The organism is Streptomyces sp. NPDC019396 (assembly GCF_040632375.1).
In the GTDB taxonomy this organism is placed as follows: Bacteria; Actinomycetota; Actinomycetes; order Streptomycetales; family Streptomycetaceae; genus Streptomyces.
The window spans coordinates 98,762-155,269 of sequence record NZ_JBEYBS010000007.1; the positions used below are offsets into that span (position 1 = coordinate 98,762).

Below are 56,508 nucleotides of genomic sequence, written 5' to 3' on the forward strand. Positions count from 1 at the left end.
CCCCTGGGTCCGGGGCGGGGGGCTCGCCGCCCCCGACTGGTTGCTGCCCCCCGGGGGGTGGCGCGGGCCCCCGGTGGGCGGCTGGGGGGGGGGCCCCCCCCGGGGCCGGGGCGGCGGACAGGGACGGTCCGCCGCCCCGGGCGCTTCACCTCGAGGAGAGAACGGGAGATCGGGAAGGCCATGGGACTGAAGGCACAGATCAGGACCCGGGACGGCTGGGCACTCGAAACGTACGGAATGCGGAGGACGGCGGAACGGCCCTGGGGGCCTGACCGCTCGGAGGTCAGGCCGGTCCGCGGGCCTCAGGCCGCCCCCGTCCGACCCGGTGCCGGCACCGGCTTTCTCATCGGCCCCGGGCCTTCTCGTCAGCCGCGGCCTTGTCGTCTGTCCCGGCCTTCTCGTCTGTCTCGGCATCGGCATCGGAATCCGCCTCCGCGTGGCGAGCGGTCATCGTCTCGATCCCGGCGATCATCAGATCGAGAGCGATCTCGAAGTCCCGTTCGAGCATTTCCTCGGCGGTGTCCGTGCCCCTGGCAGCCATGATCTCCTCCGCGTGGTCGAGGACCTGCTCGAAGCCCGCCACCTCGCGGGTCGCGCCCATGGCCTCGGCGTAGTAGTCCCCCAGGGTCATCCCCGCGTCCGCACAGCGCTTCTTGAGATGCCCCTCGACCGTGCCGAGGCCGTACACGAACTGGAAGACCGCGCCCAGGGCCGCCGCCTGCCACTTCAGCGGCAGCCCCGTGCTGCGCACGATGCGCTGTGCGAACCCCACGAACTTCAGTGAGTGCGGACCGATGTTGAGATAGGTGCCGATGAGCGGGGACAGCCAGGGATGGGCGATCAGCAGGCTGCGGTATCCGCCCGCCAGTTGACGCAGTTCGTCGCGCCAGTCCGCGCCGCCGCCCTCATCCCCCGCACCCCCTGCATCCTCTGAATCCCCAGCGTCTGCCGCCTCCGGCAGGTCCAGCTCCCCGAACACGGCGTCGAGGGCGAGCTCCAGGAGGTCGTCCTTGGTGTCGACGTACCAGTAGAGCGACATGGCCGTGACACCCAGCTCTCCGGCGAGCCGGCGCATGGAGAACTTCGCAAGCCCCTCGGCGTCGAGCAGCCGCACCGACACTTCGGTGATCCTGTCCCGGTCGAGGCCGGAGGGCTGGTCGGTCTTGCGGCTCTTGGGGGCTTTGCCCCCGAGCCACACACTCATCCGGGCCGGGCGCTTCGGGCGGTCGGCGTCCGACACCATGGCGTTCACTCCAACCTGCCTGCTCTGCTCGATACGGTCCCGATGCTATGCCGCGGACATGGGTTCGTCCCCGGCCGGCCGAGCGGCGGGCCCTGTCCTTTCGGCCCTGCGCAGCAGCACCGCCGCCACCACGCCACCCGCCAGCACGGCCACCGCACCCACCAGCTGGCTGGTCTGGAGACTGGTGGCGAAGGCATCGGCGATACGTGCCCGCTCCGCCGGTCCCCTCGCCGCGGCGAGCGCCGCGGGCAGCGAGGCCGCCGACACGGCGACGAGGGAGGCGAACCGCGAGTTCAGTACGGCGCCGAGCACCGCGACGCCGAGGCCGTTGCCGAACTCGGCCAGGGTGCCGTTGACGCCCGCACCCACACCGGCCTTCTCGACCGGGATCGCGCTCATGATCGCGGCGGCCATCGCGGGCTGCGAGAGCGCGAGACCGGCACCCATCAGGACCAGTCCGAGCAGCATGCCGCCGTAGCTGCCGCCCGTACCCCCGCCGAGCACCGCGACGGCCGCGAGACCGCCCGACACCAGCGTCATCCCGGCCAGCACCGTCAGCGGGGTGCCCAGCTTCACCATGACCCGGGGGCCCAGACCGGTGAGGTTGAGCAGCACGACGGTGAGGGCGAACGGGGCCATGCGCAGGCCGGCCTCCAGGGGCTCGTAGCCCAGCACGAACTGCAGGTGCTGGGTGAGCAGGAAGATCGAGCCGCCCATGCCGAAGACCACGAGCAGCGCACCCGCCACCGCGCCCGTGAACCGCTGGTCGCGGAAGAAGTGCATGTCCAGCATCGGATGCGGGATGCGCAGCTCCCACAGCGCGAACGCGCCGAGCACCACCAGACCGAGCACGGCCGCGACCAGCACTCGTGCGGAGGTCCAGCCGTCCACCGGACCGCTGATGACCGCGTACACGACCGACGACATACCGACCGTCGAGAGCAGCGCGCCGAGCAGGTCGGGCCGGTCGCCCTGCGGGTTCTTCGACTCGGGTACGAGCTTGACGACCGCGATCAGCCCGATCAGCGCCACCGGGAGGTTGATCAGGAAGACCATGCCCCACCAGTAGTGGTCGAGGATGATGCCGCCGATCAGCGGGCCGGCGGCGAAGCCGAGTGCGCCGACGGTGGCCCAGAGCGCGATGGCCTTGACCCGCTCCTGCTCGTCGAAGACCTGGGTGACGACGGCGAGGGTGGTGGTCATCAGCAGCGCGCCGCCGATACCCATGCCCGCCCGTGCGGCGATCAGCTGCCCCGAGTCCTGGGCGAGTCCGGCCGCCAGCGAGCCCAGCCCGAAGAGCACGAGCCCGGCGGTGAGCATCTTCTTGCGGCCGTAGCGGTCGGCCGAGCTGCCCGCGGTGAGCAGCAGCCCCGACTGGACCAGGGAGTAGGCGTTGATCATCCACTGGATGTCGGCCGTGGACGCGTCGAGTTCGGTGGTGAGCGAGGGGATCGCGACGCTGAGGACGGTGTTGTCGAGCAGCACGGTGAGCTGGGCGAGGCAGATGACACCGAGGATCAGCCAGCGCTGCGGATGGCGTGGGCCGGTGGTGGTGGTCGGGGGTGTGGCCGAGTGGTTCCCGGGTTCGGCGGCCGTCGCCGTCATTGCATGCTCCTATACGGTGTACGGGAATTGATCCCGTACACCGTATAGGCATCTCCCATACGCCGTATAGCGCTATTTTCCTGTGGTCAGGTCATAGAGGGTGGTGTCACCCACCGTGACCTGGGAGAAGTTCTCCTGGACCCAGGTGGAGATCTCGCTGCTGCCGCTTCCGCTCCGGCTCCCCGCTCCCGTGCCGCCCGCGATGAAGTAGTGGATCTTCCCGGCCGCGACGTACTGCTTGAACTGCGCGAGGGTCGGTGACGGGTCGGTGCCGTTGAAGCCACCGATCGGCATGACCGACTCCTCGGCTGCGAGCTGGTAGCTGGCCGCGTTCTGGGCGCCGACGGTGGCGGCGACCCACGTGTACGCGGAGGCGTTCTCCTTCAGCTTGGCGGTGGTGGCGGCGTCCACCTGGGCGCCGTTGAGGAGACCGCCCATGCCCCCGCGGCCTCCGCCGCCTTGACCCCCTTGGCCCTGCCCGCCCTGGGCTTGACCACCCTGACCGCCTTGTCCCATGCCGGGCATCCGGCCCTGGCCGCCCTGGCCCTGACCACCTGTCGGGGGCTGCCCCATACCGCCACCGGGCATACCGCCCTGGCCCTGGCCCGGCATCACGCCCTGCCCCTGGGCGCCTTGACCGACCTGCCCCTGGCCGCCCTGCATGCCCGGCGGCATCGTTCCGCCGCCATCGGGCCCACCGGCACCGCCCGTCTGCCCGCCAGGCCCCCGGCCGCCCCCACCGCCGGGCCCGCGCTGCGCGGACGCCGGGCCTGCCGTCACGATCGAGCCCTGGTGCCCCGAGTCCAGAGTGGAGAGGGTGTACGCAGACGGCCCGGCGAGCGCGGTCGCCAGGGCGAGCCCCGCCGCTCCCAGCGTGAGCCGGCGCCCGGCCGTCCCGGCGAACAGCAGCCCGGCCGCCGCGGCGAGCCCGCCGATCAGCACCAGCACGCCCAGCCAGGGAGCGAAGTCGGGCGTCCGGTCCAGCAGGACATACGCCCACACCGCGGTGACCACCGTCGTACCCGCCAGCGTGGCCCGTGCCTCGAAACGGCTTCGCTCCTCCCACAGCATCGTCGCCCCCATGGCGACGAGTGCGGCGATGTACGGAGCGAGCGCGACCGTGTAGTAATCGTGGTAGATCCCCGCCATCAGGCTGAAGACCACCACGGTCGTCAGCAGGCAGCCGCCCCAGAGCAGGAACGCGGCCGGCGCGGTGTCCGTCCGGTGCTCACGGCCGCGCCAGGTGAGCACGAGCCCGGCGACCAGCAGGATCAGCGCGGCGGGCAGCAGCCAGGAGATCTGGCCGCCGCTTCCGTCACCGAACATCCGCCCGATGCCGGTCTCGCCCCACATGCCGCCACCACCGCCACCGCGCATACCGCCGCCGACGCTCCCGGGCTCGTCACCGCTGATCCGGCCGAGGCCGTTGTAGCTGAAGGTGAGCTCCAGGAAGCTGTTGGTCTGGGAGCCGCCGATGTACGGGCGCGAGGACGCCGGCCACAGCTCGACGATGGCGACCCACCAGCCGCCCGACACGATCAGCGCCCCGCCCGCGAGGGCGAGCTGGGCCAGCCGCCGGCGCAGCGTCGTGGGTGCGCACACCCCGTACACCAGCGTGAGCGCCGGGAGGATGAGGAAAGCCTGAAGGGACTTGGTGAGAAAGGCGAAGCCCACCGCGACACCCGCCCAGAGCAGCCACTTCGTCCGGGCGTCCTCAAGGGCGCGCAGGACGCAGTAGACCGCCGCCGTCATCAGCAGGGCGAGCAGCGCGTCGGGGTTGTTGAAGCGGAACATCAGCGCGGCGACCGGGGTGAGGGCCAGCACGGCCCCCGCGATCAGTGCGGCCGGGGCGCTGAACCGCCTGCGCACGGCGGCGTACAGGACTCCGACCGTCGCCACGCCCATGAGCACCTCGGGCACCAGGATCTGCCAGGACCCCAGCCCGAACAGCCGTACGGACAGGGCCATCGGCCAGAGCGCGGCCGGAGGCTTGTCGACGGTGATGGAGTTACCGGCGTCGGACGACCCGAAGAAGAACGCCTTCCAGCTCTCGCTGCCCGCCTGGGCGGCCGCGGAGTAGAAGGAGTTGGCGTAGCCGGAGGCACTGAGGTCGTACAGGTAGAGCACGGCGGTGAACAGCAGCAGCCCGAGCAGCGCGGGCCGCACCCAGGGGGCGTCATCGGCTCGGCCACGCCAGACGCGGCCGAGGCCGCCCGCGGCGGCACCGGACGTCGAGGGCTCCGGAGCCGGGGACTGGGCCGTGGCTGGGGGCGGGGACGGGGCCCCGGGCCCGCCGGACGCCGTCGTGGCAGTGGCGGACGGCCGCCGGAAGGCCCAGCCCGGAGGCAGTGGCGCGTCGATACCGGGCGTGTTCTGCTCGGGCGGACTGTCGTTGCCCTGTGCGGTGGTCATCCGTGGTTCCTCGTGCTCGTCGTGGGGCCGCCGTACTCGCCGTACCGGCCGTACCCGTTGTTCTGGTCGTCCCGGCCGTATTCGCTGTACTCGCCGTGGTGGCCGTACGAACGCATGGCCGGTACGGGCTCGGGCTCCCGTTCATGTGCGGACCCGACCGCGGGCGCGCCCTCGCCGTGGTCCGGGAACACCCACGCCCTCAGCAGCACGAACCGCACCACCGTCGCCGCGAGGTTGGCGATGACCAGGACCGCCAGCTCCGTACCATGGGCGGCCTCGCCCGCGACCGCGTCGAGGAGGGCGAGCGAGCCGCTCGTCAGGGCGAGGCCGATACCGAAGACCACGAGTCCCTGGGCCTGGTGCCGCAGCGCGCGGTCCCTGCCGCGCACTCCGAAGGTGAGCCTGCGGTTGGCCGCCGTGTTGGCGACGGCGGAGACCAGCAGGGCGGCGGCGTTCGCAAGTTGCGGCCCGAGGCCCAGCCGGAAGAGGGAGTACAGCAGCAGATAGAGCAACGTCGACAGTGCCCCGACCGCACAGAAGCCGACGAGCTGCCGGGCGAGCCCGCGCGGCACTCCGCTGAGCGCCCGGTCCCTCGGGTCGTCGCCGAACGGCCGCGCGAGCCGGTCGAGCGGCAGCGCACCGGACGCAAGCGCCCGGCCCACCCGCCAGACACCCTTGAGGTCCTCGACCGCCGTGCTGACGATGTGCACCGTGGAGTCGGGGTCGTCGACCCAGTCCACCGGCACCTCGTGGATCCGCAGCCCCGCCCGCTCGGCGAGCACGAGCAGCTCGGTGTCGAAGAACCAGCCGGTGTCCTCGACCAACGGCAGCAGCCGCTCGGCCACATCGCGCCTGATGGCCTTGAATCCGCACTGGGCGTCGGAGAAGTGCGCCTGGAGCGATCCGCGCAGGATCAGGTTGTAGGTCCGGGAGATGAACTCCCGCTTCGGCCCCCGCACCACCCGCGACGACCGCGCCAGCCGCGAGCCGATCGCCAGGTCCGAGTGGCCCGAGATCAGCGGTGCGACCAGCGGCAGCAGGGCGTTCAGGTCGGTGGACAGATCCACGTCCATGTACGCGAGCACGGGAGCGTCGGACGCGCCCCAGACGGTCCGCAGGGCCCGTCCGCGCCCCTTCTGCTCCAGCCGGAACGCCCGCACTTCGGGAATCGCCGCGTCGAGCGCCGCCGAGATCTCGGCGGTCCGGTCGGTGCTCGCGTTGTCGGCGACGGTGATCCTGAACCCGTACGGGAACGTGCGCGCCAGATGGTCGTGAAGCCGCCGCACACAGGGCTCCAGGTCCTTCTCTTCGTTGTAGACGGGAATCACCACGTCCAGTACGGGAGTTCCTGCTGCCCCGACGGGCAGATGCTCACGTGCCGGCAGGGTGCCCAGTGCAATGTCGGTTCGCATAGCCCCGACTCTCGCCAGGGCGCCTGTCATGGCTGTGTGGTGCGCCTGTGTGACATCTGTGAGTCGTGCGCGGGGCCGCCCAGGACACGCCGCGGTGGCTACTGCGGCAGCCTGACGGTGAACACCGTGCGCCCCGGCACGCTCTCCACGGTGACCGTGCCGCGGTGCGCGGCCACGACGGCCTGCACGATCGCGAGGCCCAGCCCGGTGGAGCTCACCCCGCCCGCCGCCCGCGACCGGGACGCGTCGCCGCGTGCGAAGCGCTCGAAGACGTGAGGGAGCAGCTCGGCCGGGATGCCCGGCCCGTCGTCCCGGACCTCCAGGGCGACCTCCCGGCCTCCGTCGAGGGGCCGCACGCACGCGGTGACCGTGGTCCCCGGTGGGGTGTGGGTGCGCGCGTTTGCCAGCAGGTTGACCAGTACCTGGTGCAGCCTCGCACCGTCGCCGGACACCTTCACGGGCTCTTCGGGCAGAGCGAGATGCCAGTTGTGGTCCCGGCCCGCGGCCCGGGCGTCGCTCACCGCGTCCACGACGAGCATGGTGAGATCGGTTTCCTCGTACGAGAGCGGGCGTCCGGCGTCCAGCCGGGCCAGCAGCAGCAGATCCTCCACCAGACCGGTCATCCGCTCGGCCTCGGACTCGATCCGCCCGAGCGCGTGCCGGGTGTCGGGTCCGGTCTCCTCGCGGCTTCGGCGCGGGAGTTCGGCGTATCCGCGGATCGAGGCCAGCGGGGTGCGCAGCTCATGGCTGGCGTCCGCGACGAACTGGCGTACCCGCGTCTCGCTCACCTGGCGGGAGTGGAGGGCGGAGTGGACATGGTCGAGCATGCGGTTGAGCGCGGCGCCGACCTGCCCGACCTCGGTACGCGGATCGGCCTCGGCGTCAGGTACCCGCTCGTGCAATGCCACCTCCCCCTTGTGCAGGGGGATTTCGGAGACGCGTGTGGCGGTGGTGGCGACCCGGCGCAGCGGCCTGAGCGCGATCCCGACCAGGGAGCTGCCCGCCAGCGCGGCGGCGATCAGACCGGCCGCGGTCACACAGACCTCGACGACGATGAGGGTGCCGACGGTGCTCTGCGCCTCGGCGAGCGGGACGCCGACCAGGAAGGTGCCGCTCGACCCTTCCGTGTACTCCACGAGGTAGTCGCCGAGGCCCGGCAGCTCCACGGAGTGCGAGTCGCGGTCGCGGGGCACCTCCGCCAGCGCGGAGAGCTCGGCGTCCGTCAGCGCGCGGCCCGAGAGCTCCGGCCTGCCGCCGGTCTCCTTCTGGAGCGAGGCCACGCCCTGGGTCACCTTGCCGCCGGCGTCCACCTGTGCGCCGACGGTACCGATCGGGGCTCCGCCGCTTTTCACGAACGTGAGCGGGTCCCGGGGCGGCGGCAGCATGACGCGCGCGCCGGGCGGGGGTCCCGCGGCGCGCAGCGCGAGGTCATGCACCTGGCTGCCCTTCTGGCCGTACAGATGGCTGCGCAGCGCGACCGTGGTGACGGTGCCGATCACCGCGGTCGCGACCGCGATCAGCGCGAGCGCGGACACGACCAGGCGGGTCCGCAGGGACCACCGTCCCGGCCTGCGCATGCGGATCATGCGGTGCTTGCTCCTCATTCCCCTGGCTTGATCAGATAGCCCGCGCCGCGCCGGGTGTGGATCATCGGCGTCCGGCCGGCGTCGATCTTGCGCCGGAGGTAGGAGATGTAGAGCTCGACCACGTTGGCCTGGCCTCCGAAGTCGTACGACCACACCCGGTCGAGGATCTGCGCCTTGCTGAGCACCCGCCGCGGATTGCGCATGAGATAGCGCAGCAGCTCGAACTCGGTCGCGGTGAGATGGATGTTCGCGCCGCCCCTGGTGACCTCGTGGCTGTCCTCGTCCAGGACCAGATCGCCGACCACGAGCATCGACTCGCTGCGCTCAGTGGCGGCCCCGGAGCGCCGGATCAGCCCGCGCAGCCGCGCCACGACCTCCTCCAGGCTGAAGGGCTTGGTGACATAGTCGTCACCGCCCGCGGTCAGACCCGCGATCCGGTCCTCCACGGCGTCCTTCGCCGTGAGGAACAGCACGGGCACATCAGGCAGCTCCCGGCGCAGCCTGCCGAGCACGGAGAGCCCGTCCATGTCCGGGAGCATCATGTCCAGGACCACGGCGTCGGGCCGGAAGGAGCGCGCCGTGCTCATCGCACTCGCGCCGTCGCCGGCGCTGCACACCTCCCACCCTTCGTAGCGCAGGGCCATGGAGAGCAACTCGGTGAGCGAGGTCTCGTCGTCCACGACGAGCACCCGGACGGGGCCACCGTCCGGCCTGCGCATTTCGGTACGCCCGTGAGGGGAGGTCGTCGTCATGGTCCCACCCTGGGCCCGCGCCGTGAGAGCTACCTTTCCGCTTCCTGTGAATTCCCTGAGAACGTGGCGGCGTAGTCACGGCGCGGGGCCGGCCGCGAACAGCGGGGACACCACCGGGACTCGGGACATCACAGGAACAGATGCGCGCCGTTCCGGTAGCAGACCGCTCGCAGCCAGTCATCACCGAGGTCCAGCCGCCCCGCCAGCCGCTCCAGCGACTCCAGCTGGTGCACGTACGGATACGGGATGTTGGGGAAGTCCGTGCCGAACAGCACCCGGTCCCCGAGATCCGCGAGCCGCCCGCCCTCACTCGGGGGAAACGGGCTGAAGCGTTCACTGAAGTCCGTGAACGCCATCGTCGTGTCCAGGCGCACCTCTTCGTAGCGCCCGGCCAGCTCCAGGAAGTCGGTGTACTCCGGCATGCCCATGTGCGCCACGACCAGCGGCAGCCTCGGATGGCGCGCGAGGAGCCGCCCGATCGGCTCGGGCCCGGTGTACTTGCCGGGCGCCGGGCCCGATCCGCAGTGCATCACCACCGGGGTCCGGGCCTCCGCGAGCAGCCCCCACACGGGATCGAGCAGCGGGTCGTTGGGGTCGTACGCCCCCACCTGCAGATGGGACTTGAAGACGCGTGCCCCGCTCTCCACGGCCTCGCGGACATAGCGTTCCACGCCCGGCTCGGGGTAGAGGGTCGCCGTGTGCAGACAGCCGGGGGTGCGGGCGGCGAACCCGGCCGCCCAGCCGTTGAGCCACTCGGCCATGCCAGGCTTGTGCGGATAGAGCATCGAGGTGAAGGCCCGCACCCCGAACCCCTCCAGCAGGGCGACCCGGCGGTCCTCCTCCTCGCGGTAGGTGATGGGCCACTCGAGACCGGTCAGCGGACCCGCGGAGTCGAAGTACGCCCACACCTTGTCCAGTACCTGCTTGGGCATGAAGTGGGTGTGCACGTCCACGAGCCCGGGCAGCCCGAGCCGCTCCCAGAAGGCCCTTACGGCCGCGGCCTCTTCGAGGTCCCCCAGGTGATCACTCATGCCGACCACCTTCCAGCGGGTGCCGGCCCGGTGTCCAGGCCCCCTGATGAACCTCCGGTGGAGGGCGTCAGAAGAGCCCGTCCTGCACCCCGCGCGGCAGCTCCTCCAGCGGGACGGTGACGGCATCGCGCGGATCCGCCGCCACCAGCTCCCAGCCGGACATCACCCGGGTGTCGACGACGAACGTACGGCCGTCGGTGCCGGCCAGGTGCAGATCAGGTCCAGCGGCAGCCACCAGCCGCCCCGCGACCGTCCCGCCCGCCACCAGCTCCCGTGCGACGGCCGAGGCCGCCGGAATTCCCTCGAGCCCGAACACACCCATGTGGTCAACGGGCTGGAACGGCAGGCGCTCCAGCGCCCCGGGCAGCCCCTCCAGGACGACGGCCCGCGCATGGAGCGCCTCGAGCTCCGCCGCTCGCTCCCCTGCCGTGGGCGCCAGCAGGGCACGCACCGCCCGCTTGTGCGCGTACGGGATCCGATCCGGCACCCCGAGCGCCGCCCGCAGCAGTTCCTCCGTACGTCGCGCGGCCATCAGCGGTCCCCGCCCCAGCCAGCCGAACACCACGGCCCCCTGCTCGAGCAGCCGCGCCGTGCCCCGCTCCTCCGCGGTGATCCCCACCTTCACCAGGCCGGGCCCGAACCAGGCCAGATACACGCGATACGGCCGCGGGTCGTCGGCGACGGTGTCGGCAGCCACCGAGTGCGCCCGGTCAAGCCGCGCGCACTCGGGACACAGCCCTCCCGTGCTGCGCCCCGGCACCACGGCCCCGAGCGGACAGACGTTCCCCCGGGCTCCCAGGCATCCCCGCGCCCCGACGGCCTGGAAGCCGAACCACCTGCCGTACGCGAGCCTGCTGCTCCGCCGCTCCCCGCCCCGGCCCCACCGCAGAACGGGCACGGCCTCCCGACCCCACCCCATCCCGCGGAACCGCCACCGGCCTGTGTCACCACCCATGAAGCCCACGCTACGGGCAGTTGGCGTCGCTTCCCGCGGCCGTGTTTAGGTGTACACGACAGTGTGATCAAGTGCGTCGGCGCACCGGTCAAACCACTGGTCGAACAACCACAATCGAAAATCAAGGAGCACCAGATGCATCGGGGGACACGCAACGCCACCATGGGCGCCTTGCTCACGCTGGCGATGACGGCCTGCGGGGGCGCCAGCGACGCGGGGACCGACGCCGCGCCCGTGACGTTCACCGCCACCCAGGTAAGCCAGGCACTGCCCAGCAAGCTCGCGGCTCCGGACGGGTGGAAGGCCCGCCAGCCGGAGGTCGTCGAAGGCAGCCGGGCCCTTGAGCAGTGCAGGGACCAGGGAGAGCTGACGTGCTCCGGGGTGGCCGCGGTGGGCACGACACGGTACAGCGCGGTCAGCGCGTCGGAGTCGGCGGACAGCGCCAGCGTGCGCTTCGCCCTGATCGCCTACGACACCGTCGACAACGCCAAGGTGGGCATGAAGGAGGTGCTCGCCGACGAGAAGGACGGCGAGGGCAGCCCCAAGGCACTGACCCTCGACGCAGGTGCCGACGAGACCGAGGCGTTCACCACGGAGGACTCCCACAAGGCCATTCTGCGCATCGGCACCGTCGTGGCCTACGTCGGTGTGCGTGACGGTGAGCAGAGCGACCTGGAGAAGTTCGCCAAGCTCCAGATCGACCGCGCCAAGATCGCCGCGTCGGGCAAGAACCCGGACGCCTGACGCCCGGCCCCGCCCCTCGTCGACACCCACGCGTGTCGGGATGCCCGCTCACCGCCCCGCACCGCCCCGGCTCCTACGCTGACGGCGTGGGTCACATCGAGAAACGGGCCGAAGGGGCGGGGCCGTTCACCACCAGGCTGACCTGGCGCCCGGCCGAGGGCGGCCTCGCGGTGTGGGAGTCCCGTGCGGCACGCAAACGCGGCACGCTGACGGTCAAGGCCGCCGCGGACGCGGAGGAGGCACCGCAGCCCGCCGACGCGGTGGCCGTCGGCAGGCTCAGGATCCTCAACACCGCGGCGTCGGTGACCTTCACGATCGGCGGAGCGCTCTTCGCCCTCGGCGCGGCGATCGCCCTCGCCGGCGGCACCGCGAGGACGAGCGCTCTGGTCTACTTCGCGGGCGGTCTGTTCTTCAACGCGGGCGGCTACGCCTCCCTGCTCCAGACGATCAACGCCCCCACCCTGGGCCCGACCGCGGACACGCTGGAAACACACGGCTGGCGCTGGTGGAGCTACGAGCCCATGCGGATCGACTGGCTCAGCACCTTCGTCCTGTTCGCCGGGACCCTGGTGTTCGGCCTCAACCTGCTGGACTCGTTCCTCCACGGACTCTCCGCCCAGCAGACCAACCGGCTGATCTGGGCCCCCGACATGGTGGGCTGCCTGCTCTTCCTCATCTCCGGACACCTCGCCCTGGAAGAGGTGTGCCACGGCCACCCCGGCCTCCGGCCGCAGGAACTCGGCTGGTGGATCGTGGCGGTCAACCAGGCGGGCTCCGTGCTCTTCATGATCTCCGCCCTGGCCGACTTCACCCTCCCCAGCACCGGCAGCCTGGTGAACGCGGGCATCGCCAACTGGGGAACCCTCACCGGCGCACTGTGCTTCTCCATCGGCGGTGTGCTCCAGCTCTTCGAGCACCCGCAGCCGGCGGACCCGCAGGCCGCATCCACCGGATCGACCGCCGGCAGCACACGCACCTAACGCCTCTGGGCTCTGTACCTCTTGAGAAGCGCGGTGATCTTCTCCTGGTCACCTGCGCCGTTCAGCTCCACCAGCAGATCGTCAGGGCACAGTTCATAGTGGTCGCCCCACCAGCGCCGGCCCCTGTTGTCCCAGATGCGATAGCCACCCGGGACGCCTCTCGCCACGTACCGTCTTCTGCTCATGCCGCACTCCCCCTGGGTCGACGCAGTGCTCCGCACCCGCCGCAACAGCCCGATGGACCCCCGATCTTCGAGACCCGGCCGGGCCTCGGGCCGGGGCCGCGCGGCGTACGGCATGGGGCGAGCTGTCCGGCGCGATGGGGTGTACCGGCTGACGACGATCAGTGCGGTTGCTGCACTTCGCTGCTGTACGGCACGACAAAGCCCCCTCCGGGATGATCCCGAGGGGGCTTTGACCTGTGTGCACTCGGCAGGATTCGAACCTGCAACCTTCTGATCCGTAGTCAGATGCTCTATCCGTTAAGCTACGAGTGCTTGGCTTCCCGGGCTTTTCTGCCCGGTCTGCGTTGCGGGAACAACATTACATGACCTGCGCCGCCAGACGAAATCCATTAGGTGCACACCATCTGACCTGCATAAATGGCCGGACGAGCGCCTCCGCGCCCCCATCGCTCGCGACCCGGATCCCCAGCTCGGAGCACCCCCGGAGACACGCACCCGGAACGACCGAAGCCCCGGCCGTCGGGCCGGGGCTTCGGTGTTGGTGCGGAGGCGGAGGGATTTGAACCCTCGATGGGCTTTAAGACCCAAACCGCATTAGCAGTGCGGCGCCATAGACCGGACTAGGCGACGCCTCCAGCACACCCGCGCGAGCGCGGGTGGTGCGTGCAAGATGATGACACAGCCGGGCGGCTCGTCACCAATCGCTCCCCACGGTACTAGGCGCTCGGGCCCCGGAGCAAAGAACATTCCCCGCGCGTGCCGGTGGGCGCACCGGTCGGGCGCGGTGCGGGTGCGGCACACGGGTGCCGTGCAGGTGAGACGCCCACTCGGGTCAGTCCGGATTGCGCAACGCACGGGCGCGCGGAGCGTTAGAGATGCCGGGGCGGTCGGCCGCCCCTCACACGTGACCATCCAGGAGCATCCATGCTGCGCCGTCTCGCCCTGACCGCCACGGCATCCGTGGCCACTCTCCTCGCCGTCGTTCCCGGTGCGTCCGCGTCCGCGGACCCGTCCGCACCCGCGCCCGCACCCCCGTCCTCGGAACAGGCACTCCCGCTCCCGCTGCTCGAGCCGGGCGAGTCGTCCGACCGGCTCACCGTGATCACCTCGCGGACCGGCAACCCGAGGGCCGACGGCACCTACGAGCTGACCTGCGGCCCGGTCGGCGGCTCGCATCCCGCGGCGGAGGCGGCCTGTGACCGGCTGGAGCGACTCGGCGAGGGCGGGAAGGACCCCTTCGCGCCGATGGGCGAGGACCGGATGTGCCCCCAGCAGTACGGCGGCCCGGCCACCGCCCACATCAAGGGGACGTGGCGGGGCAAGCCGGTCGACACCACCTTCACCCGTCGCAACGGCTGCGAGATCGGGCGGTGGCGGACGATGGAGCCGGTCCTGCCGACCGCCAGGTCGTAGCGGCCGGGCCGGGCCGGGTCAGGGCGCCGGGGAGGCGCCCGGCCGGCGCGGCGGGCCCCCGTGCGCCGTCCGTTCCCGTCCGCACACAGAACCTCAGTGAGAGCTCCCCCTCATCCACCGCCGTATGACCACCCCCTGCCTTTAGACTCACTCCAGTGACAGGCCGCGGCCCGAGAGGGAAGATGGGGCCGGCCGTCCGCAAGATGCAGTAGGTCAGGGAGGAAGCGTCGTCGTGAGCAGCAGGCCATCCCGAGGCGCTGCTCGCCTCGCAGCCATACTCGACGCCCTTCCGGACGGGCTCGTACTCGTCAACTGCAACGGCACGGTGGTCAACGCGAACACCATCGCCTTGGAGATGTTCGAGACACCGGGTACGGCACTGGTGGGGCGAGGGCTGCTCGATCTCCTTCCGTCCTTCGACTCCACTCTGATCCCCGGCTCGATGCGGCGGCCCGAATCCGCCGACGAGCGGGGCAGGACCAAGCCGACCCGGATGATCGCGCGGCGCACGGACGGCGGCGAGTTCCCCGTCGAGGTGACCAGCGCCAGCCTGGAAGACGGCCGACAGGCATACGCGGCGGTCAACGGCGGCGGCCTCGCCGGCGGCGTGGGCGGTGCGGGTAGCTACACCGGCGACGAGCTGCTCATGCTCGTCGTCCGCGATCTCTCCGGCACCCTCGACACCGAGGCCGAACTGGCCCGCTCCCAGCGCCAGACCGAGATGATCCTGCGGGCCGCGGCCGAAGGCGTCGTCGGCACGGACACCGAAGGCCGCGTGGTCCTGGTGAACCCGGCCGCCGCGCAGATCCTCGGCTTCCGCGCCAGCGACCTCGGCGGCAGGGAGCTGCACCCGCTGATCCTGCACTCGCGGCCGGACGGCGAGCCGTTCCCGTACGAGGACTCGCCGCTCGCCGACACTCTCAAGTCGGGTCGCAAGCACCGGGTGCGCGGGCAGGTGCTGTACGCCAAGAGCGGCGAGCAGGTCCCCGTCGATCTGACGACGGCCCCGGTGCGGGACGGGGAGCAGCTGGTCGGCGCGGTGATGACGTTCACCGACCGGCGGCCGTACGAGGAGCTGCTCGCGCAGCACACCGCGGAGGCCGCCGAGCGGGAGGAGCGGCACACCACAGAGGTCACGGCGCTGACCGAGAAGCACACGGCCGAGCTGGACGCGCTGACCGAGAAGCACACGGCCGAGCTCGCGGACCGGACCGAGCGGTACGCGGCGGAGGCCGAGGAGCTCGCCGAGCGGGAGGCCGCGGCGAGCGCCCGGCTGAGCCAGCTCACCGCGGTGCTCGGCGAGTCGCTGCGCGCACCGCTGGAGGAGCTGCGCGGTGAGCTCGGCAAGCTGGCCGCGGACCCGGCCGGACAGCTCTGGCCCGAGGCCAACCAGATACTGCACCACCTGGCGGCGGGCTATGCCCGGATGACCACGCTGGTGGACAACGTGCTGGGATTCCAGCGTCTGGATTCGGGCGCTGAACCGCTCCAGCGGACCAAGGCGCTGCTCGACGGGGTGGTCGCGGCCGGCGTCGAAGGCGCCGTGGAGCTGATCGGCCCGGGGCGGGCGCAGTTCGCCGTGCACGCCCCGCGGATCGAGGCCGAGGTGGACGCCACCCGGCTGGCGACCGCCCTGGCCCACCTGATCGCCGACGTCGCCGGGGTCGACTCGACCGGTCGCACGCGGGTCGTGGCATCCGCGGGCGGTGGTTACGTCGACTCCACGATCGTGGTCGCGACGGCCCAGCGGGGCGATGTCGTACGGATCGAGGTACGCGGCCCGTACCCCGGGGGCGACCCGGTGCACGAGCCGATCGTCCGCGGAATCGTGACGGCCCACGGCGGTCTGCTCCAGACGCACGAGGTGCCGGGGATGAGCGGGAGTGCGTACGTACTCGAAATGCCGCTCGGCGAGGGCGCGGGGATCGTTCCCGAGGCCCCCGAGGCCCCCGAGGCCGCCGGGGCTCCGGCTGAGATCGCACCGGCCGAGACGGTGACGTCGGGCGGCGGCCGCCGGCGCGCACGCGCACGCCGGTCGAGCACGGACGCGTTCCTCGAAAGCCCCGTGGCAGCCGAGGGGCCCGATGCGCCCGAACCCTCGGTTGATCCTGGCGCCGCCGTCGCCGTGGTCACCGCCGGCACCGGGCGTCGTCGCGGACGTCCCAGCCCCGCCGAGGCCGCCGCGGAAGGCGATACCGGCCGACCGGCACTCGGCGCGACGGTCCCCCCCCAGGGCCTCGGCCCCGATGCCCTCGCCGCACCCCAGCCCACGGGCCGCAGGGCACGCCGGGCCGCGACCCAGGCGGCGTTGCCCGCGCTGCCGGCGGCGTCCTCAGGGCCGTCCGGTGAGGACTCCGGCACCGCGATCGGCGCGGAGGCGCTGGAGCCCACAGGTGCGGCGGCGCTGGAGCCCGCCGGCGCGGTGGCCCAGCCCGCAGGTCGGCGTGCGCGCCGGGCGCTGGGCGTGGCGCAGGCCGCCGGCGAATCCCGGAGTGCTTTCGCCCTGCCCCCCGCCGAGGCGGACCGGGTGGCGCACGCGCCCGCCCAGGACACGGACGAAGAAGGCCACCGGGGCCGCCACGAAGCCGTCGAGGGTGTGGACGCCGATCACACCCCGCCGCAGCCGCACCCCGTGAGCGCCGAGGCACCGGCAACGCCGCCGACGACGCCGACGCAGGGCGGGGCGAGTCCCGGCTCCCTGCCTCTGCCCGCTCCGATGCCTCCCGTGAAGACACCGCCTCAGCGAGCGGCTCAGCCGCTGCCCGCGGAGACCCCACTGCCCGCCGATGCCTCGCAGGGCAGGTCGTTCAGCGTGCGCACGCTGGGCCAGGGCGTGCCGTTCGCCCAGCAGGCGGCGCAGGCCCAGCCCCAGGGCCACTCGCTCGGCGCCAACCAGCCACTGACCCAGACCCAGGGCCACTCGCTCGGCGCCAACCAGCCACTGACCCAGACCCAGGGCCGCTCGCTCGGCGCCAACCAGCCGCTGGCCCAGACCCAGTCGCCCACTTCCGCGCGCCGCCGCAAGCTGGCCACCCGGCCCGACGACGAGACGCCGGAGACGGGTGCCCGCCCGCACCCCCAGCAGCGGCTCGGCACTGCCACTCCCCCCGAGGGCCGTGCCTACGCGATCGGCGCACCGGACGACGGCGCCGAGGGCCCCGAGCTGCTCGACGGCCCCGGCGGAGCCATCGAGGTCGCGAACCAGCCCGTGCCCCTCCCCGTGGACGACGAGCTGCCACCGGAGCCGCTGGACAATCCGCGCAGGCTGCTGGTCTGGCCCGCACCGGACGTCGCCACCCAGCAGGCACTGACGGACCGCGGCTACCGCCCGGTGATCGTGCACTCGCGCGAGGAGGTGGACGCGCAGATCGCCGCGTTCCCCGCGGCCCTCTTCGTCGACCCCCTGACCGGGCCGATCACCCGCACCGCCCTCCAGTCGCTGCGCCAGGCGGCGGTGGCGGCAGAAGTCCCGGTGCTCCTCGCGGCCGGTCTGGGCCAGGCGTCGCGCGAGGCGGCGTACGGTGCCGACCCCGCCGTGCTGCTCAAGGCCCTGGCCCCGCGCGACAGTGAGCAGCACCCGTCCCGTGTGCTGCTCATCGAGGAGAACGACGACATCGCGACCGCGCTGGCGGCAACCCTCGAACGCCGCGGCATGCAGGTGGCCCGCGCCCAGGGCGACACCGACGCCGTCACCCTGGCCCAGCAGATGCGCCCGAACCTGGTGGTGATGGACCTGATGCAGGTACGCCGCCGCCGCGCCGGGGTCATCGACTGGCTTCGCGCGAACGGCCAGTTGAACCGCACCCCGCTCGTGGTCTACACCTCGGCGGGACTCGACCGGGCCGAACTCCCGAAGCTGTCGTCGGGCGAGACGGTGCTGTTCCTCGCGGAGCGCTCGACGAGCACCGAGGTCCAGGGCCGGATCGTGGATCTGCTCGCGAAGATCGGCACGAACTGAGCGCCTCACACAGCTGAGCGTCGGCACGGACCGAGCCGCCTCACACAGGAGGCTCCGGCAGAGCCAGGCGACGTGGTGCGCTTCGTCCGCTCCGGACCTCCGAGCATGCCACCCCCGGGTGGCCGGACGGCAGAGAGCCCCGGCAGCACGCCAGGGGCTCTCCTTACGGGCGACAGGGGGTCAGTCGACCCGCGTGACGTCCAGCTCGCCTTCCGCGTACTGCCTGCGGATGACCTTCTTGTCGAACTTCCCGACGCTCGTCTTGGGCACCTCCGCGATGATCGCCCAGCGCTCGGGCAGCTGCCACTTCGCGATCCGCCCCGCGAGGAACTCCCGGAGCGACGTGTAGTCGGCCGTCGAGCCGGCCTTGAGCACGACGGTGGCCAGCGGGCGTTCGCCCCACTTCTCGTCCGGGACGGCGACGACCGCCGCCTCCGCGATCTCGGGGTGGGCCATCAGGGCGTTCTCGAGTTCGACGGAGGAGATCCATTCACCGCCGGACTTGATGACGTCCTTGGCCCGGTCGGTGAGGGTGAGGAAGCCCCGGGGGCAGATGACGCCGACGTCCCCGGTCCGCAGCCAGCCGTCCTGGCTGAACTTGTCCTCGGGCTTGTGCGGTTCACCCTGCGCACCGCCGTAGTACGCGCCCGCGATCCACGGCCCGCGCACCTCCAGCTCTCCCGCCGACTCGCCGTCCCAGGGCAGGAACCCGCCGCCGGGGCCGCGCAGCCGGGCCTCCACGCCGGCCGGGAAGCGGCCTTGCGTGAGCCGGTAGCCGAACTCCGCGTCCGTACCGACGGCGTCGGCGGGCGGTCGGGCGATCGTGCCGAGCGGGGAGGTCTCCGTCATGCCCCAGGCGTGGCAGACGCGCATACCCAGCTTGTCGAACGCCTCCATGAGCGACGGCGGGCAGGCGGAGCCGCCGATGGTGACCTGGCCGAGGCAGCTCACATCGCGGGGCTTGGCGGTGAGTTCGGCGAGGAGACCCTGCCAGATGGTGGGGACGGCGGCGGCATGGGTCGGCCGCTCGGACTCGATCATCTCGGCGAGCGGGCCGGGCTGGAGGAAGCGGTCCGGCATCAGCATGTTCACGCCCGACATCAGCACGGCGTGCGGCAGGCCCCAGGCGTTGACGTGGAACTGCGGCACCACCACCAGGCTGGTGTCGTCGTCCGTCAGGCCCATCGACTGGGCCATGTTGACCTGCATCGAGTGCAGATAGATGGAGCGGTGCGAGTAGACGACGCCCTTGGGATCACCGGTGGTGCCCGAGGTGTAGCACATGGCCGCGGCGGACCGCTCGTCCAGCTCGGGCCAGTCGTAGGAGACCGGCTTCCCGGCGATCAGCTCCTCGTACTCGTGCACCTGGGCGTTCGCCCCGTCCAGCAGCGCCCGGTCGCCGGGGCCCGACACCACGACGTGCTCGACCGTCGGAAGGTGCGGCAGCAGCGGGGCGAGCAGCGGCAGCAGGGAGCCGTTGACGATCACCACCCGGTCGGCCGCGTGGTTGACGATGAACACCAGCTGCTCGACGGGCAGCCGCAGATTGAGGGTGTGCAGGACGGCGCCCATGCAGGGCACGGCGAAGTACGCCTCGACATGCTCTGCGTTGTTCCACATCAGAGTGGCGACACGTTCATCCCCCTCGACCCCGAGGTCGTCCCGTAGGGCGTGCGCCAGCTGAGCGGCCCGCTCACCGAGTTCCCGGTAACTGCGCCGGTGCGGCTCGCTCTCCCCTGTCCACGTGGTGACCTGCGAGGTTCCGTGGATCGTCATCCCGTGCTTCAGGATGCGGGTCACGGTCAGTGGTACGTCCTGCATGGTGCTCAGCACGGCGTCCTCCCGGTGGGCGCACAGCTCTCGGCTCACGGCCGGGGGACATCGCCCCCGGACACCCTGGAGTAAGTAGGGGTGTGCAGATTCTGCGCACATACCGATCGGTATGTCACTACCTCCGGGTAGCCCTTTTCCTGCTGCGGCCACAGCCCGTACCAGCGAGCCGGGCCCACCACAGGTCAGCGCGGGTCGACGCGGGTCGACGCGGGTCGACGCGGGTCGACGCGGTCAACGCACCGGTACGAGCTCCGGGTCGTCGCGCAGCTTGCCGAGGGCACGGGAGACCGCGCTCTTGACCGTGCCGACGGAGACTCCGAGCACCTCCGCGGTCTGGGCCTCGCTGAGGTCCTCGTAGTACCGCAGGACGACCATCGCGCGCTGGCGGTCCGGGAGTCGCATGACCGCGCGCCACATCGCGTCGTTGAGGGCCTGGCGCTCGGCGGGGTCCGGCTCGGGGATGCTCGGAGGTTCGGGGAGCTCGTCGCAGGCGAATTCGTCGACCTTGCGCTTGCGCCACTGCGAGGTACGCGTGTTGAGTAGCGCGCGGCGGACGTAGCCGTCGAGTGCCCGGTGGTCCTCTATGCGGTCCCAGGCGACGAACGTCTTGGTGAGTGCGGTCTGGAGGAGGTCCTCGGCATCGCAGGGATTGGCCGTGAGAGAGCGGGCGGTTCGCAGCAGTACGGGTCCCCGCGCCCGTACGTACGACGAGAACGACGGATACGTCGCCGCCCTGGAAGCGGTCGCGCAGACTGGCGTGGTCATGGCTCCACGCTATGAGCGGGCTGTGCGCCAACGGATCGACCCAAGGTGCCGAAAGCGGGTCCCCCTCAAGTTGTAGGGGCGCCGTAAGCTCAACCTCCCCAAGGTGGAGGGCGTCAGCCCCACGGGTAGGGGGTCGACGAGCCCCCGCCTCCGCGCCAGCGGCCCGGATCACCCTCCGCGTCTGCGCTGAGCAGGCTGTTTCAGCCGTCAGACCCCAGTATGAGACCGGAGGTCGGCACCCCCGTCCCCGCTGTGACCAGGGCGGTCCCGGCACCTGCCACCTGGTTCACCGAGGTGCCCCGGATCTGGCGGGCCGCCTCCGCGATGCCGTTCATCCCATGCAGATACGCCTCCCCCAGCTGCCCTCCGTGCGTGTTCAGGGGCAGCGTGTCCGCAGCGACGAAGTCGGCCGCCTCGCCCGGCTTGCAGAAGCCGAACTCCTCCAACTGCATCAGGACAAAGGGGGTGAAGTGGTCATAGAGGATACCGACGTCGATGTCGCCGGGGCCGAGTCCGGCGGTCCTCCAGAGCTGACGGGCCACGACGCCCATCTCCGGCAGGCCGGTGAGTTCGTCCCGGTAGTAGCTGGTCATCTGCTCCTGCGCACGGCCCGCCCCCTGTGCCGCCGCGACGATGACGGCCGGTGGCCGCCGCAGATCCCTGGCCCGCTCCAGCGAGGTCACCACGATCGCTTGGCCGCCGTCCGTCTCCTGGCAGCAGTCGAGGAGACGCAGGGGCTCGACGATCCACCGGGACGCGGCGTGGTCCGAGAGTGTGATCGGTTTGCCGTGGAAGTACGCGGCGGGATTGCGGGCCGCGTGGCGGCGGCCGGCCACGGCGACATGGCCGAACGCCTCGGGCGTGAGCCCGTACGCGTACAGATAGCGCTGCGCGGTCATGGCCACCCACGAGGCGGGGGTGAGCAGCCCGAACGGGAGGTACCAGCCCAGCGCCGCGCCCTCCGCCGACGGCTCACGACGCTGCACACCGGAGCCGAATCTGCGGCCGGAGCGCTCGTTGAACGCCCGGTAGCAGACCACGACTTCGGCGACACCGGCGGCCACGGCGAGGGCTGCCTGCTGGACGGTGGCGCAGGCCGCGCCGCCGCCGTAGTGGACACGCGAGAAGAACGAGAGCTCACCGATGCCCGCCGCCTGGGCGACGGTGATCTCGGGGCTGGTGTCCATGGTGAAGGTGACCATGCCGTCGACGTCTGCGGGGGAGAGTCCGGCGTCGTCGAGTGCGGCCCGTACGGCCTCGACGGCGAGGGTGAGCTCACTGCGGCCGGAGTCCTTCGAGAACTCGGTGGCTCCGATGCCGGCCACCGCCGCGCGCCCGCCGAGGGAATCGACCCTGCGCACACTCACGATCCCACCTCCGTCGTGGATGCCGGCAACTGGACCGTGACCGTGCCCGTGACGTGGTGCCCGATGCCGTTCGCCCCGACGACCCGCACCCGCACGGTGCCCGACTCCGGGTCGGACTCGGCGACCGTGCCGGTCAACGTCATGGTGTCGCCAGGGTAGTTGGGGGCACCGAGCCGGATCTCCACCTTGCGGAGCACGGCCGTAGGCCCGAAGTGGTCGGTGATGTACCTGCCGACGAGCCCGTTGGTCGTCAGGATGTTCATGAAGATGTCCGGCGAGCCCTTCCCCCTGGCGAGCTCCGCGTCATGGTGCACATCCTGGTAGTCGCGGGACGCGATCGCTCCGGCGACGATCAGGGTGCGGGTGAGGGGGATCGTCAGCGGAGCCAGCTCGCTGCCCACGGGTGGGACGCTCATCGGACCTTCTCCTTCGCCAGCAACAGTCCAAGCTCCTGGAGGAGTTGTGCGCCGCAGCCCAGATACGCGTCCAGCTGGCGCCCCCACAGGAAGTGCCGGTGGACCGGATGATCGGTGTCCGCGCCGAGGCCGCCGTGCAGATGCTGGCCCGTGTGCACGACGCGCCTGCCCGCCTCGGACGCCCACCAGCCCGCGATCAGCGCCTGCTCTCCGCACGGCAGCCGCTCGTCCCACCTCCAGGCCGCCTCGTATGCGGTGACCCGGATCGCCTCGGTGTCCATGTACGCATCCGCGGCACGGAGTTGGACGGCCTGCTTCGTGGCGAGTGGGCGGCCGAACTGCTCCCGTACCGAGGTGTACTCGACGGCCCGGGCGAGAGAGCCCGCACAGACTCCCGCCTGGAGCCCGGCGAAGGCGACGCGGGCCACGGCGAGCACGTCCTCGTACGCCTCCGTACCCGGACCGCCGGCGCCGAGCCGCTCGCCCGGTGTGCCGTCCAGGGTGAGCCTGGCCGCCGCCCAGGGGGCCGTGGTCTCCACCGCGGTGATCTCCGCGTCCGCTGCCCGTACCAGCCACAGCGACCGCGCCGCGTCCGGGACGAGCACATGGGTGGCGTCCCTCAGCCAGGGCACCCAGGCCACCGTGCCGGTCAGCCGCCCGTCTCCCTCGGCCCGTACCGTTCCGCGCTCCGGGAAGGCGCCGGTGGCGACCGCGCTCCCGGCCCGCAGCGCAGGCAGCAGACGTGCGCGCTGCTCGGGCGTGCCGTGCCGTGACACCGCGAGCACCCCGTGGACACAGCTCGCCGCCAGTGGCACCTGCGCGGTCGTACGGCCCTGCTCCTCCAGCAGCAGTACGAGCCCTAGCAGCCCGATCTCGTCCACGGCGCCGGGCAGCCCGGCCGCGCACAGCGCCTTCCACAGCTCGGCGTCCGTGCCGGTCCCGGCCGCGGTCAGCCGTTCGTGCGTGGACAGGTCGGCGAAGATCCGGGCGGCCAGCTCACGGGCCGCCTCCTGCTCCTCGGTGGGCGTGAAGTCCATGTCAGACCGCACCGTCCCCAGCCCGACCTGCTGACCGTGCCCCTGCCCCTGCCCCTGCCCCTGACTCGGCGATCGGGCGGAACACGGGCAGTTCCCGTGCCTCAGCACCCCCCTCCCCGTCCACCTTCATGAACTCCAGCCGTACGGGAAGCCCGATGCGGACCTCGTCGTAGGAGACACCCACCACGCTGCTCACCATCCGGACCCCCTCGGCCAGCTCGATCAGCCCGACGGCGTACGGGGGGTCGAAGGCGGGGAACGGCGGGTGGTGCATGACCACATACGAGTAGACGGTCCCCTCGCCACTCGCCTCGACGGTGTCCCAGCGCGCCGAGCCGCAGCCGCCGCATCCCGGCAGCCAGGGAAAGCGGAGTGTGTCGCAGTCCGCGCAGCGCTGGATCAGCAGCCGGTGCCCGGCGACGCCCTCCCAGAATCCGGCGTTGTCGCGGTTGACCACCGGCGCGGGGCGGTGTGCCTCGCGCGGCCGCTGCCGCGTCGCCGCCGCCCCGCCCCCACCGGCCGGTGCGTACTTGAGCACCCGGAAGCGGTGCGTGCCCGCGGGCTCGCCGGCCGCCCGGATGTCCATCCGCGTGGTGATGAAGTGGCCCGCGCCCAGCTTGGTCGTCTTGCGCCGCGACACCGACTCGATGACCGAGTCGAAGGTGATCCGGTCGCCGGGGCGCAGCGGGCGCAGGTACTCCTGCTCGCAGTCGGTCGCGACGATCGAGGTGTAACCAGCGGCGTCCAGCAGCGCGGACAGTTCGTCGTACGCCCCCGAGCGCTCGGCGTACCCGGAGAGCCCGCCCATCGTCCAGGCCTGGAGCATCGTGGGCGGGGCGATCGCGTCCGCTCCGGTGTACGCCGGGTTCGTATCACCCATCGCCTCGCACCAGTGCCTGATCATCGGCTCGTTGACCAGGTCCTTTCCGGTGCCGGGGGCGGCTGTGGGGCGCCCTTCATAGGACTTCAGACGCGTGTACAGCTCCTCGTCCTTCGTCGCTTCCCCGCTCAACGCTTCCCCCTCCTCATACCGAGCCGCATCGTGGCCACGATCTCCCGCTGCACCTCGCTCACCCCGCCCCCGAAGGTGTTGATCTGCGCGGCCCTGTTCATCCGCTCCAGCTCCCCGCCGTCACCGAGGACACCCGGCGAACCGGCCCTCACCAGTGCGGCGTCCCCCGCGATCTCCTGGCACATCCGGTACACCTCGACGGCCGACTCCGTACCGGCGAACTTCACGCCGCTGGCATCGCCCGGGGCCAGCCGACCCGCTCCCACGTCCGCGACCAGGCGCCAGTTGAGCAGGCGGGTCGCCGCGAGCCTGGCATGCACCTCGGCGATCCTGGAGCGCACCCACGGCTGGTCCAACGGGCGTTCACCGGTCAGCGGATCGGGACGCCGGGCGTGGTCGAGGGCCGCGGCGGCGAAGTCCTCCGCCTGCATACCGACGGCGGCGAGGGCCACACGCTCATGGTTGAGCTGGTTGGTGATGAGCTCCCAGCCGTGGTTCTCCTCGCCGACGAGACACGTCGCGGGGACCCGTATCCCGTCGTAGTAGGTGGCCGTCGTGGTCAGACCGCCGACCGTCCGGATCGGGGTCCAGGAGAAGCCGGGCGCGTCCGTCGGCACCAGGATGATCGAGATCCCCTGGTGCTTGGGAGCCTCGGGGTCCGTACGGCAGGCCAGCCAGATCCAGTCGGCGTTCTGGGCGTTGGAGGTGAAGACCTTCTGTCCGTCGATCAGCCAGTGGCCGTCGGCGGCGGCCCGCACGGCCCGGGTGCTCAGGGCGGCGAGGTCGGTACCCGCGCCGGGCTCGCTGTAGCCGATCGCGAACACCACCTCCCCGCTCAGGATCCGGGGGAGGAAAGAGGCCTTCTGTTCTTCGGTGCCGTATCTCATCAGGGTGGGGCCGACGGTGTTCAGCGTGACCATCGAGACCGGAGCACCGGCGCGATACGCCTCGTCGAAGAACACGAACTGCTCGTCGGGACCGCGCCCCTGGCCCCCGTAGGCGACGGGCCAGCCGAGTCCGAGCATCCCGTCGGCGCCGATCCGCCGTAGTAGACGGCGCTGTTCGGATGCGTCGTCCGGAGGCGGTGGCCCGTCGGGCATCAGCTCGCGGAAGTACGCGCGGAGTTCGGCGCGCAGCCGCTGTTGGCGCGGGGTCGGTGCAAGGTGCACGACGGCATCCTCCCGAAGGGGATGGGGCGGGGGCGGTTCCCTGAATGTGTTTCCCAGTTTCTGACTGTCCGTCAGATCTACTGGGACTGTCAAGGGAACGGCAGACGGCCTGTGCGGCGGTGCCACCGCACCGCCGCACAGGCCGTCGTCACCCTTCAGTCGGTTCCCGTCAGTCAAACCCCCTCATACCTCGAGCCCCCTCATCCGGAATCCCCCAGCGCGCCCCCCGACAGAACCCCCCAGCCGGACCCCCTCATCCCTCCAACCCCCAGCCGACCCCCCCTCGGGCCGGCCTACCAGAGCCTGCTGAAGAACACCGCGATGTTGTCCGTGGACTGGTCGATGGCGGTGAAGCCCGATCCGTTGACACTCGCGGTGTGGTTCTGGTTGGACGCGCCCGCCCCCGTGGCCACCTGCTGGGTGGTCGTCGAGTTCCCGTGGTTGTCGCCACCGACACCGCTGCCCACCACCCCGGCCACCGCCGCGTTCGACCCGTTGTTCGCGAAGGCACCGTTGTCCGCGTGGGCCACGCCGGTGAACAGGGCGGCGGCGAGGGGCAGGGCGGCGACAACGGCGACGGCACGGGCGGCGCGGACGGTACGAGCGGTACGGGTGCTTGCCATGTCATTTCCTCCAGGACGGGAATTACAGAGACAGAAGACGGAAGTCGTAAGTCGGAAGATCCAAGTGCGGCCGAGACCTGGGCAGTTGGCCGACCACCACGGTCGTGATTCGGTCGCGTTCGCTGTGGTGCACGACGTCGCGAGTCCAGAGTTGCCCAGCGAATCCCCGGCGAACCACCCCGGAGCACCCGATTCCCCCTCAAGCGTGAGGACAAGTCGATAAACCCCCTTTAGATGAAGAAGCGTTCCAGCACCCTTCGGCCAACCCTCAGCGCCGCGCACTCACCCTTCCCTTATTCGAATACCAGTACGAACATGGAAGGCATGGCCACCACTGCCCGCCGCGCTGTCAGCCTGGCCCTCGCCCACGCGCTCTGCGCCGCCGAGCGCGGGTTCCCCGTGATCCCCCTGTCTCCCACCAAGCTCCCGGCGATCCCCTCGCCCCACCGCCACACCCGGGAACCGATCCCGAACCCGATTCCGGCCCCTGTCCCGGCCGCTGCCACGACCACAGCCCCGGCTCCGGCCCCGGCCCCGGCCACATGCCACGGCGAGTGCGGCCGCCCGGGGCACGGCGTGCACGACGCCACGACCGACCCCGCCGCCGTACGGGCGCTCTTCGCCGCCGCCCCCTGGGCCACGGGCTACGGAATCGCCTGCGGCCGGCCGCCGTACCACCTCATCGGGATCGACCTCGACACCAAGAGCGCGGCGATGGGCGGCGGTCCCGACGCGGGCGGCGCCGTGGACTCGCTCGGCGCGCTGCGGCACCTGGCCCTCCAGCACCTGTTCACGATCCCGGAGACGATCACCGTGCTCACGCCCAGCGGGGGCCGCCATCTGTGGCTGACCGGGCCGCCCGGCGTCGTCGTACCGAATTCGGCAGGGCGGCTCGCGCCCGGGATCGACGTCCGGGGCAGCGGCGGCTATCTCGTCGGACCGGGCTCGGTGTCCGCCCACGGCGCCTACCGATTCGCTCCCGGCACAGCCACACCGCCGCCCGCGCCCTGCCCTCGGGCGCTGCTGCGGCTGCTCATGCCACCGGCGCGCCACCCGCACGGCCGGATGCCGCCCGGCGACCGGGCGCCGAGAGGCGAGGGACTGGTCCGGTTCGTCGGCGCGGCCGACGAGGGCCAGCGCAACACCCGGCTGTTCTGGGCGGCTTGCCGCGCGTACGAGAACGGCATCGGCGACAGCCTCGCGGACGCCCTCGCCGGCGCGGCGGTCCACGCCGGCCTCAGCGAGCGTGAAGCCCGCGCGACGATCGCATCGGCGGCGCGGCTGCGCGCCGGGGGCCTCGCATGACAAGGATCACAGAAGTGCCGCGACCGTGGAACGCAACTGCGCCTTTTGATCATTTATGCCCACGGCGAGTACACATGGCGCCTTTGATCTGATCGGGATAACTCGCTTCCTGTATCCCCATTTTCGGTCATACGATCACCCGGCAGCGTGCCCGCGTGAGTGTTTCCGCCGTGGCCGCACAGGACCTCCCGCACTTCCCGCACTCCGCACTTCCCCGCCCCTGGCCGCCGGACCACAGAGGAAATCGTTGAAGAACCGCAGCATGCTGGCAACGGCCGTCGTCGCCGCCGTGACCGCTCCCGTCGTTCTCCTGGCCGCCGCTCCCGCGCTCGCCGACGCCCCGTCAGCGGCAGCGGCGCAGCCGACGGACGGGCCCGACATCGGGGAACTCGAGGAGGCCGCCTGGCGGTCGCACCAGGCGCACCTCGCGGCTCTGGTCGCCGAGCGGAGCGCGTCGGCTGCCGCGCAGGCCGCCCACTCCGACGACACACCGCTCGCCGGCACGGCCAGGGCTGCCGCGAAGGCGGCCGCCGACGCCGGCGCCGCCAAGAAGCAGGCCGACAAGGCGGTCGAACTCGCCGAGGACGTGGTCACCGCGCTGCCCGGGACCGCCACCCCGGAGGAGAAGGCCACAGCGGAGAAGGCCCTCGCCGACGCGGAGGCGACCGCTCAGGCCGCCGCCGCCGACAAAACCGCCGCCGACAAGGAGGCGGAGCAGGCCGTTCAGGCCCTTGCGGGATTCCGCCGCGCCGCTGACGAGAAGGCCGCCGCGGCGAAGCAGGCCCTGGCCGAGGCCGTCAAGGCGATGCTCGCCGCAGACAAGGCACTAGCCGAAGCCAGGGCGGCCCTGGAGAAGCAGTGCGACTTCGAGGGGCAGCTGACCACGGTCCTGAAGGGGATGCCGGCCCAGCTGGTCGCCGGTACGACCACCGACTTCTCGGTGGTCGTGACCAACGGCAGCAGGACGAAGGCGCTGGACGAGGTCCTGCCGCGCGTCTCCTTCCACTCCATGGAGAAGACCGGCTACAAGATCATCGACAGCCACTTCGACCTGCAGTGGTCCACGGCGGCTTCCCCGAAGTGGCGGGCCGTCAGGAACGGCGAGTACACCGGCTCGATCGGCGCGCTGAAGCCGGGTGGCCGGTTGGACCTCAAGCTACGGCTGACGATCGACGTCAAGGCGCCCGCGGACAAGGGCGATGTTTTCGTCGAGGGTGACTACGAGAACGGCGACGGTTCCTGCGGAGGCAATGCCGTCACCCTGTACCCCTTCGAGCTCCTCGTGGCCGGCAGCAAGCCCAGCACGACGGAGACGACCACCGCGACAGGGACGACGGGCACGGCTGCTGCCACGACCGGCGGCACCGGAACCGACGGCGCCGGGACCACGGGGAACGGGACGCCGGCGCGGAACTCCGGCACCGAGGCCCAGGGCACGACCTCGACCACCACGGTGGACTCCGGCTCCGGTGCCCTCGCATCGACCGGTTCGTCCTCGGCACTGCCGGAGTTGGCAGCCGCGGCGGGCGGGGCCGTCGTACTCGGCGGCGGTGCGATCCTCGTGTCCCGCCGACGCAGGCAGGCCAGGGGCTGACGCGCGGAAAGCACGGAAAGACGGAAAAGGGGCGCCCGTGCGGGGCGCCCCTTGCCGTGGCCGACATGACCGTCGGTTCAGCGGATCAGATCAGCGGAGTCGGATCAGTGTTCGGCAGTCCAGCGGTTCAGCGGTGGTCGCGGCCACGGCCCCAGGACGTCTGGTCGAGGACACGGCCGTTGTCGTTGCGCAGCGTGGCGGTGTCACGCTCGTCCCAGACCTGCCGGCGACGGTCCTGGTAGACGTCGTGCCGGTTGTCGAAGCCACGCCCGGTGTGGACCTTGACGCTCGAACGCCCGTCCAGCCGCAGGTTGCGGAAGCGGTAGGTGTTCCCGTCCCGGTCGGAGAGGGTGTAGCCGCGCAGGTTCACCGGCTGCCGGCCGACGTTCTTCACCTCGACCCACTCGGAGTTCAGGGCGCGGTTGGAACGGTTGTCACGGCCGATGCCGTCGTGCCGGACGTCGCCGATGACGATCGGGGAGCGGCGCTCGTGGTCCCGGCCGCGGTCGTGGTGACGCCCGAGGCCACCGTCGTGGTGCCGGGCAAGCTCGGCAAGGTGGCTGAGGCCACCGCCGCGGCCGACGCGGTTGTGACCGTCGGCCGCCGCGGGCAGTGCTGCCGCGGCGACGAGCGCGCCGGATGCGAGGACGGTGGCGACGATACGACGGGTAAGGCGAGAAGCAGACATGAAGTGCCCTCTCAAAAGCGTGCCCGCAAAGCCCCGTTCAGGGTCGTTGAGGGGAGATCAGGTTCCCGGCCGGTGCCGAGGACCCAAACTCTGACGGGCGTGCGCCGACATCCGCCACCAAATCGACTCTGATGACAAAAACCGGACATCTCCGTAACTCTCACCTGTATCTGACATCGATCGCCGCCAACCCCTTACCAGGGGTTCGCTGCGCGTTACATCGACCCGTTGAGCAATCAACAACAAGCGGTTACCAACCGCCCCAAAGCGCCGCAAACGGCCTAATGGGCATCGCGCTCGGACAGCCCGGATTTCTGTAACAGCCGTCGGCCTCACGGAGTCGCACACACATCACGATCACCGCTCTGACGTGCGGTTTCGCTTCACCCGTTTGCCAGGACACGCTGCCTGTCCGTCCCTGTCATCGGCACACGGCGACGGATCCTGAAGCCGCCTCGCCCGTACGGCGGCGGTCGGCACGCGTATCCCTGGTGTCAGAGGCGCGCCCTACATTGCGGCCATGGGCATCTATCTGTACGACCTCGGTGCGGAGTGCTGGTCCGGTGACCAGGAAGGCGGATGGGCCGAGGTCGCCTCGGCGCTGAACCACGAACTGGCGCGGCGCGGGCTGCCGCGGTACGAGCCCGCGCCCGGGCAGGGCCCCGCCTTCGAGGAGAAGCTGGCCCGGCCCATGGCCGGATTCAGCGCACTGTGCGATGAGCACCTGTCACCGCGCGAGAGCCAAGCGGTCGGCAGCTGGACGGTGCTGGTACCGCTCTCCCTCGACACCGGGATCGTGCTGCCGATCGCGAACGACATGGACGACGAGACCGTGATCGTCGGAGCGCCTCAGATACTCGGGTGCATGGAACGGCTGGCGGCGGTCCTGGCCCTGCCACCGGAAATCCCGACACCGGGCACCACCCTGGCCCTGACGGCGTGGCGTATGGACGGCTCGGCGGAGACACTGGCCGCCGCCCGCCCCGGGCCCTGGAGCGAGGACCTGGACACGGCGTTCTATGTGGCGGTGTACCGGCAGGCCGCTCGGCACGCGCTGAGTCATGGCTGCCCGATGACCTACTCCTGAGCGACCGATCAAGCGATCATGTAGGCATGGACACGACCACGGGGAACATGATCGCCGTCCCGCCAGGGCGGATCACGCTGTCGGACCGCCGTACACAGCGCAGTTGGCCGGTCGAACTCGCGCCGTACGAGCTCTCGGCGCACCCGGTCACCCAGGAGCAGTACGCACGGGTCACCGGCCTGCGGCCGAGTGCCTCCCAGGGAGACGAACTGCCCGTAGAGGGAGTGTCCTGGTGGGACGCGGTCCGTTTCTGCAACGCCCTGTCCGCGCACGAAGGACTCACCGCCGCCTACCACCTCCACGGCGACGGCATCGAGTGGGACGACTCCGCCGACGGCTACCGGCTGCCGACCGAGGCCGAGTGGGAGCACGCCTGCCGCGCGGGCACCACCGGGCCCCACTACGGACCACTGGACGACATCGCCTGGTACCGCGCGAACTCCCGGGAACGCCTCCACGCGGTGGGCGGCAAGCGGCCCAACCCCTGGGGCTTCCACGACATGCTCGGCAACGTATGGGACTGGTGCTGGGACATCTACGACGCCGAGGTCTACGGCGACTACCGGGTCCTGCGCGGCGGCGGCTGGTTCGACGAGCACTGGAGCTGCCGGGCCTCCGCCCGACGCCGCAGCCACCCGGACTACCGGGTCGACGACGTCGGCTTCCGCATCGCCCGCTCCCGCTGATCAGACCGCACACTTCAGAACTACCAAGGAGCGTCCGGCTCGGGCCGCTGGGGGGACTCACATGGGAACCACCGCCAAGGAACGTTCGCGCCTCGGCGCCACGGGCCTGCTGATGGCCGCTCTTCTGGGAGGCGTCAGCGGCTGCACCGCCGATGGCGCAGGGCCGTCGGCAGGCGCCGCCCCGTCCCCGAAGAGCCACCGGGCCGAGCACGCGGAACACACGGACGGCGAGACCGTCGGCCGGGCACCCACGCCCCTCGACGGCAAGGCCGTGGTCCAGGCGGCCTCGCGCACAGGCAACGCCACCCTGCCCCTGAAGCCGATCGGCACCGGCAAGCTGGCCGTCCAGGTCAACTGCCAGGGAAAGGGCACTCTCACGGTGGCCATCTCGCCCATCGGCCTCAGCTTCCCCCTCACCTGCGGGAACGAGGTGAACAGCATCTACGACCAGATCCATCTGAAGCGGGCCCGCGCCGAGGCGGCGACCATCCAGATCACGGCTCCGAGCACGGTCCGCTGGGCACTCACCGCCGAACAGTGACGGGCACCTACGACCCGCCCCCGCACGGGTACAGTCACGCGCATGACCGGACGGCTGCCAGGCCCCGCCCTCGACATCGACGGGACCGGACCAGAGATCACCCGCACCGACTGCAAGCGCTGTGGCACTGAGGTGTTCGGCATCGACGGCCGCTACGCGTGTCCCGTCTGCGGCTGGGTCAACCACTGGTCCGAGGGCCACCGGCCCCTCCCGGTGGCTCACGAGGACTCGGACTACCCGGACAGGGACCGCCTCTACCAGTCACAGGAGCAACCCCGGACGTAGAGCTCGCGTGGCCGCCGCGCGCGGCCACCGAACACGTGCCCGCCAAGTGATTGACCTCTGTGGCGGGTCGGGGACCCGTCTCCCGCGTGACTGGGACGATTCGCCCATGACAACCAAGGCAGGTACCGCCGCGGGTCCTGCGAGGGCACGACTGGTCCTGCTGACGCTCGCGGCAGGCCAGTTCCTGATGGCACTCGACAGCTCTGTCATGAACGTCTCCATCGCGACGGTGGCCGTCGACGTGGGGACGACGGTGACCGGCATCCAGGGCGCCATCACGGCCTACACACTCGTCATGGCGATGTTCATGATCCCCGGGGGAAAGGTCGGGGCGCTGATCGGGCGCAGACGCGCGTTCATGACCGGCTGCTGCATCTACGGCTGCGGCTCCCTCACCACGGCGCTCGCACCGAACCTGCCCGTGCTGCTGCTCGGCTGGGCGCTCCTGGAAGGCATCGGGGCGGCTCTCATCCTGCCCGCGATCGTGGCGCTCGTGGCCGCCAACTTCGAGACGGAACGCCGGCCTGCCGCCTATGGACTCGTCGCGGCCGCGGGTGCCGTGGCGATCGCGCTCGGGCCACTCATCGGAGGTGTGGCGACGACGTACTTCTCCTGGCGCTGGGTGTTCGCGGGTGAGGTGCTCGTGGTGCTCGGCATCCTGGTGCTCGCCCGCCGCATCGCCGACGTCCCGAGCGGCGAACGCCCGCGCATCGACCTCGTCGGCACCGTACTGTCCGCCCTCGGGCTCGGCGCCTTCGTCTACGGCGTGCTCCGATCGGACGAATGGGGCTGGTTCAGGCCGAAGCCCGGCGCACCTGCGTGGCTCGGAGTCTCGCTGGTCGTATGGCTGATGCTGGCTGGTCTGCTTCTCGTCTGGCTCTTCCTCCGCTGGGAGGCTCGCCTCACGAAGCAGCGCAAGGAGCCGCTCATCGACCCGGCCATGCTGGAAAACAGACAGCTCACCGGCGGCCTGACCATGTTCTTCTTCCAGTACCTCGTGCAGATGGGCGTGTTCTTCGTCGTACCGCTCTATCTGTCGGTCGCCCTCGGCCTGTCCGCGCTCGCGACCGGCGCCCGGCTCCTGCCGCTCTCCCTGTCGTTGCTGGCGGCCGCAACTCTGATCCCGCGTTTCCTCCCCGACGTCTCACCGCGGCGGGTGGTGCGGCTCGGGATCCTCGCGCTGCTCGCGGGCGCGGTCGTCCTGATGGCGGCGCTGGACGTGGACGCGGGGGCGGAGATCGTCACGATCCCCCTCCTGCTGATCGGGCTCGGCATGGGCGCGCTGGCGTCCCAGCTCGGGTCGGTCACGGTGTCCGCGGTGCCGGACGAGCGCAGCGCGGAAGTGGGCGGAATCCAGAACGCCGTCACCAACCTCGGTGCTTCGATCGGTACGGCGCTCGCCGGCTCGATCCTGATCGCCGCGCTCACATCGTCCTTCCTGACCAGCGTCGAGCAGAATCCGGCGGTCCCGGCCGAGGTCAAGAGCCAGGCGGCGGTCGAACTCCAAAGCGGTGTGACCTTCATGTCCGACGCCCAGCTACAGACCGCTCTCGACACAGCGGGCCTGAGCGAGGACATGGCCACGGCGGCGCTGGACGCGAACGCCGAGGCAAGGCTCGACGGCCTGCGTGCCGCACTCGCCATCCTCGCGCTCGCCTCCGTCCTCGCGCTGTTCTTCACCTCGAGGATCCCGGCGACCCAGCCCCGCTCAGCCGCGCCGTGACCGGCACCGGCCATCGAGATGTCCGATGCGGCACCTAGCGGGAAGATGGCAGTACCGGCTGTCCAGGCTGCATCGGAGACACGATGAAGGACCTCAAGTTTGAGCAGAAGCGCTCGCTGTCACGCCACGAGGCGGCCGATCAACTCGAGTCGCTGGCGGCCGCCCTCCGGCAAGGTGAGGACGCCGAGCTGGAACTCGGCCCCGGGAAGCTGAGCCTGCGGATCCCCGACGACCTTCGCAGCGAGATAGAGGTCGAGGTCAGCAGCGACGGCATCGAACTGGAGATCGAATTCAAGTGGCCTACCGCTCCGGCCGCCCAAGCAGCGCCTTCAAAAGCGGCGGCGGCCACGGAGAAGCCCGCTGTCAGGCGAAAGAGCGCCCCCGCCGTCCCCAGCCGGAAACCCGTGAAACGGTCCGCCAGGAAGTCCAGCAGCCCCGCATGAACGCGCTCATCCGGACGGGGCTGAACGGCGACCAGACCCGGCGGCAACCTCCTCCGCAGCTCGGACACCCTTCGGGTTCCGGTTCCGGGCCTTCGATGGGTTATGCCCTTGGCAGCGCGATTGTGCTCCACGAGCCCGGCCGCACATGGACGGCTGCCTCGTAGGAGGCCCTGTAGCCGGTTCGCGCGGAAGCGCAGCGACCATGCGGGCCACCTTCTGGGGCTCGCCCCTTTCGGCATGCGCTGGGCTGGTCGCGGCCAGGCGAGAGAACCCGAGGACCGGCGGCAGCCTGCCTGCTCTCGATCGTGGCTCAGAGCGCGATCGGCTGGTACTGCAAGGCCTCCTCGACGATCTCCGCTGCCGATACGCTGCCGGCCGAGGCCTGGAAGACCAGGTCGCTGACTCGGGGATGCGTCACATTCGCTTCAAGGAGTCGCAGGTAGTAGTCGCTCTCCAGGTCACCCGCAATGACCCGGCCGACGATTTCCACGAGCTCGCCCCTCGTGATGTCTTCGACCCCGGGGCAAGGTGGTCGGGCCGCCTCCCTGGCGAACTCCGCCGCACTCCGGCGCCCGTAGTACTCGGCGAAGTCGTATGCCACGTATTCGTGACCGGTCATCGCATTGAAAGCCCGGATCGCCTCCTCAGCATCCTCGGAACGGTCAGCCACGAGGTCAGCGACCCGGTCGATCTCAGTGCTCAACTCATCGAGCCGCTGCTGGCTCACAGGCGGGGGCAGCAACTCCGGTCTCAGGTCCACAGCCCGGATTATGCCGGGCAGGCGTCACCTCGCTGGGCGGGAAACAGATCGCCCTGCGCTCGCAAGTCCGCGACACTCGGCCCATGGCACTGACACAGCAGTTTGCTCGGGTGACACCGCGGTATCTGGCTCAGTGCCGTGCAGCCGCGGCGATGTCCTCAGACGGCAACCCGGATTGGGATCCGCCTGAGGAAGACACCGTGGACCTCGACTGGGCGATCTGGGGCCTGATCTGGTTCTGCCAGCGCATGCAGATCGAGGAGCAGTGCATCCGGAACCTTCAACGGAGCATCTCGGGGGATTCGGGTGACGATGTCGAGTTCCTGGATCATCCCGAGGTCTACGACGGCTTTGACGCCGCTCCCGCTCTCCTCGCTCCGGCAGCCGTGGCAGAAGTGGTCCGCGACCTCGCCTCTTTGGACATAGATGACATGCTCAGCCACCTGCCGACAGACAGCTTCGCGGCGGCCGAAGCGTGCGACTTCCGAGGGTTCAACGGGCACCCACGCACGTACCTCGTCGAGCATTTCGCACTGCTGCAGAGCTTCTATCGGGTTGCCAGCCAGCGTGGGCTGGCGGTTGTGGCCTGGCTCGACTGAGCACCGAAGCGTTCGAAATGAAGGTGCCGACGGCGGGGTGTGGTGGGCGTTCGATCACGTGCTCGGGATGTGGAATGCGGCGTATTCTCGGGCGCACGGCTGCCATGGGTTCCACAGTGATCGCACTGGTTGGAGTGGTGCTGGTTCCGCAGGCAAGCGCTGCACAGACCTGCCTTAGCACCACCGGCGCCAAGATGTGCTGGCAGTCCACAGGTGATGACGTGTACATCACCGACACCAAGGCCGATGGCCACCGAGCGGGCGGCTACTACGCCACGGACCGCGGAAGTTACGGATGGTGCGAGAACACCAGGGGCGTGAACACCACGGTGAAGTGCAACCTTGATCTGGAGGAGCCCGACATGATCAGTTTCTACGCTGCCAGGTGCGAAGGCCCCTGTGGGCCCTTGGAGATTGGCGTTCTGAATCAGTCTGGCTGGAAGCGCGTCGCCGTGTGATGCGGGTGCCGTGCTGAGGTGCGGCTCTCCAGGAGCTCCCTGGAGAGCCGCACCTTTTGCCGATCCTGCGCCGAGGGTTGGGGACGGCTCCTGCTCGCCGGCGCCCGCCCGCCCGCAGGATGGGATCCGCCTGGACGGACGACGGCGCTACTACTCCAAGGTGCCGGATGGCGAGGAAGCGAAGATGAACGCGCTCATCGAGCAGGGGCTGGCCGAGCACGAGGACGATGCGTAACGGCCGGATTGCTGGACGCAGGTGGGCCGCACGCCCTGGTCAGGGGTGGTATACCACCGGATCGGGTGAGACAGGCCGCATGCAGAAGGGGCGCCGCGCCGGAGAGTGGCACCCCTTCTGACCTGCAAGCTTCTGACCTGCTGCGGTGGGTGTGGGATTTGAACCCGGTGACATCGCTGCCACGACGGTTTCCAAGAGCGCCGCGGTGCCGCGTGGTGCATGCACTCTGACCTGCGCAGGACTGCCGTCTGTCAGGCGGATCCAGCGCTCTGGCCCACACATGGCCCACGGAGCGAGCGCTTGTCGTACCCGGGCCCTGCTGACCTCCGCGGTTCCCCGTGAGCCCCCGCCGGATCTGGCGCGGTTGTGGCACGGGGAACCTATAGACCGTGGTTCGAGCTGTGCTCGACACCGAGTCATCGAAGACAAAGCTCAGGGACGCACGCCCGGCTTGTTGACGGCAGCGGCGAACCTCTGCACGGCTGAGACCCTGATCAGGGTTTCCTCCGTCGTGACCTTGGAGTCGATCATCCCTCCGACGAGCAACATCGTGCGCTCACCCCGGTACTCGTAGGTCTCTGGATCGAGGAGCAGCTCGTCCCGGCGGTGGGTCTCCTTGGTGAACGGGTTGTCGTCCGAGGGGTGAACGGCCAGAGCAGGCCTGCCCATCGCGTCCTCGACGAGCTGCGCACGGACCACCACGCCGGGGATCGTTTTGAGCGCGCGGAAGAGCGACAGGCGGACATCGGGCGGGATGGTGTCCGCGCTGGAGAACGTGTACTGGATCCGCTGGTAATCGCCCCCGAGGCGGATCACCTCGGAGAGAGATCGCAGCAGCTGCTGCGGCTCGCTCGGCAGTTTCGCCACCCTCTGACGCAGTTTCTTCGGCGATCCGTCGTTCGCCTCGCCGATCACCGAATCCAGGACGCCGTGCGGCAGCATGCGGCGCATCTTGCCGCTGCCGTACTGCGTCCAGGTCTCCTGCGTGAACTCCCCGTATGCCGGGGCGCCCTTCTCGGGAACGGGATTGAGGTCGTCACGGAAGTTGAGCGTCGACTGCCGCGTCAGAGTCTTCTGGTAGAGCCACTGACCGTCGGTGGGTTCGGGGGACGTGGCGTACTCGGCCTTCACCCGGGGAGCGTCGGTCGTCGGCAGGACCTGCGCCACCAGCACCGCCGCCACCACCACCCCGGCAGCAGCTCCCACTGCGGCGAGCTTCCAGCCGGCCCGTGGCCAAATGCGGCGGCTCTGCCCCTGTCTGGCGGTTGCGTCCAGCAGCCGCTGCCGCCCGGGCGCCAGCCGGGCCCGGTCCGGGGCGGGCGCGTCCGGCCGGAAGTCCTTCAGCGTCGTCATCTCATCCATGGCCGACCTCCGGGGTGAAATCCTGTACGAGGGTGGGGTCGTCGCCCAGCGCGGAGCGCACCTTCCTGCGCGCCCGGTTGAGTCGGGAGCGGACGGTGCCGACCGGGATGGTGAGCGCCTCGGCGACCTCCTGGTAACTGAGGTCGGCCCATGCGACGAGGAGCAGTACGTGCCGGTCGCCGCCGGACAGCGAGGCAAGCGCGCCAGCGAGGGGGCGGTGGGCGGCCTGCGCGGTGACCCGGTCGTCTGCGTGGTCGACCCACGACTCGGTGACGGGGTCGTGGCCGGTGCGGGCGAGCGCCCTCAGGGCGCGCTCCTCGGTGCGGCGCTGCTTGCCGATCAGGTTGGCGGCGATGCCGTAGAGCCAGGGCCGGGCGTTCGTGCGGGTCAGGTCGTAGCGCGAGCGGGCCCGGAACGCCGCGAGGAAGGTGTCGGCCGTAAGGTCGTCGGCGGCCGCATCGCCGAGCCGCCGCATGACGTAGCGGTGGATATCGGCGGCGTACCGGTTGTACAGCTCGGCGAAGATCTCGGGCCGCCGCAGGGACTGGGCGATGACGGACGAGTCGTCGTGGTGGTGCTCGTGGTCGTCGCGCCCGACGTCCGGTGGGCCGCTCACGGGGTCTCCGTCTCTGACATGTGTGGTCACACCCTCTGTTCCCCACTGGGGCCCGGCGGGTTCACACCCGGAGGCTGTGTCCACGTCCCGGGTGCGGGCTCAGCTTGTCATCGATCCAACGTGTCGTGGTTTGGCGCCCTGCGAGGCGAGGAGGACGATGCCCGCCATGCTGGAACCTTCATGAACGTTGTTGGCGGACTCGAAGACGGGCCGTATCGGTGCCCCTGTTGCGGCTACCTCACCCTGGGGCAACGAGGGGCTTCGAGATCTGCCACGTCTGTTTCTGGGAGGACGACGGTCAAGACGAGCACGATGCCGATGAGGTCCGAGGTGGCCCGAACGGTTCGCTGAGCTTGAGCAAGGCTCGGGAGACCTTTCGATCGTCGGAGCTTGTGACCCTCGATTCACCCAGTCAGTTCGTGACCCGCTCCCCGAAAAGCGTCCGGACAGCGGTCAGAGCTACGGCACAGGGACTCTGAAAAGCGCATGGGAGTGATCTGCTCGTACCCCTGCCGTGCCCGTTCGGTCGGGAAACAGCGGGGAGCACGGTCGCAGGCGGACAACGCCCACGTGAACGGCTCCTGACCGAGTTACCTGGTCAGGAGCCGTTCACCTGCGGTGGGTGTGGGATTTGAACCCACGGTGACATCGCTGCCACGACGGTTTTCAAGACCGTTCCCTTAGGCCGCTCGGGCAACCCACCCACGCCCCCGCACACCTGCTGCGGAGCGGGCTACAGCCTACCGGCTGGACACCTCGGGTACAGAAGCCTGACCACAGGTTGACCACAGGCAGCGCGCCGACCACGGCAGCAACCTCGCTGCGAGTCTCCCACGGCGCCCGGACGAGCTCACGCTCAGGACGTCTGAGCGCCGTCCTCGCGCTGCGGGGAAGGCAGCAGGAGGTCCCGCTCGGGATGCCTCTCGCCGGAGAGGCTGCCGTCCACGCCGAGGTCCACGCGTGCCGCCTCGTGGAACTCGTTGATCGCTCGGAAGACGGCGCGATTCCGCTCGCGCCAGTCCTCCAGGCTCCCGTCCACCTTCCCGTTGGCCTGCCAGTCGACCTGGAGGGCGACGGCATTCAGCTCGTGCGCCGCCTCCACCACGTCGTCACCGGCGAGGAGCATGATCCGTTCAAACGCCCGGCCACGGAAGCGGCTGGCCTCCGACATCTCCGCGAGCATCTCGGAGTCAGGCTTGTCCCGCTCGCGGATGCCCTCCCGGCACTCGTAGAGGTGGACCGCCAGGAAGATGCAGGCCCGGACGCTGTCCACGTAGCCCTCGTAAGCTTCAAGTTTCTTGCTGTCCCAGCGGGTAACCAGCTCGTGCTTCTTACGCTGCCGCTCCATGGCGTACGTCGTGAGATGCGTCGTGAGCGCACCCAGCAAGACCGCGGCGATCGTGACCCACTGCTCTGCGGCTCCCATGCGTCCCCCAGACATGGCACTCATCTAGATGTCTGAAGGATCTTAGGAGTGGATGCCGTGTCCCGAGGTAGCCGGGTCGCCGCATGGCTGAAACATGGGGACCATAGCGGCTTCTGCCTGTTTCTCCAGCTCACGTGCCCTGTGACACCGTGACTGCTGTGACACCCCCCATGTTTCAGCCAGTCAGACACCAACGCTTCGGATACGCGGCCAGAGATAGGTGGAGGGGTGCCCCTGAGACACCCCTCTAGCTTCAGAAGGAAGGTCAGCAAGTCTGCTCCTGGCGACCGCCGGGATGGTCCGGGCCGGTGCGAGCACCTTCGCTTCGAAGTTCCGCTGCCGTTGATTTCAGAGAAGCGTGGCGAGTTTAGTCTCCGCGCGAGTTCCGCGAAGAATCCCCTTTGCTAAGATCACGAAACACGGGAACGCCAAAAATCGGAGCCGCCGCAACCCCATGAATCGAGGGCACGGCGGCTCCTATTTCAGACTTTCACACGGTTTGGTCAAGGAGGAGCCACGGTACCGACTCCGGCCTCTGCCCTGTTCTTGTCCGACAGAACTCCTCGAGAGCCTCGCGTACTTGGGCGGTTGGAATGGCGGCCTCGCGAGGGTAGTAGGTAGGGTTTCCTGGGTCCGCTATAACTTCAGGATCGAACGAGGGCGGATTCGGATTTCCAGATGTCCAGATGAATCGAGAGATATCATCGTCGGCCGCAACAGCGGGAACCTCACTGGTCCACCACTTCAGCGCACCGTACCCGCTTCGATTATTCACCGAAACGTACAGATAGTTGGTAGCCCATCGTTCATCGGTCTCTTCTGGGTACCTTCCTTTTACGATGCTGACCACAGCCCTCTCTGGGACGATCTCAAACCCGTCGGGGGTTTCTCCCTTTTGGATTAGATCGTTCATTACGTGGTCAATAAAGGAATCAACCTCCCGGTCGGACCGGGCATAAATTTCCCCGACGTGAGTGGCACCAAGAACGATCACTCTGCCATCACCTAACCGCTTGTGGGCCTCTTGGCCTTACCCTTGAGAGGGATCGGCTCTTTCATTCCCGGATAGTGTACCCACATGGTCTGATCCTCATAGAGGATAGCAGGAACGGCCTGCTTGCACCCCATGGAGTTCGGCGAGGAGACCTTCGGGCATACATAGTTCTTATTGATGACTATGTGAAGCTCTTTACCCTTCCCCATCTTATTGCGCATCTCCCATGCGAGCTTAACCTCGGCGTGATGTGAGACCTCTGCATATCCGGGGAAGTTGGGGAAATCTCCAGACTTCTTGAGGTACTGATTTACATCCTCGGAGAGGTCGCTCCTCCCACTGTGGAGAGCATTATCCCAAACCTGAGTGCCGTCGGACTCAAAGACATATCCAGAAGTTGTCTGACCGTTCGACTTGGGAAGCTTTTTCCACGCATTCACCACCCATACGGGACATGCAGCATCGTCGGTGTTGTGCACGAGGACGTTGGTGGTGCCGGTGGAGACGTAGTAGGTATGGAGGTCATCGACGGTTAGGTCGTATGCGTCCTGGAGGCCACTCCAGTTGCGCGTGCTGGCAATGGCAGCCGTGCTGTTCTGCGGGGTGCGCAGCGTGTCGCCGACCTTGAGGTCGCCTGCGTTTTTCCACGCCTGGTCGTTTGCAGACCAGTAGGGGTGGTGGCTCGTGGAGGTAAGTGCGGAGCCGTCAGCGAGGGTGACATCCGTGAAGTTTCGGTCGTCGGGGGTGTGGATGGTCCGCGTGACGGCCCGGGGGCCGGTTTCGCCGGTGGTGGGATCGGTGGCGGTGACTAGGTCGCCGACACGCATCCGCTCGATGGGGCGACTGGTGCCATCAGCCAGGAGCACTGGGGTGCCAGCGGGGAAGCTGTGGACAGATCCAGTCAGGCAGGCGACGGTGCGGCGGGTGGCACGGCCAGCCTCCAAGGCGTCGATGCCCTTTTTGATCTTGGGAATGAGCTTGAGCTTGCCCCAGGGAGTGACGCCAACAGCGGCCATCGTGCAGATGCCAGCGGTGGGATTTTCCATGCAGGCTTCGATGTCGGCGAGGCCGGACAGCTCCCAGGCGATGGTTCCGTACGTGCGAGGGTCCTTCGCCAGGTCAACGGCTGTATCGATCGCCCCGCCGTCGCACCATGTCGTATTGATCGGGAGCCATTGATGCATACCCGCGAAGATGTCCATGCAGAACGTTTCGGGCGAATCTGCCGCACGTTCTTCCTGCGCTTGCTCTGCCTGTCGGCGAGCTTCCTCCATCTCCTTTTCGGCGAGAGCGCGTACGGCCGTCCAAGCCTCCGTGGCCGCGACCTCGGCCTCTTTCGCGCTCTTGCCAGCGGCGAGCGCGGATGACTTAGCATCATTTGCGGAACGATCAGCCCGCTCGGCTGAGGCTCGGGCGTAGGCGGCAGAAAATTCGGCATCAGCGGCAGACTTCTCAGCGGCAGCGGCATCCGTTTTAGCCCGCTGAGCGGCACTGCGCGCGGTGGCAGCCGATGCGGCTGCTTGAGAGGCGCTTCGCTCGGCGGCGTCCGCTGATGCGTCGGCATCGGCAGCGTACTTCGCGGCCAAGGCCTTCGACTTCTGTGCTTCCGCAGCAGCCTTTGCTGCGTCCTGCTCAGCCTTCTTGGCATTGGCTGCGGCTTGCGCAGCGCGCCAGGCATCCTCGTGGGCCTTGGCTGCAACCAGGGAGCCCTCGGCGATCAGACGTTCTACCTGATTGATGTGGGTGGTGGCGAGGTCGTCCTTGCGCTGAGCCATGTGTTGGCCGACTGTGACGAACTCGTGCAACAGTTCCGGCGGGCCGGCGAGGGCGACTTTGGCGGCTGCCTTGAGCTCTGGCCCTCCGGTCTCGGCCAGGCGAGCGGCCGTGACCTTTTCATCAGTGATGAGCTCGCCGTACTGACCAAGGTGCAGGAAAGCCGCAAGGGCCTTGCTTCTTCCATCGGCAAGGGCCGTCTTTGCCGCCTCGCGGACACCGGGCCCGCCGGTGTTGGTAAGCCGGGCGGTATCGACCTTCATATCGTCGATGCCGGCGTCGTACTGGCCCGTAGTGTAGAAAGCCTCGATCTGCTTGGGAGTCCCGGTGAGCGCCACCTTGGCAGCAGAGCGTACCGAGGCGTAGCGGCTTTGGATGCTCAGGTTGACAACGCGTTGGCGAATGTCGTTGTGGTTGGCATCCTTCCAGCGGGTGCGCAGATAGACCAGGACTTCTTGGTCGGTGCCTGACAGAGCGCTGGCGGCGGCTTCCTGATGCCACGGGCCGAGAAGCTTCATTGCTTGCATGGCCAGATGGCGGCCCTTGGCGGCGGTGGCTTGAATGTCGACGTCAGGCCGGGCGGCTTCCTGGGCCAGTTCGGTCGCGGTGGCATTCAACGCCAGGGTCTGCTTCTGAGCGGTGGCGGATGCCGAAACGCTGGATTCTGAGGCTGCCTTCATCGAGCGAGCCCGTTCGATGGCGGCGTCCGTGCGATTTTCGAGATCAGCGAGTTCGGTCTCCCGCGCCAAGGCGAAGATCTCCTTGGCCTTGTTCACCGCGGCCGTTGCGCCGTCCGCCGCGGCTTTGGCCGCGATAGCGCTCTTCTGGGCCTGGGCGGCATAGGTGGCCGCGTTCCCAGCATGTTTGGCGGCTTCCTCCGCAAAGTCGGCAGCCTTGTTTGCATGTGCGGCAGCCGACTTTGCGGCATCACGCGCTCCGTAGGCGGCGCTGGCTGCGCGGCGGGCCAGCGCGGCGGAACGATCTGCAGCACGATCTGCGGCATTGGCATGGCGGCGTGCCTCAGCAGCTGCTTGGCGTGCGTCATTGGAGTGGAGGCCCGCCGCGTCCGCGTGAGCGTTTGCCTCTTCAGCGGCCGTGGCCGCTGCTCTTGCATTGGTAGAAGCGCCCTTGGCGGCCGCTGAGGCAGCAGCGGCAGCGTTTGAGGCTTCGCCAGCCTTCTCGGCAGCCTCCATCGAGGTGAGGGCTGCTTGAGCTGCTGCCCGGGCGTTGACTGCTGACGTGCGGGCAGTCTCAGCCTTGGTGGCGTCGCCGGCGGCGGCTATGGCTGCGTTGTAGGCGGTGTTCGCCGCTTGCGCGGCCGCTGCGGCCGCCGATGCGGTTTGTGCGGCGGCGAAGGCAGCCCTACGGGCCGCACGATTGGCGGCCTCCGCCGAACCGACGGCCTCCTGTGCGGACTCGGCGGCAGCTCGTGCAGCCGCAGCGGCCTGCTTGGCCTTGACCGCCGCGGTCTTCGAGTCGTTCTTAGCAGCCTTGGTCTCCTCGGCAGCCTTCTTTGCCGCCACCTCAGCCAGTTTGGAGGCTTCGATTGCCTTCTTGGATGACTCCTCTGCCATCTTCGTTGCATCTGCAGCCTGCTTGCCAGCCACCTGCGCCTGCTGGACCAGTTCTGCGACGGATGCGTGCTCCTGATCCCGATTGCGGGCGGTGAACTGCCCGATCTCCAGGAACTCGACTATGTCCTCTGGCGCACCCCTCAGCGCTATCTTGGCTGCCGCCCGCACGTTCGGGCCACCAGTCATCGCCAGACGGGCGACATCGACGCGGTTGTCGTCCTTGCGCGCCTCGTACTGACCCGCGTTTAGGAAGAGCTCGCGGTCTTCGGCAGTGCCCAGCAGAGCTTGCTTTCCTGCCTCGCGTACCCCAGGGCCGCCCAGAGTGACCAAGCGGGCGATGTCGACCTTGCGGTCCTCATCTTGCGGCTCCTTGTAGCCGTAGAGAAGGAAATTCTCCAACTCGGCAGGCGACTTCAGCATCGCCTCCTTGGCTGCATGCCGAACGCCAGGACCGCCGGTCATCGCCAGCCGTGCCGTCTCGACACGGTTGTCGTCGAACTGAATGGACGCCGCTTCTGTCAGAAACTTTTGGACTGCGTCGTCATCCCCGAGCAGTGCTTGCTCAGCAGCCACCCTCAGACCGGCGCCGCCAGTCTCCCAGTAGTCGACGATCTGCGCCCGCACGTTCGCTGGTGGTGCCGTCGGCTCTACTGCCACTGCGGCCGGGACACCCAGCAGACCCGTTAGCACGCTTGCCGACAGCAGAACCCTCAGCGCGCGCTTGCGTGTTGAAAATGTCGTTAGTTCTTCCGAGCCACGGGCCCGGAAGTCTTTTCGCCGTCTCACCGGCGACCCCCCTTTTTTTTGGGTCGAAGAAAGCGTCCAGCCTGGCTATCGCTTGGGCGAACGCGGCACCAGGAAAGTGCGCGGGTCTTCTTGCCCGACCTGAAGTCAGCTACATACACGGCTGGAGCCGCTCGATCGTACAGCAAGATCTTGCCGCGGAATGCGCAATTCCGTTTTCGCGTCGACCAGATAAGACACTCGTGGGGATTGCATGGTTGTACCCGAATCACCAAAAGGCGCTGAGATAAAGATCACGCGGCCGCGATTTAGAGTGGGATCACGACCATGGTTCACTCTGCCAGGAACTTATGGAGCATGTCCCTCACCTTTTTCGAAAGAGTCCACCATGGCAACATCCCGTAGGCGTAGGTCCTTGCTGGCCGTCCTGGCCTCAGCCCTGTCCGTAATCGCAACTAGCCTCGGCGTGGCACACGCTCTTCCCGGAGACGCTAAGACGGCTGCGCAAGGTAGCGAAATTCCTCTCGCTATAGAAGACTTCACCTATCCAGATGCCGCCAAGATCCGAGAAGAGACAGGGGCGGTTCTCAAGCGCGGTGACGGCCATATCGTGATGACGACCTGTGGCGGCAGCGATGACATCACGATCACTACCCGATCAGGACAGAAGGACTTCTGCTTCGACGTCAAGGCCAAGCCCGCGTATCTGACCCTCGAACTCCCCCAGGCGTACGGGATCTGGACTTCGGATGATCCGGTGAAGACAACGCTCAAGGAAGCGGACGGCACAACCACCGTCATCAACGCTAAGGCCAACGACTTCACTGGCTACGGAGAATCAGGAAGCGTGGGTGGAGAGGCAACAACCCTAATTGAGCTCCGCATCAGCGGATGATGGCCAGACCTCCGCTACTTTCAACCCCTGCGCCAGGCCACTACCCCTGATCCGAGAAATTCAATTCCGCCACTCAGCGTCTCGCCCAGGTGGTATCCACACCCAAAACCGCCCCACCGCGTGCACCGTACGCAAGGGCTGTCCCGTAACTGAGCTCCCGGTCGCCTCGCGGGGTGGGCTGCCGTTCGGCCCGCAGGTATAGCCAGCAAGGGCGGGGTTGTGCACATCCGGGCGATGCCGAGCATGGCGTGGTGGACCCTGTCGCCTTTGGGGCAGCGTCGTACCGCTGCCGCTCCATCACAGTCACCCCTCGATCCACAGCAAGGATGATCTCTACCGTGTCTCGCACACGCACCCGTCTCGCCGTACTCACAACTGTCCTGGCCGCTGCAGTCGGCTCCGCCTCCCTCACCGGTATGCCCGCCACAGCCGCTACTGGTCCGACTGCCCTTGCCGACGCCCAGGCATCTATGGCCCGCCTCCACATCGGTGAAGGCGACCCCACGCGCTCCTGCTCCGGTGTCCTGGTCGACCGCCAGTGGGTGCTGACCGCCGCGGCCTGTTTCGCGAACAACCCGGCCACCCCGTCCCAGATCACCGCGGGCAAGCCCGCCCTCAAAACCACCGCGACCATCGGTAAGAGCTCCGTGACCGGGACGGGCGGGTACGTCGCCGAAGTCGCCGAACTTGTCCCGTCCCCCAGCGGCGACCTGGTCATGGCTCGCCTGGCGACACCCACCACCGGCATCACCCCCGTCACAGTGGCCGCCTCCCCGGCGGGTGAGGGCGACACTCTGCAGGCAGTCGGCTTCGGCCGCACCAAGACCCAATGGGTACCCGGCTCGGCCCACTCCGCAGCGATGAAGGTCAGTGCAGCCTCCGGCACCGAGATCGCCCTGTCGGGTGTCACCGCAAAGGACGCCCTGTGCAAGGGCGACACCGGAGCCCCCTTGCTGCGCAAGGCAGACGAAGGCGTCGAACTGGTCGGCATCGCCACCCGCTCACGGCAGGGCGGCTGCCTGGGCGAGACCGAGACCCGCACCGACGCCCTCGCCATCCGCACGGACAACATGGCCGACTGGATCGCCACCACCGCCGGACGGTCATGGGCACTGCTGATGACAGCCGAGGACTTCAACGGCGACAAGAAGGCAGACCTGCTGACGATCGACGCAGCCGACGACTTCCTCTACGCCCACCCCGGCGACGGCAAGGGCAAGTTCGGCAAGCCCGTAAAGGTCAGCCCGGGCAAGTGGACCGGCATGCGGCTGCTGGCCGCAACCGACTTCACCGGCGACGGCAAGGCCGACATCCTCGCTGCCAACACAAACGGCAACCTCTACCTCTACCCGGGCAACGGCAAGAACGGCGTCACCGGCTCCTCCGTCGTCGCGAGCGGCTGGGACGGCATACGCCTGCTCGCCGCAGCCGACTTCAACGCCGACAAGAAGGGCGACCTGCTCGCCATCCACACCAACGGCAACCTCTTCTTCTACCCGGGCAACGGCAAGAACTTCACCTCAGGCACCGTGTCCAGCACAGGCTGGACCAACATGCGCCTGCTCACCGCCGGAGACTTCAACCGCGACGGCAAGGCAGACGTCTACGCCGTCCACAACAGCGGAGACCTGTACCTGTCCTCCGGCAAGGGCAACGGCACCTTCAACACCGCCAGCAAGACCGGCGGCGGCTGGCAGCACATGCGACTCATCTCCGAAGCCGACTTCAACGGAGACCAGAAGAGCGACCTCATCGCCATCCACACCAACGGCAGCGTCCACGCCTACCCCGGCAACGGCAACGGTGGCTTCAACACCCCCATCGTCACCACCGCGAGCTGAGACCGGAGTCTTGTTCAAAGTGTGGTGCCTGCGGCCGTAGCCCGGCCTCAGGCACCACACGCAGCTGTGATCGCGACGCTCGACCCTCGCGGCATCGCGTGAAGTAGACGGACAGCCTGGCCACTGTCGCTTGCTGCTCCTGCCCACGGCTTCACCGGCGGCTGGCTTCGGTGAATCAGGAAGCGTGGGAGCAAGATCACTCCCCATATCGAGAGCAGCGTCCCGATCCCAGGCCGTGGTCGGTCATCAACCGGCCAGTCAGCGGTGCTGGCGACCGGATCTGGGATCTCTTCGGCAAGAGGCTCCCCATGTGCATGCATGTGGCGGGGCGCCTCGTCGCTACAACCAACCCACTTTCTTCGCTGCACTGACGGCTGTTGCCTCTGCGGCCTCGGCCTTGACGTTCAGCCTCTCGTCCCGTCCCAGGGCACCGCCGCCCGCCGCCTCTGCGGCGGCCAGGGATGCCTGAAGCGCACTTTGGTAGGCGGCCTCGCCGAGCTTCGCACCGACGTCATGAGCCTTTGCCACCTGGGCGGCGACCGTGGCGCTCGCGGCAGCATTCCGGGCACAGCGTGCGTCGGCTGCCGGGTCGATGATGGTCTCGGCCAGGGCGTCGACGGACTGACGGGACAGACGCACAGCGTGGGCTGCCTTCGACTCCGGGCTGTTGGGAACGAGCTTGGCCTGGCTGTCGTCGACTCCGGCATGTCGGCAGGCTGCCTCAGCTCGCTCGACAGCGCTCCGTGCGCGAGCTCCATGACGGGCGCGTAGGGATGCCTCAGCCGTATCGGTCCTTTCCTCAGCCTTGGTGACTTCGGTGCCGTTGGGTGCGGTCATGGCCTCTCCTCGTCTCCCGGAGCCTCGTCCGCGGCAGGGTGGCACGCGCCCTCCGAAGAGACCAGAGCGATGCAGCGGCTGATTGACTGAGGCAACAAGGCACGGTGGTCTGGCCGAGCGTTACGGTTCGGGTAGGTCCGGGTAGAGAGGCGAGCGGATGAGCACCTCCGTGTCTGAGGTCGTGGCGACCCTTGCGCAGCGCTATGTACGCCATGCCCCGGTCCCCGCCGGCAAGGCCCTGTTGGTGAGCCGGTACCTCAACCGCCACCTCCGCGAGCATCCCCGCCGCCGTGTCACCGGGACGGAATTCGGCGCCCGGGTCGCCGTCGACACCCAGGACCTCATCCAGCGGTATCTCTACCTGTTCGGGGTCTGGGAACCGCACATGACCGGTTGGCTGCAACGGCGGCTTCGGCCCGGGGACACGTACGTCGATGTCGGCGCCAACATCGGCTATTACACGCTCCTCGCCGCGCAACTCGTCGGGAACGAGGGGCGGGTCGTCGCCATCGAGGCCTCACCGGTCTTCCACCAGCGGCTCCTGCGGAATGTCGCGCTCAATGAGTACTGCAACGTCCGTGCGATCAATGGGGCGGTCTCGGACAAGGAAGAGACCCTCACGTTCGTGCTTGCCAGCTCCGCCAACATGGGGGCGAACAGCATCGTCCCGTACGCGGGGCCGGCTGAGTCGACCTTCGAGGCGACGGCGCGACCGCTGCCGGATCTCCTCACCAAGGACGAGGTTCGGCAGGCCCGAGTGATCAAGGTGGATGTCGAGGGCGCCGAGGGGAGCGTCATGCGGGGGATGGCTCGGATGCTGCCGCTGCTGCGGCACGACGCGGAGATCACGGTGGAGGTGACTCCCGACCGAATGGCGCAGTTGGGCGACTCCGTCGACGAGCTGATGGAGACGATGGAGGCACATGGCTTCCACCCGTACCGGCTCGTCAACGACTACGCACCGGAGAGCTACCCGGCGGCCCTCCATGGTGCGGCCCGCGTTCCGGAGCGGCTCCATGGGCCCATCACGGGGGAGAGTGATCTGATCTTTTCCAGGGTCGATGCCGAGACACTCCCCTGACATGCGGACGGCCCGGGAACCCAGTGGGGCGGATTCCCGGGCCGTCCGTTTCCTGGAGCCGTCAGCAGAAGGCCGACGCCGACAGGTGCGGCCCCTCCTCGCCGGGTTGGGATACGGCGCCGCTCGTCGTCGGCAGGCGATGGCCCCGGCTCTCCGCCACGCGGAGGATGTCGCGGAGCGCACCGGTCAGGTCGATCGCCAGCAGGTGCAGTTCTTCGTCCTCGGCGTCCTCGGCCGCCAGCACATCCAAGGCATGTTCCAGCAGTTCGGCACCTAGACCGAGTTGCACAGCCTCGGTGTTGTCGGCGAGACGCGATAGATAGCCGCCGTCGGTGGCGGGGCTCAGGAAGCAGGGTTTGCCATTGGGGCCCGACCAGGGGAGAAGGCGCAGTTCGTTGTGGACGGTCATCCTTCCGTCCCCCTCCCTTCGTTCATGGTGTGGTGGGTGGTGAAGACGGCGTCAGCCCGGTCGCCGGGGAGCACTAGGAGCGCGCCCTCGACCACGCGTCCGTCGGCGTCGACCGCCACGCGCTCGATCGAGAGCACGGCTAGGGCAGTGCTGATCCGCAGAGCCATCGCTTCCTCGTTGGTGGGAAGGCGCGCGCTGATCCGCTCCCGGACCTCGGCGAGAGGTGGGTGGGGTGCGGCAAGACGGGCTACCAGACCGTCGCCCCCGATCGGTTCGGCGCCCTCGTGGTCGTCGTCCCGTGCCGAGTCACTTGGGACGTAGACACGGCTCAGGCTGTGTGGGGACTCGCCCTCGAGGCTGAGGTAGCGGTACTCGACCAGCGTGGCACCGGCAGGCACCTGCATGAGATCGACCAGGATTCCCCGCGCTTTCAACCTCACCGTACGGACGCTGACCCGCAGTCCCGCTTCGGCAGCGGCGTGCGCGTCGGCCCTGCGGCTGCCGCCGACGTATGTGATCCACTGGAAAGGCTGCCGGACAAAGTTCCCAAGGCCGTGGACCTTCTCGATCAGACCTTCTCCCTGGAGGACCGCAAGGGCGTTCCTCAGCGTCGGGACACTCACCGTGTAACGGGACGCAAGCTGTGCCTCCGACGGGAGCCGGTCACCGGCCTTGATTCGACCGGTGGAGATCTGGGCCCGCAGCTCGTCAGCGATGAACTGATGGCGATACGCCATGGAGTGAATCACCACTTTCTCTGCGTCCTCAGGGCGATGATCTTGGTACGGCAGTGCATCGTCAGTGACTCGCCGGACTCGAACAGGAGCCGTTTGGCGCTGCCGGGCAGTTGCAGGAGATCGGTCACCCGGCAGGACCGTCCACCGATCTGGATGACGTCGCCGATCCGCACGCTGCTCGACGTGATCTCGACAGGGCCGGCTATGGCGCCGCCGGGCGCCCATCCGCTCACCGCGTCACCTCCGCGGGCGAGCCGTGGCTGTCCGCCTGGTGGCACGGGCAGGCACAGACCTCGTAGATCACGGGGATGCCTGCGGGTACCTCGGCCGGGTCCGAGTGGGCGCACTCGTGATGGGTCCCGATTCGGCACGCGACCGACCGGTAAGGGACGGCCCGCCCATACGGCACCTGACTCGGGTGGCCCGCCATTAGAGCGCCTCCGTCGGCACGAACCAGATGCAGGCGGAGTACCTCTCGGAATGAAGCCCCGATCGCTTGGCACGCTCCTCGCCGGCTAGGACATACGCGCGGACGAGTGCCGTTTCCTCGCCCGCCAGGACGTCCACGCGACTGCACGTCCGAGGCATCCGCGCTGTTGCGCAGTCGGCACTGGAGACGTGAACACCTCGCGGATGGGAGGGAGCTCCGGGCCGGCGGTGCCGGCCCTTCGAGCGGTACCGCTCACTGGTGCGGGAGACGGCACGGCGGATACGGTTGAACACGCTGATCAGCTCCTATCGCTGATGGCCAGGTCCCCGGACGTCGCCCGTCGCGGGGACCGTTCTGTGTACGACGGCCCATAAGGTGCGGCCACTGAGGCTGCTGGCGAAAAGCCCGAACCGATCGGCCTCCGCCACCACTTGCAGCGCCTCCCGCCACGACGCGGGAGGGAACGGCTCCGGAACCTCCGCTTCGATCGACGTGTACCGGGTGTGGCGCTCGACGCGAGGGACGAGCCCGAGGTCGGACAACCGGGCGGCGATGACCTCGGCGCCTACTTCCGAAGCGGACACAGGAGGGCCTCCGTCGCCAGGCATTCACAATGCGTCAAGCTAGTTAACTAGATTAGAGCTAGTGGACTAGATTTTCCATATGCCTGAGCAGCCGCCGTATCTGCGCATCGCCGACGTGCTCCGACAGCGCATCGCGGAAGGCGAGTGGACACCGGGAGACCGGCTTCCGTCCCGCGCCCAGATCGCGCAGGACTGCGGCGTAGGCGACAACGTGGTCCGCCGAGCACAGGAGCTGCTGATCTCCCAGGGCGTCTTGGAAGGCCGGGCAGGGTCAGGGACGTACGTCGCCGAGCCCCGGCGGCGCGTACGGGTGGTCCGCTCCTCGGCCCGCGAGGAACGCGGCGGATCTCCGTTCCGGGCGGACATGCAGGCAGTCGGCAAGCGCGGCGACTGGGAGAGCCGGACCGAGGCGAAGGTCCCCGCTCCGGCGGAGATCGCGGCACGGCTCGGAATCGGTGAGGGCGATTCATGCGTGCGCACCGAGTACGAATTTCTTGCCGACGGGCGCCCGGTGCAGCTCTCCACGAGCTGGGAGCCGTACGAGCTCACCGCCGGCACCCTCATCGTCCTTCCCGAGGGAGGGCCGTACGCGGGGGCGGGCGTCGCAGACCGCATGGCGGAGATCGGTGTCACCGTGAGCCACGCCGTGGAACAGCCCGAGCCGAGACAGGCCAGCGCCGAGGAGGCGTCCCTCCTCGGCATTCAGAAGGCTGCGCTGGTCACGCATATCCGACGGACGTACTACAGCGACGACGGACGGCCTGTGGAGACGGCGGACATTGTTGTGCCGGTCGCGCTCTGCGAGATCGTCTACGAGGTCCCGGTCCGCCGCTAGTCGTCTTACCCGTGATGTCAAATCACTGCGCTGAACCAGGGATCGATCCGCCCCGCCTGTGGGTCTAGAACCGTCTCCTGTCTCAACTCGCCGTTTGGCCACGAACCGCGTCAGGATCGCTTCGGTCCCAGAACCTGCCGTTTCGACGGCGGATCGCCGTTGGTACCGGCTGCGATGTGCAGGGCGGCTGTCGCCTAGAGTCCTCCCGTACATCTGGGGGAGGGAAATTTCGTGAGAGCCGGACTATTCCGCCGCGTGGTGGTGGTCGCACTGCTGGGGCTGTCCACGACAGCTTGCGGCGACCAGACGGCCGCGGGGCAGCGCGAACGCCGCCACCCGTATGCCGCGATCGAGGACATGCCCGAGTCCCTGGGGTCGGACGGGACGACGATCGTCGTGGGGGATCCGAGCCGGATGCCCGTTCACCTGTACGAGGACATGCGTTGTTCAGTCTGTCAGGAGTTCGAGGTGACTGGCGCGGGTCCGGCGCTGCTGGACATGACACTCGGGAAAGAAGTGCGGGCCGAGTACACCCTGGTCTCCCTCCTCGACGACCGACTTGGCGGCACCGGCTCGAAGAAGGCCGCCAACGCGCTGCGCGCCGCGCTGGAGCAGGGCAAGTTCGCCGAGTACCACGCCGTGCTCTTCCGGAACCAGCCGGACGAGCAGACCGACGGCTTTACCGACACGTTCCTGCTCGCGATGGCATCGCGAGTGGAGGGCCTCCGCGGCCCGGCATTCGACTCCGCAGTTCAGGAGATGAGATACGCAAACTTTGTGGCCGCCTCCCAAAAGGCTTACGAGGACGCCGACGCTCCTGGCACTCCATCGGCGTTCACCAACGGCAAGCGCCTACCGAACGGCGTACTCCTCACCAAAGATGCGCTGCCGCTCTTCGTCGGCGGTGACCGATTGCTAGGTGCCGGACGTAGAAGCCACCCCGCGCAGCCGTGGATGGCCTCTACGTCGGGTACAGGATCGTGACCAGGTGCTCCGGACCCTGCTCTCCTATGGCTCTCTTGGTCAACCCTGCGCCGGGTAGCGCCACCCGAGGCTCGCAAGCGCCCGCGCCCGCGCCTCCACGACCGCCATGCGCGCGTCGCGTTCGGCAGCCTCCATGTGAGAGGGCTGGCTCGTCGCCTGCCCGGGCCACTTGCGGTAGAGGAGTCCCACTTCCGGGGAGAACCAACCACGGCTCGTCGCGTTCAGGGCCATCAGAAGCCCGGTGTCCTCGGAAGCCGGAAGCGCCATCCAGCCGCCCACGGCGATGAGCAGATCCCGCCGTACGAAGAGCGTGGCGGGGTGGACCTGGGCGCGGAAGCCGTTTGCCTTCCAGTAGTCCAGGACCTCACCGCGCTCGATCGGGCCGGCCTCTGGGTCACCCGGGAAGCCGGCGGTCGAGCCGTCGGGTAGGAAGTCGAGCACGCGTGACGTTGCCCAGCCGATCGACGCGTCCGCTTCGAGCGCGGCCAGGTCGCGTGCCAGTACGCCTGACGCCAACTGGTCGTCGGCATCTAGGACCTTGACGTAGTCGCCGTCCGCGTGGGCCATGGCCATCATGCGCGCGACGCCGGGCCCACCCGGCCGACCCTGACGGAAGGTCACCCGCTCATCGTCGGGGACGTGCGGGGCGACCTGGTCGGTCTTGCCGTCTTCCTGGATGACCCAGTGCCACTCCCAACCGTCAGGGATTTCCTGCTCGCAGATGGACTTGTACGCGTCCGGCAGGAACGGTGCCGACGGGGCGTGAACGGCGGTGACGATGATGATGCGCCGCTGCACGGCACTCACCACCTTTCCAGGGGAGTGGTGAAGAGCATTTCCGTGCGGTCGCCGGGAAGTGTCACGTCGGAGATTTCCACGGCCCGGCCGTCGGTGTCGTACGAGGTCTTACGGAGGGCAATGACCGACGTCCCCGGCGGGAGCTCCAGCTCCTCGGCCTCTTCGGGCGTCGGCGGGCGAGCGGTGATCCGCTCCTCGATGCGGTCGAGCTCGATACCGAGCGTCAGGAGCTGGTTCTGGGTTCCGCCGGGCCACGGCTCCTTCGCCTCGTCCAGGAGGTCTGGGTTCGTGGCGACCATGTCGCGTACGAGGTACGAGCTCACCAGGGCGAAGGGCGCGGTCTCCGCCGCGTAACGCGTTCGGTAGACCCGCTCGACTAGGGCCGTGCCCTCGGGTACCCCGAAGATCTCCGCCAGGGACTCGTCAGCCGTGGCCTCGCCGTAGGTGGCATGAAAGACGAGGTCGTTTACCTGGAGGCCGGTGTCGTGCTCGGTGGCTCCAGTCTGGAGCCGTTCCTGCTCGGTCTCTCGCGCGCGGTTCTTCTCCCACTGGTGGCGCATGTTTGTGCGGAGCACGCGGGTACGGGGCCGGCGGACGAAGTTGCCGCGGCCGTGCTTCTTCTCGATCAGCCCCTCGTCTTGGAGGAGGCGGAGTGCTTCCCGAATCGTTGGGACGCTCTTCTTGTGCCGCTCGGCCAGCGCCGTCTCCGCCGGAAGCCGGTCGCCAGGCGCTAGCTGACCTGCACGGATGGCATCTCTCAGCTCATCGGCGATCTTCTCGTACGCCTTAGCCATGTCGTGCTCACCGTTCCAGTCGGGGGACGCCGCCAGCATACGACTCCTAAAGAGGTCTTGACGACCGATGGAGACGTACGCAATAGTCCTAGGTGACTCCTAAAGAGGTCTTGAGGACCTGACCTCTTTAGGAGTTGCGACGCCTGATGCCCGGAGGAAAGCCCGCAGGGGTGAGTACGAAGGCCGCATTCGTCCCTTGAGAACTCCACAGCGTGCCTGACAACAGCGCATTTGATCTTCGGCGCCGCCGGTTCCGGCGGCGCCTGTTCCACCCGGGGGCCGGGACTTCCGCCTCCGGTCCGCCGTGTTCCCCAAGGAGGAACCCATGCAGCTCGCCATCGGCGATGTCGTCCGCGACCGCGGCGACATGGCCCTTGCCACCGTGGCCGGGATGGCCACCAACGCGGAAGGCAACCTCGTGGCACTCCAGCTCTCGGGCGGAGGCGTACGACTGACCGCGCCCTACGACTTGGACCTCGTGGCCCGCCACAGCCAGCCGCCGAGCGCCGCCCACACCGTCGTGGCCGTGCTCGTCCTCGTCGTGGCCCTGGCCGCCGCCTCCATTGGCTGGCGTTCAGCGCAGGAGCTCGGCGCCGGATGGCCCCTGGCCTTCCTGACCGGCCTCGGCTGCTGCACCGCCGTGAAGCTCGCCTACGACTCGTGGGTTCGCCTGACCCGGCCCCGCCGCTTCCGCGTCTGACGGCCTCTCGTGCCTTCGTGCACGTCCCTGCCGACGGCGGTGGTCGACGGGCCACACGATGCCCACCGCCATCGGCTCTCCCATCCCATCCAGGAGTCAGGAGACTTCGATGCGTACGTACGTCGGCGGCCAGGAGGCCGTGAGCGTCCTTGAATTGGCAGAGCTGGCATACGGGTTCGAGCTCGACGCCCC

At 69.1% G+C, this 56,508-nt stretch carries 53 protein-coding genes and 3 tRNA genes (1 of these 56 running past the window's edge); 22 read left to right on the forward strand and 34 right to left on the reverse strand.

Going from position 1 to position 56,508, the window contains the following annotated elements:
* Positions 1-343: 343 nt before the first annotated feature.
* The 8 genes from ABZ532_RS10315 to ABZ532_RS10350 all read right to left on the reverse strand — a co-directional run bounded on the left by ABZ532_RS10315 (position 344) and on the right by ABZ532_RS10350 (position 10,960).
* Positions 344-1,243, reverse strand: a complete 900-nt coding sequence (locus ABZ532_RS10315; protein ID WP_361280892.1) for a TetR/AcrR family transcriptional regulator — start codon at positions 1,241-1,243, stop codon at positions 344-346.
* Between the two features lie 45 nt (positions 1,244-1,288).
* Entirely contained in the window at positions 1,289-2,848 is a 1,560-nt protein-coding gene (locus ABZ532_RS10320) for an MFS transporter (protein WP_361280893.1), read from the reverse strand.
* 72 nt (positions 2,849-2,920) lie between these two features.
* Positions 2,921-5,260, reverse strand: a complete 2,340-nt coding sequence (locus tag ABZ532_RS10325) for a glycosyltransferase family 39 protein (RefSeq protein WP_361280894.1) — start codon at positions 5,258-5,260, stop codon at positions 2,921-2,923.
* Positions 5,257-6,672, reverse strand: a complete 1,416-nt coding sequence (locus ABZ532_RS10330; protein WP_361280896.1) for a bifunctional glycosyltransferase family 2/GtrA family protein — start codon at positions 6,670-6,672, stop codon at positions 5,257-5,259. Before ABZ532_RS10330 ends, ABZ532_RS10325 begins: the two co-directional genes overlap by 4 nt.
* Before the next feature lie 98 nt (positions 6,673-6,770).
* Positions 6,771-8,249, reverse strand: coding sequence for a HAMP domain-containing sensor histidine kinase (locus tag ABZ532_RS10335; RefSeq protein ID WP_361281147.1), 1,479 nt, complete (start codon positions 8,247-8,249; stop codon positions 6,771-6,773).
* Positions 8,250-8,272: 23 nt separating this feature from the next.
* On the reverse strand, positions 8,273-9,010 hold the full coding sequence (locus ABZ532_RS10340) for a response regulator transcription factor (protein WP_361280897.1): 738 nt from the start codon (positions 9,008-9,010) through the stop codon (positions 8,273-8,275).
* Between the two features lie 128 nt (positions 9,011-9,138).
* Entirely contained in the window at positions 9,139-10,041 is a 903-nt protein-coding gene (locus ABZ532_RS10345; protein WP_361280898.1) for an amidohydrolase family protein, read from the reverse strand.
* Positions 10,042-10,108: 67 nt separating this feature from the next.
* Positions 10,109-10,960, reverse strand: a complete 852-nt coding sequence (locus ABZ532_RS10350; RefSeq protein ID WP_361281149.1) for a DUF2797 domain-containing protein — start codon at positions 10,958-10,960, stop codon at positions 10,109-10,111.
* A 171-nt stretch (positions 10,961-11,131) separates the two neighbouring features.
* Here ABZ532_RS10350 and ABZ532_RS10355 point away from each other — a divergent pair, with 171 nt between their 5' ends.
* Both ABZ532_RS10355 and ABZ532_RS10360 read left to right on the forward strand, forming a co-directional pair.
* The gene (locus ABZ532_RS10355) at positions 11,132-11,740 is read left to right on the forward strand and encodes a hypothetical protein (RefSeq protein ID WP_361280900.1); all 609 of its coding nucleotides are present in this window, start codon (positions 11,132-11,134) and stop codon (positions 11,738-11,740) included.
* Positions 11,741-11,826: 86 nt separating this feature from the next.
* Positions 11,827-12,720: a hypothetical protein gene (locus tag ABZ532_RS10360; protein WP_361280901.1), complete on the forward strand. Its 894-nt coding sequence runs from the start codon at positions 11,827-11,829 to the stop codon at positions 12,718-12,720.
* Here ABZ532_RS10360 and ABZ532_RS10365 read toward each other — a convergent pair.
* From ABZ532_RS10365 to ABZ532_RS10375, 3 genes are all read right to left on the reverse strand, one after another.
* Positions 12,717-12,905, reverse strand: coding sequence for a hypothetical protein (locus ABZ532_RS10365; protein ID WP_361280902.1), 189 nt, complete (start codon positions 12,903-12,905; stop codon positions 12,717-12,719). The genes ABZ532_RS10360 and ABZ532_RS10365 overlap by 4 nt on opposite strands.
* 239 nt (positions 12,906-13,144) lie before the next feature.
* A tRNA-Arg gene (locus tag ABZ532_RS10370) sits at positions 13,145-13,217 on the reverse strand.
* Between the two features lie 232 nt (positions 13,218-13,449).
* Positions 13,450-13,540: transfer RNA gene (locus ABZ532_RS10375), tRNA-Ser, on the reverse strand.
* 289 nt (positions 13,541-13,829) lie between these two features.
* Between ABZ532_RS10375 and ABZ532_RS10380 the strand changes: the two genes are divergently transcribed.
* Positions 13,830-14,318 carry an SSI family serine proteinase inhibitor gene (locus ABZ532_RS10380; RefSeq protein WP_361280903.1) on the forward strand — a complete coding sequence of 163 codons (489 nt, stop codon included), beginning with the start codon at positions 13,830-13,832 and terminating at the stop codon, positions 14,316-14,318.
* A 232-nt stretch (positions 14,319-14,550) separates the two neighbouring features.
* Positions 14,551-18,276 (forward strand): PAS domain-containing protein, encoded by a 3,726-nt coding sequence (locus ABZ532_RS10385; RefSeq protein ID WP_361280904.1) that lies wholly within the window; start codon positions 14,551-14,553, stop codon positions 18,274-18,276.
* 180 nt (positions 18,277-18,456) lie between these two features.
* Here ABZ532_RS10385 and ABZ532_RS10390 read toward each other — a convergent pair whose 3' ends face one another.
* The 8 genes from ABZ532_RS10390 to ABZ532_RS10425 all read right to left on the reverse strand — a co-directional run bounded on the left by ABZ532_RS10390 (position 18,457) and on the right by ABZ532_RS10425 (position 26,498).
* On the reverse strand, positions 18,457-20,109 hold the full coding sequence (locus ABZ532_RS10390) for a long-chain fatty acid--CoA ligase (protein WP_361281151.1): 1,653 nt from the start codon (positions 20,107-20,109) through the stop codon (positions 18,457-18,459).
* 231 nt (positions 20,110-20,340) lie between these two features.
* Positions 20,341-20,874 carry a SigE family RNA polymerase sigma factor gene (locus tag ABZ532_RS10395; RefSeq protein ID WP_361280905.1) on the reverse strand — a complete coding sequence of 178 codons (534 nt, stop codon included), beginning with the start codon at positions 20,872-20,874 and terminating at the stop codon, positions 20,341-20,343.
* 200 nt (positions 20,875-21,074) lie between these two features.
* Entirely contained in the window at positions 21,075-22,241 is a 1,167-nt protein-coding gene (locus ABZ532_RS10400) for a lipid-transfer protein (RefSeq protein ID WP_361280906.1), read from the reverse strand.
* Entirely contained in the window at positions 22,238-22,657 is a 420-nt protein-coding gene (locus ABZ532_RS10405; protein ID WP_361280908.1) for a MaoC family dehydratase, read from the reverse strand. Before ABZ532_RS10405 ends, ABZ532_RS10400 begins: the two co-directional genes overlap by 4 nt.
* Positions 22,654-23,694, reverse strand: a complete 1,041-nt coding sequence (locus ABZ532_RS10410) for an acyl-CoA dehydrogenase family protein (RefSeq protein ID WP_361280909.1) — start codon at positions 23,692-23,694, stop codon at positions 22,654-22,656. Before ABZ532_RS10410 ends, ABZ532_RS10405 begins: the two co-directional genes overlap by 4 nt.
* Position 23,695: 1 nt before the next feature.
* A complete protein-coding gene (locus ABZ532_RS10415) occupies positions 23,696-24,706 on the reverse strand; it encodes an OB-fold domain-containing protein (protein ID WP_361280910.1) in 1,011 nt (336 codons plus the stop codon).
* Positions 24,703-25,875, reverse strand: coding sequence for an acyl-CoA dehydrogenase family protein (locus ABZ532_RS10420; protein ID WP_361280911.1), 1,173 nt, complete (start codon positions 25,873-25,875; stop codon positions 24,703-24,705). The genes ABZ532_RS10415 and ABZ532_RS10420 overlap by 4 nt, the downstream gene beginning before the upstream one ends.
* A 293-nt stretch (positions 25,876-26,168) precedes the next feature.
* Positions 26,169-26,498, reverse strand: a complete 330-nt coding sequence (locus tag ABZ532_RS10425) for a hypothetical protein (protein ID WP_361280912.1) — start codon at positions 26,496-26,498, stop codon at positions 26,169-26,171.
* 324 nt (positions 26,499-26,822) lie between these two features.
* Here ABZ532_RS10425 and ABZ532_RS10430 point away from each other — a divergent pair, with 324 nt between their 5' ends.
* Positions 26,823-27,803 (forward strand): bifunctional DNA primase/polymerase, encoded by a 981-nt coding sequence (locus ABZ532_RS10430; RefSeq protein WP_361280913.1) that lies wholly within the window; start codon positions 26,823-26,825, stop codon positions 27,801-27,803.
* A 262-nt stretch (positions 27,804-28,065) separates the two neighbouring features.
* Positions 28,066-29,397, forward strand: a complete 1,332-nt coding sequence (locus ABZ532_RS10435; RefSeq protein ID WP_361280914.1) for a peptidase — start codon at positions 28,066-28,068, stop codon at positions 29,395-29,397.
* Positions 29,398-29,524: 127 nt separating this feature from the next.
* On the opposite strand, the gene ABZ532_RS10440 is transcribed toward ABZ532_RS10435, so the two are convergent.
* Entirely contained in the window at positions 29,525-30,085 is a 561-nt protein-coding gene (locus ABZ532_RS10440; RefSeq protein WP_361280915.1) for a lamin tail domain-containing protein, read from the reverse strand.
* Positions 30,086-30,605: 520 nt separating this feature from the next.
* On the opposite strand from ABZ532_RS10440, the gene ABZ532_RS10445 reads away from it, so the two are divergent.
* From ABZ532_RS10445 to ABZ532_RS10470, 6 genes are all read left to right on the forward strand, one after another.
* Positions 30,606-31,172 carry a hypothetical protein gene (locus ABZ532_RS10445; RefSeq protein ID WP_361280916.1) on the forward strand — a complete coding sequence of 189 codons (567 nt, stop codon included), beginning with the start codon at positions 30,606-30,608 and terminating at the stop codon, positions 31,170-31,172.
* Positions 31,173-31,198: 26 nt separating this feature from the next.
* Entirely contained in the window at positions 31,199-31,858 is a 660-nt protein-coding gene (locus ABZ532_RS10450; RefSeq protein ID WP_361280917.1) for a formylglycine-generating enzyme family protein, read from the forward strand.
* Between the two features lie 61 nt (positions 31,859-31,919).
* Positions 31,920-32,399: a hypothetical protein gene (locus tag ABZ532_RS10455; RefSeq protein WP_361280918.1), complete on the forward strand. Its 480-nt coding sequence runs from the start codon at positions 31,920-31,922 to the stop codon at positions 32,397-32,399.
* A 42-nt stretch (positions 32,400-32,441) separates the two neighbouring features.
* The gene (locus ABZ532_RS10460) at positions 32,442-32,684 is read left to right on the forward strand and encodes a hypothetical protein (RefSeq protein ID WP_361280919.1); all 243 of its coding nucleotides are present in this window, start codon (positions 32,442-32,444) and stop codon (positions 32,682-32,684) included.
* Between the two features lie 106 nt (positions 32,685-32,790).
* A complete protein-coding gene (locus ABZ532_RS10465; RefSeq protein WP_361280921.1) occupies positions 32,791-34,407 on the forward strand; it encodes an MFS transporter in 1,617 nt (538 codons plus the stop codon).
* Positions 34,408-34,490: 83 nt separating this feature from the next.
* Complete coding sequence (locus ABZ532_RS10470; protein WP_361280923.1) at positions 34,491-34,850, forward strand: amphi-Trp domain-containing protein; 360 nt, start codon at positions 34,491-34,493, stop codon at positions 34,848-34,850.
* A gap of 310 nt (positions 34,851-35,160) precedes the next feature.
* Here ABZ532_RS10470 and ABZ532_RS10475 read toward each other — a convergent pair whose 3' ends face one another.
* Positions 35,161-35,610 (reverse strand): hypothetical protein, encoded by a 450-nt coding sequence (locus tag ABZ532_RS10475; protein ID WP_361280924.1) that lies wholly within the window; start codon positions 35,608-35,610, stop codon positions 35,161-35,163.
* Between the two features lie 83 nt (positions 35,611-35,693).
* Between ABZ532_RS10475 and ABZ532_RS10480 the strand changes: the two genes are divergently transcribed.
* The gene (locus tag ABZ532_RS10480; protein ID WP_361280926.1) at positions 35,694-36,209 is read left to right on the forward strand and encodes a DUF1877 family protein; all 516 of its coding nucleotides are present in this window, start codon (positions 35,694-35,696) and stop codon (positions 36,207-36,209) included.
* A gap of 104 nt (positions 36,210-36,313) precedes the next feature.
* Positions 36,314-36,667 (forward strand): hypothetical protein, encoded by a 354-nt coding sequence (locus ABZ532_RS10485; protein WP_361280927.1) that lies wholly within the window; start codon positions 36,314-36,316, stop codon positions 36,665-36,667.
* A 667-nt stretch (positions 36,668-37,334) separates the two neighbouring features.
* On the opposite strand, the gene ABZ532_RS10490 is transcribed toward ABZ532_RS10485, so the two are convergent.
* Positions 37,335-38,264, reverse strand: a complete 930-nt coding sequence (locus ABZ532_RS10490; protein WP_361280928.1) for a hypothetical protein — start codon at positions 38,262-38,264, stop codon at positions 37,335-37,337.
* On the reverse strand, positions 38,257-38,880 hold the full coding sequence (locus ABZ532_RS10495) for an RNA polymerase sigma factor (RefSeq protein WP_361280929.1): 624 nt from the start codon (positions 38,878-38,880) through the stop codon (positions 38,257-38,259). The genes ABZ532_RS10490 and ABZ532_RS10495 overlap by 8 nt, the downstream gene beginning before the upstream one ends.
* Before the next feature lie 218 nt (positions 38,881-39,098).
* Here ABZ532_RS10495 and ABZ532_RS10500 point away from each other — a divergent pair, with 218 nt between their 5' ends.
* Entirely contained in the window at positions 39,099-39,359 is a 261-nt protein-coding gene (locus tag ABZ532_RS10500) for a CPCC family cysteine-rich protein (RefSeq protein WP_361280931.1), read from the forward strand.
* Positions 39,360-39,496: 137 nt separating this feature from the next.
* On the opposite strand, the gene ABZ532_RS10505 is transcribed toward ABZ532_RS10500, so the two are convergent.
* The 4 genes from ABZ532_RS10505 to ABZ532_RS10520 all read right to left on the reverse strand — a co-directional run bounded on the left by ABZ532_RS10505 (position 39,497) and on the right by ABZ532_RS10520 (position 45,271).
* Positions 39,497-39,583 (reverse strand) — tRNA-Ser (locus tag ABZ532_RS10505).
* 153 nt (positions 39,584-39,736) lie between these two features.
* Positions 39,737-40,321, reverse strand: a complete 585-nt coding sequence (locus ABZ532_RS10510) for a hypothetical protein (protein WP_361280932.1) — start codon at positions 40,319-40,321, stop codon at positions 39,737-39,739.
* Positions 40,322-40,796: 475 nt separating this feature from the next.
* Entirely contained in the window at positions 40,797-41,300 is a 504-nt protein-coding gene (locus tag ABZ532_RS10515) for an Imm1 family immunity protein (protein WP_361280933.1), read from the reverse strand.
* An 11-nt stretch (positions 41,301-41,311) separates the two neighbouring features.
* On the reverse strand, positions 41,312-45,271 hold the full coding sequence (locus tag ABZ532_RS10520) for a DddA-like double-stranded DNA deaminase toxin (protein WP_361280934.1): 3,960 nt from the start codon (positions 45,269-45,271) through the stop codon (positions 41,312-41,314).
* Between the two features lie 508 nt (positions 45,272-45,779).
* Between ABZ532_RS10520 and ABZ532_RS10525 the strand changes: the two genes are divergently transcribed.
* Both ABZ532_RS10525 and ABZ532_RS10530 read left to right on the forward strand, forming a co-directional pair.
* On the forward strand, positions 45,780-46,286 hold the full coding sequence (locus tag ABZ532_RS10525) for a hypothetical protein (RefSeq protein ID WP_361280935.1): 507 nt from the start codon (positions 45,780-45,782) through the stop codon (positions 46,284-46,286).
* A 338-nt stretch (positions 46,287-46,624) separates the two neighbouring features.
* Positions 46,625-48,127: an FG-GAP-like repeat-containing protein gene (locus ABZ532_RS10530; protein WP_361280936.1), complete on the forward strand. Its 1,503-nt coding sequence runs from the start codon at positions 46,625-46,627 to the stop codon at positions 48,125-48,127.
* 339 nt (positions 48,128-48,466) lie between these two features.
* Here the strand turns inward: ABZ532_RS10530 and ABZ532_RS10535 are convergent, their stop codons facing one another.
* Complete coding sequence (locus ABZ532_RS10535) at positions 48,467-48,964, reverse strand: hypothetical protein (RefSeq protein ID WP_361280937.1); 498 nt, start codon at positions 48,962-48,964, stop codon at positions 48,467-48,469.
* 157 nt (positions 48,965-49,121) lie between these two features.
* On the opposite strand from ABZ532_RS10535, the gene ABZ532_RS10540 reads away from it, so the two are divergent.
* A complete protein-coding gene (locus tag ABZ532_RS10540) occupies positions 49,122-50,045 on the forward strand; it encodes an FkbM family methyltransferase (protein ID WP_361280938.1) in 924 nt (307 codons plus the stop codon).
* A gap of 61 nt (positions 50,046-50,106) precedes the next feature.
* Here ABZ532_RS10540 and ABZ532_RS10545 read toward each other — a convergent pair whose 3' ends face one another.
* The 4 genes from ABZ532_RS10545 to ABZ532_RS10560 form a co-directional block, all read right to left on the reverse strand.
* Positions 50,107-50,454, reverse strand: coding sequence for a hypothetical protein (locus tag ABZ532_RS10545; RefSeq protein WP_361280940.1), 348 nt, complete (start codon positions 50,452-50,454; stop codon positions 50,107-50,109).
* A complete protein-coding gene (locus tag ABZ532_RS10550) occupies positions 50,451-51,191 on the reverse strand; it encodes a GntR family transcriptional regulator (protein ID WP_361280941.1) in 741 nt (246 codons plus the stop codon). The genes ABZ532_RS10545 and ABZ532_RS10550 overlap by 4 nt, the downstream gene beginning before the upstream one ends.
* Positions 51,192-51,199: 8 nt before the next feature.
* Positions 51,200-51,424 carry a hypothetical protein gene (locus tag ABZ532_RS10555; RefSeq protein ID WP_361280942.1) on the reverse strand — a complete coding sequence of 75 codons (225 nt, stop codon included), beginning with the start codon at positions 51,422-51,424 and terminating at the stop codon, positions 51,200-51,202.
* A 502-nt stretch (positions 51,425-51,926) separates the two neighbouring features.
* On the reverse strand, positions 51,927-52,205 hold the full coding sequence (locus tag ABZ532_RS10560; RefSeq protein ID WP_361280943.1) for a hypothetical protein: 279 nt from the start codon (positions 52,203-52,205) through the stop codon (positions 51,927-51,929).
* A gap of 79 nt (positions 52,206-52,284) precedes the next feature.
* On the opposite strand from ABZ532_RS10560, the gene ABZ532_RS10565 reads away from it, so the two are divergent.
* Positions 52,285-53,040 (forward strand): GntR family transcriptional regulator, encoded by a 756-nt coding sequence (locus ABZ532_RS10565; protein ID WP_361280944.1) that lies wholly within the window; start codon positions 52,285-52,287, stop codon positions 53,038-53,040.
* A 255-nt stretch (positions 53,041-53,295) separates the two neighbouring features.
* Positions 53,296-54,024, forward strand: a complete 729-nt coding sequence (locus ABZ532_RS10570) for a thioredoxin domain-containing protein (RefSeq protein ID WP_361280945.1) — start codon at positions 53,296-53,298, stop codon at positions 54,022-54,024.
* A gap of 39 nt (positions 54,025-54,063) precedes the next feature.
* On the opposite strand, the gene ABZ532_RS10575 is transcribed toward ABZ532_RS10570, so the two are convergent.
* Complete coding sequence (locus ABZ532_RS10575; protein WP_361280946.1) at positions 54,064-54,822, reverse strand: glycosyltransferase; 759 nt, start codon at positions 54,820-54,822, stop codon at positions 54,064-54,066.
* Positions 54,823-54,827: 5 nt separating this feature from the next.
* Positions 54,828-55,616: a GntR family transcriptional regulator gene (locus tag ABZ532_RS10580; RefSeq protein WP_361281154.1), complete on the reverse strand. Its 789-nt coding sequence runs from the start codon at positions 55,614-55,616 to the stop codon at positions 54,828-54,830.
* 325 nt (positions 55,617-55,941) lie between these two features.
* On the opposite strand from ABZ532_RS10580, the gene ABZ532_RS10585 reads away from it, so the two are divergent.
* Both ABZ532_RS10585 and ABZ532_RS10590 read left to right on the forward strand, forming a co-directional pair.
* Entirely contained in the window at positions 55,942-56,316 is a 375-nt protein-coding gene (locus ABZ532_RS10585; protein ID WP_361280947.1) for a hypothetical protein, read from the forward strand.
* Positions 56,317-56,425: 109 nt separating this feature from the next.
* Positions 56,426-56,508: the start of a hypothetical protein gene (locus ABZ532_RS10590; protein WP_361280948.1), read on the forward strand. It continues 232 nt past the right edge of the window; 83 of the gene's 315 nt are visible here — the first part of the coding sequence; its start codon is at positions 56,426-56,428; its stop codon lies beyond the right edge, outside the window.

Excerpts from the sequence above, each read along its gene's own strand:
- ABZ532_RS10430 (WP_361280913.1), top strand. The coding sequence starts at position 26,823 with ATGGCCACCACTGCCCGCCGCGCTGTCAGCCTGGCCCTCGCCCACGCG.
- ABZ532_RS10550 (WP_361280941.1), bottom strand. The coding sequence starts at position 51,191 with ATGGCGTATCGCCATCAGTTCATCGCTGACGAGCTGCGGGCCCAGATC.
- ABZ532_RS10465 (WP_361280921.1), top strand. The coding sequence starts at position 32,791 with ATGACAACCAAGGCAGGTACCGCCGCGGGTCCTGCGAGGGCACGACTG.
- ABZ532_RS10405 (WP_361280908.1), bottom strand. The coding sequence starts at position 22,657 with ATGAGCGTCCCACCCGTGGGCAGCGAGCTGGCTCCGCTGACGATCCCC.
- ABZ532_RS10460 (WP_361280919.1), top strand. The coding sequence starts at position 32,442 with ATGACCGGACGGCTGCCAGGCCCCGCCCTCGACATCGACGGGACCGGA.
- ABZ532_RS10435 (WP_361280914.1), top strand. The coding sequence starts at position 28,066 with ATGCTGGCAACGGCCGTCGTCGCCGCCGTGACCGCTCCCGTCGTTCTC.
- ABZ532_RS10330 (WP_361280896.1), bottom strand. The coding sequence starts at position 6,672 with ATGCGAACCGACATTGCACTGGGCACCCTGCCGGCACGTGAGCATCTG.
- ABZ532_RS10345 (WP_361280898.1), bottom strand. The coding sequence starts at position 10,041 with ATGAGTGATCACCTGGGGGACCTCGAAGAGGCCGCGGCCGTAAGGGCC.
- ABZ532_RS10340 (WP_361280897.1), bottom strand. The coding sequence starts at position 9,010 with ATGACGACGACCTCCCCTCACGGGCGTACCGAAATGCGCAGGCCGGAC.
- ABZ532_RS10480 (WP_361280926.1), top strand. The coding sequence starts at position 35,694 with ATGGCACTGACACAGCAGTTTGCTCGGGTGACACCGCGGTATCTGGCT.
- ABZ532_RS10540 (WP_361280938.1), top strand. The coding sequence starts at position 49,122 with ATGAGCACCTCCGTGTCTGAGGTCGTGGCGACCCTTGCGCAGCGCTAT.
- ABZ532_RS10490 (WP_361280928.1), bottom strand. The coding sequence starts at position 38,264 with ATGGATGAGATGACGACGCTGAAGGACTTCCGGCCGGACGCGCCCGCC.
- ABZ532_RS10355 (WP_361280900.1), top strand. The coding sequence starts at position 11,132 with ATGCATCGGGGGACACGCAACGCCACCATGGGCGCCTTGCTCACGCTG.
- ABZ532_RS10450 (WP_361280917.1), top strand. The coding sequence starts at position 31,199 with ATGGACACGACCACGGGGAACATGATCGCCGTCCCGCCAGGGCGGATC.
- ABZ532_RS10440 (WP_361280915.1), bottom strand. The coding sequence starts at position 30,085 with ATGTCTGCTTCTCGCCTTACCCGTCGTATCGTCGCCACCGTCCTCGCA.
- ABZ532_RS10510 (WP_361280932.1), bottom strand. The coding sequence starts at position 40,321 with ATGTCTGGGGGACGCATGGGAGCCGCAGAGCAGTGGGTCACGATCGCC.
- ABZ532_RS10325 (WP_361280894.1), bottom strand. The coding sequence starts at position 5,260 with ATGACCACCGCACAGGGCAACGACAGTCCGCCCGAGCAGAACACGCCC.
- ABZ532_RS10535 (WP_361280937.1), bottom strand. The coding sequence starts at position 48,964 with ATGACCGCACCCAACGGCACCGAAGTCACCAAGGCTGAGGAAAGGACC.
- ABZ532_RS10365 (WP_361280902.1), bottom strand. The coding sequence starts at position 12,905 with ATGAGCAGAAGACGGTACGTGGCGAGAGGCGTCCCGGGTGGCTATCGC.
- ABZ532_RS10320 (WP_361280893.1), bottom strand. The coding sequence starts at position 2,848 with ATGACGGCGACGGCCGCCGAACCCGGGAACCACTCGGCCACACCCCCG.
- ABZ532_RS10485 (WP_361280927.1), top strand. The coding sequence starts at position 36,314 with ATGGGTTCCACAGTGATCGCACTGGTTGGAGTGGTGCTGGTTCCGCAG.
- ABZ532_RS10445 (WP_361280916.1), top strand. The coding sequence starts at position 30,606 with ATGGGCATCTATCTGTACGACCTCGGTGCGGAGTGCTGGTCCGGTGAC.
- ABZ532_RS10585 (WP_361280947.1), top strand. The coding sequence starts at position 55,942 with ATGCAGCTCGCCATCGGCGATGTCGTCCGCGACCGCGGCGACATGGCC.
- ABZ532_RS10350 (WP_361281149.1), bottom strand. The coding sequence starts at position 10,960 with ATGGGGTGGGGTCGGGAGGCCGTGCCCGTTCTGCGGTGGGGCCGGGGC.
- ABZ532_RS10455 (WP_361280918.1), top strand. The coding sequence starts at position 31,920 with ATGGGAACCACCGCCAAGGAACGTTCGCGCCTCGGCGCCACGGGCCTG.
- ABZ532_RS10425 (WP_361280912.1), bottom strand. The coding sequence starts at position 26,498 with ATGGCAAGCACCCGTACCGCTCGTACCGTCCGCGCCGCCCGTGCCGTC.
- ABZ532_RS10335 (WP_361281147.1), bottom strand. The coding sequence starts at position 8,249 with ATGCGCAGGCCGGGACGGTGGTCCCTGCGGACCCGCCTGGTCGTGTCC.
- ABZ532_RS10565 (WP_361280944.1), top strand. The coding sequence starts at position 52,285 with ATGCCTGAGCAGCCGCCGTATCTGCGCATCGCCGACGTGCTCCGACAG.
- ABZ532_RS10545 (WP_361280940.1), bottom strand. The coding sequence starts at position 50,454 with ATGACCGTCCACAACGAACTGCGCCTTCTCCCCTGGTCGGGCCCCAAT.
- ABZ532_RS10410 (WP_361280909.1), bottom strand. The coding sequence starts at position 23,694 with ATGGACTTCACGCCCACCGAGGAGCAGGAGGCGGCCCGTGAGCTGGCC.
- ABZ532_RS10380 (WP_361280903.1), top strand. The coding sequence starts at position 13,830 with ATGCTGCGCCGTCTCGCCCTGACCGCCACGGCATCCGTGGCCACTCTC.
- ABZ532_RS10525 (WP_361280935.1), top strand. The coding sequence starts at position 45,780 with ATGGCAACATCCCGTAGGCGTAGGTCCTTGCTGGCCGTCCTGGCCTCA.
- ABZ532_RS10580 (WP_361281154.1), bottom strand. The coding sequence starts at position 55,616 with ATGGCTAAGGCGTACGAGAAGATCGCCGATGAGCTGAGAGATGCCATC.
- ABZ532_RS10315 (WP_361280892.1), bottom strand. The coding sequence starts at position 1,243 with ATGGTGTCGGACGCCGACCGCCCGAAGCGCCCGGCCCGGATGAGTGTG.
- ABZ532_RS10470 (WP_361280923.1), top strand. The coding sequence starts at position 34,491 with ATGAAGGACCTCAAGTTTGAGCAGAAGCGCTCGCTGTCACGCCACGAG.
- ABZ532_RS10395 (WP_361280905.1), bottom strand. The coding sequence starts at position 20,874 with ATGACCACGCCAGTCTGCGCGACCGCTTCCAGGGCGGCGACGTATCCG.